General features: G+C 55.0%; 49 protein-coding genes (2 of these 49 cut by a window edge). 24 read left to right on the top strand and 25 right to left on the bottom strand.

Annotated elements, in window-relative coordinates; all coding sequences use genetic code 11:
• The 5 genes in view from F0Q32_RS19290 to F0Q32_RS19270 are tightly spaced (at most 54 nt apart) and all read right to left on the bottom strand, a layout consistent with a single transcriptional unit that may run on beyond the window.
• Window positions 1-2,896: the 5' portion of an efflux RND transporter permease subunit gene (locus F0Q32_RS19290; protein ID WP_149464366.1), read on the bottom strand. Its footprint begins 224 nt before the window's first position; 2,896 of the gene's 3,120 nt are visible here — the first part of the coding sequence; the start codon lies at window positions 2,894-2,896; its stop codon lies off the left edge, out of view.
• Window positions 2,893-4,329, bottom strand: a complete 1,437-nt coding sequence (locus F0Q32_RS19285; RefSeq protein WP_149464365.1) for an efflux RND transporter periplasmic adaptor subunit — start codon at window positions 4,327-4,329, stop codon at window positions 2,893-2,895. The genes F0Q32_RS19290 and F0Q32_RS19285 overlap by 4 nt, the downstream gene beginning before the upstream one ends.
• On the bottom strand, window positions 4,326-5,582 hold the full coding sequence (locus tag F0Q32_RS19280; protein ID WP_149464364.1) for a TolC family protein: 1,257 nt from the start codon (window positions 5,580-5,582) through the stop codon (window positions 4,326-4,328). The genes F0Q32_RS19285 and F0Q32_RS19280 overlap by 4 nt, the downstream gene beginning before the upstream one ends.
• Window positions 5,583-5,594: 12 nt before the next feature.
• A complete protein-coding gene (locus F0Q32_RS19275) occupies window positions 5,595-5,927 on the bottom strand; it encodes a copper-binding protein (protein ID WP_149464363.1) in 333 nt (110 codons plus the stop codon).
• Between the two features lie 54 nt (window positions 5,928-5,981).
• Window positions 5,982-6,377 carry a DUF2946 domain-containing protein gene (locus tag F0Q32_RS19270; protein ID WP_149464362.1) on the bottom strand — a complete coding sequence of 132 codons (396 nt, stop codon included), beginning with the start codon at window positions 6,375-6,377 and terminating at the stop codon, window positions 5,982-5,984.
• Window positions 6,378-6,708: 331 nt separating this feature from the next.
• Here F0Q32_RS19270 and dcuC point away from each other — a divergent pair, with 331 nt between their 5' ends.
• From dcuC to uspG, 4 genes are all read left to right on the top strand, one after another.
• Window positions 6,709-8,079, top strand: a complete 1,371-nt coding sequence (gene dcuC, locus F0Q32_RS19265; RefSeq protein ID WP_015965399.1) for an anaerobic C4-dicarboxylate transporter DcuC — start codon at window positions 6,709-6,711, stop codon at window positions 8,077-8,079.
• 90 nt (window positions 8,080-8,169) lie between these two features.
• A complete protein-coding gene (rna, locus tag F0Q32_RS19260) occupies window positions 8,170-8,976 on the top strand; it encodes a ribonuclease I (RefSeq protein WP_149464361.1) in 807 nt (268 codons plus the stop codon).
• Window positions 8,977-9,135: 159 nt separating this feature from the next.
• Complete coding sequence (gene rnk, locus F0Q32_RS19255) at window positions 9,136-9,546, top strand: nucleoside diphosphate kinase regulator (RefSeq protein ID WP_149464360.1); 411 nt, start codon at window positions 9,136-9,138, stop codon at window positions 9,544-9,546.
• 179 nt (window positions 9,547-9,725) lie between these two features.
• Complete coding sequence (gene uspG, locus F0Q32_RS19250; protein WP_015965402.1) at window positions 9,726-10,154, top strand: universal stress protein UspG; 429 nt, start codon at window positions 9,726-9,728, stop codon at window positions 10,152-10,154.
• 61 nt (window positions 10,155-10,215) lie between these two features.
• Here uspG and ahpF read toward each other — a convergent pair whose 3' ends face one another.
• Complete coding sequence (gene ahpF / locus F0Q32_RS19245; protein ID WP_149464359.1) at window positions 10,216-11,781, bottom strand: alkyl hydroperoxide reductase subunit F; 1,566 nt, start codon at window positions 11,779-11,781, stop codon at window positions 10,216-10,218.
• A 190-nt stretch (window positions 11,782-11,971) separates the two neighbouring features.
• Entirely contained in the window at window positions 11,972-12,535 is a 564-nt protein-coding gene (gene ahpC, locus F0Q32_RS19240; protein WP_149464358.1) for an alkyl hydroperoxide reductase subunit C, read from the bottom strand.
• Between the two features lie 412 nt (window positions 12,536-12,947).
• Between ahpC and dsbG the strand changes: the two genes are divergently transcribed.
• The 4 genes from dsbG (at window position 12,948) to F0Q32_RS19220 (ending at window position 16,797) form a co-directional block, all read left to right on the top strand.
• Complete coding sequence (gene dsbG / locus F0Q32_RS19235) at window positions 12,948-13,694, top strand: thiol:disulfide interchange protein DsbG (RefSeq protein ID WP_149464357.1); 747 nt, start codon at window positions 12,948-12,950, stop codon at window positions 13,692-13,694.
• 203 nt (window positions 13,695-13,897) lie between these two features.
• On the top strand, window positions 13,898-14,809 hold the full coding sequence (locus F0Q32_RS19230; RefSeq protein WP_149464356.1) for a LysR family transcriptional regulator: 912 nt from the start codon (window positions 13,898-13,900) through the stop codon (window positions 14,807-14,809).
• Window positions 14,810-14,962: 153 nt separating this feature from the next.
• Window positions 14,963-16,186: a phosphoadenosine phosphosulfate reductase gene (locus tag F0Q32_RS19225; protein WP_149464355.1), complete on the top strand. Its 1,224-nt coding sequence runs from the start codon at window positions 14,963-14,965 to the stop codon at window positions 16,184-16,186.
• Window positions 16,171-16,797, top strand: a complete 627-nt coding sequence (locus tag F0Q32_RS19220) for a ParB/RepB/Spo0J family partition protein (RefSeq protein ID WP_188016889.1) — start codon at window positions 16,171-16,173, stop codon at window positions 16,795-16,797. Before F0Q32_RS19225 ends, F0Q32_RS19220 begins: the two co-directional genes overlap by 16 nt.
• Here the strand turns inward: F0Q32_RS19220 and F0Q32_RS19215 are convergent, their stop codons facing one another.
• On the bottom strand, window positions 16,798-17,958 hold the full coding sequence (locus F0Q32_RS19215) for a pyridoxal phosphate-dependent aminotransferase (RefSeq protein ID WP_149464353.1): 1,161 nt from the start codon (window positions 17,956-17,958) through the stop codon (window positions 16,798-16,800).
• Window positions 17,959-18,072: 114 nt separating this feature from the next.
• Here F0Q32_RS19215 and F0Q32_RS19210 point away from each other — a divergent pair, with 114 nt between their 5' ends.
• The 3 genes from F0Q32_RS19210 (at window position 18,073) to F0Q32_RS19200 (ending at window position 20,024) form a co-directional block, all read left to right on the top strand.
• Complete coding sequence (locus tag F0Q32_RS19210; protein WP_149464352.1) at window positions 18,073-19,161, top strand: oxidoreductase; 1,089 nt, start codon at window positions 18,073-18,075, stop codon at window positions 19,159-19,161.
• A 184-nt stretch (window positions 19,162-19,345) separates the two neighbouring features.
• The gene (locus F0Q32_RS19205; RefSeq protein ID WP_149464351.1) at window positions 19,346-19,639 is read left to right on the top strand and encodes a type II toxin-antitoxin system RelE/ParE family toxin; all 294 of its coding nucleotides are present in this window, start codon (window positions 19,346-19,348) and stop codon (window positions 19,637-19,639) included.
• Window positions 19,620-20,024, top strand: coding sequence for a helix-turn-helix domain-containing protein (locus tag F0Q32_RS19200; protein ID WP_149464350.1), 405 nt, complete (start codon window positions 19,620-19,622; stop codon window positions 20,022-20,024). The genes F0Q32_RS19205 and F0Q32_RS19200 overlap by 20 nt, the downstream gene beginning before the upstream one ends.
• Here F0Q32_RS19200 and F0Q32_RS19195 read toward each other — a convergent pair.
• The 7 genes from F0Q32_RS19195 to entC all read right to left on the bottom strand — a co-directional run bounded on the left by F0Q32_RS19195 (window position 20,021) and on the right by entC (window position 27,580).
• A complete protein-coding gene (locus F0Q32_RS19195) occupies window positions 20,021-20,218 on the bottom strand; it encodes a YbdD/YjiX family protein (protein ID WP_015965413.1) in 198 nt (65 codons plus the stop codon). The genes F0Q32_RS19200 and F0Q32_RS19195 overlap by 4 nt on opposite strands.
• A gap of 143 nt (window positions 20,219-20,361) precedes the next feature.
• Entirely contained in the window at window positions 20,362-22,467 is a 2,106-nt protein-coding gene (cstA, locus tag F0Q32_RS19190) for a pyruvate/proton symporter CstA (protein WP_149464349.1), read from the bottom strand.
• A gap of 279 nt (window positions 22,468-22,746) precedes the next feature.
• Window positions 22,747-23,160 (bottom strand): proofreading thioesterase EntH, encoded by a 414-nt coding sequence (gene entH, locus F0Q32_RS19185; RefSeq protein ID WP_015965415.1) that lies wholly within the window; start codon window positions 23,158-23,160, stop codon window positions 22,747-22,749.
• Window position 23,161: 1 nt separating this feature from the next.
• Complete coding sequence (gene entA, locus F0Q32_RS19180) at window positions 23,162-23,917, bottom strand: 2,3-dihydro-2,3-dihydroxybenzoate dehydrogenase EntA (RefSeq protein ID WP_149464348.1); 756 nt, start codon at window positions 23,915-23,917, stop codon at window positions 23,162-23,164.
• A complete protein-coding gene (locus tag F0Q32_RS19175) occupies window positions 23,917-24,771 on the bottom strand; it encodes an isochorismatase (protein WP_149464347.1) in 855 nt (284 codons plus the stop codon). The genes entA and F0Q32_RS19175 overlap by 1 nt, the downstream gene beginning before the upstream one ends.
• A 13-nt stretch (window positions 24,772-24,784) precedes the next feature.
• The gene (gene entE / locus F0Q32_RS19170; protein ID WP_149464346.1) at window positions 24,785-26,395 is read right to left on the bottom strand and encodes a (2,3-dihydroxybenzoyl)adenylate synthase EntE; all 1,611 of its coding nucleotides are present in this window, start codon (window positions 26,393-26,395) and stop codon (window positions 24,785-24,787) included.
• Between the two features lie 9 nt (window positions 26,396-26,404).
• Complete coding sequence (entC, locus tag F0Q32_RS19165; RefSeq protein WP_149464345.1) at window positions 26,405-27,580, bottom strand: isochorismate synthase EntC; 1,176 nt, start codon at window positions 27,578-27,580, stop codon at window positions 26,405-26,407.
• Between the two features lie 247 nt (window positions 27,581-27,827).
• Here entC and fepB point away from each other — a divergent pair, with 247 nt between their 5' ends.
• On the top strand, window positions 27,828-28,793 hold the full coding sequence (gene fepB / locus F0Q32_RS19160) for a Fe2+-enterobactin ABC transporter substrate-binding protein (RefSeq protein ID WP_149464344.1): 966 nt from the start codon (window positions 27,828-27,830) through the stop codon (window positions 28,791-28,793).
• Between the two features lie 105 nt (window positions 28,794-28,898).
• On the opposite strand, the gene entS is transcribed toward fepB, so the two are convergent.
• Entirely contained in the window at window positions 28,899-30,140 is a 1,242-nt protein-coding gene (entS, locus tag F0Q32_RS19155; RefSeq protein WP_149464343.1) for an enterobactin transporter EntS, read from the bottom strand.
• A 112-nt stretch (window positions 30,141-30,252) separates the two neighbouring features.
• Between entS and fepD the strand changes: the two genes are divergently transcribed.
• From fepD to fepC, 3 genes are read left to right on the top strand one after another with little or no spacing between them, the layout of a single operon-like run.
• Window positions 30,253-31,260: a Fe(3+)-siderophore ABC transporter permease gene (gene fepD / locus F0Q32_RS19150; protein WP_149464342.1), complete on the top strand. Its 1,008-nt coding sequence runs from the start codon at window positions 30,253-30,255 to the stop codon at window positions 31,258-31,260.
• The gene (gene fepG, locus F0Q32_RS19145) at window positions 31,257-32,249 is read left to right on the top strand and encodes an iron-enterobactin ABC transporter permease (RefSeq protein WP_149464341.1); all 993 of its coding nucleotides are present in this window, start codon (window positions 31,257-31,259) and stop codon (window positions 32,247-32,249) included. The genes fepD and fepG overlap by 4 nt, the downstream gene beginning before the upstream one ends.
• The gene (gene fepC, locus F0Q32_RS19140; protein WP_149464340.1) at window positions 32,246-33,049 is read left to right on the top strand and encodes an iron-enterobactin ABC transporter ATP-binding protein; all 804 of its coding nucleotides are present in this window, start codon (window positions 32,246-32,248) and stop codon (window positions 33,047-33,049) included. Before fepG ends, fepC begins: the two co-directional genes overlap by 4 nt.
• Before the next feature lie 83 nt (window positions 33,050-33,132).
• Here the strand turns inward: fepC and wzz(fepE) are convergent, their stop codons facing one another.
• A complete protein-coding gene (wzz(fepE), locus tag F0Q32_RS19135; RefSeq protein WP_149464339.1) occupies window positions 33,133-34,269 on the bottom strand; it encodes an LPS O-antigen length regulator Wzz(fepE) in 1,137 nt (378 codons plus the stop codon).
• 408 nt (window positions 34,270-34,677) lie between these two features.
• Between wzz(fepE) and waaB the strand changes: the two genes are divergently transcribed.
• Window positions 34,678-35,817, top strand: coding sequence for a lipopolysaccharide 1,6-galactosyltransferase (waaB, locus tag F0Q32_RS19130; protein ID WP_149464338.1), 1,140 nt, complete (start codon window positions 34,678-34,680; stop codon window positions 35,815-35,817).
• A gap of 29 nt (window positions 35,818-35,846) precedes the next feature.
• Here the strand turns inward: waaB and entF are convergent, their stop codons facing one another.
• The 3 genes from entF to fes are packed head-to-tail and all read right to left on the bottom strand — an operon-like array spanning window position 35,847 to window position 41,181.
• On the bottom strand, window positions 35,847-39,722 hold the full coding sequence (entF, locus tag F0Q32_RS19125) for an enterobactin non-ribosomal peptide synthetase EntF (RefSeq protein ID WP_149464337.1): 3,876 nt from the start codon (window positions 39,720-39,722) through the stop codon (window positions 35,847-35,849).
• Window positions 39,719-39,937 carry an MbtH family NRPS accessory protein gene (locus tag F0Q32_RS19120; RefSeq protein ID WP_149464336.1) on the bottom strand — a complete coding sequence of 73 codons (219 nt, stop codon included), beginning with the start codon at window positions 39,935-39,937 and terminating at the stop codon, window positions 39,719-39,721. The genes entF and F0Q32_RS19120 overlap by 4 nt, the downstream gene beginning before the upstream one ends.
• 29 nt (window positions 39,938-39,966) lie before the next feature.
• The gene (gene fes / locus F0Q32_RS19115) at window positions 39,967-41,181 is read right to left on the bottom strand and encodes an enterochelin esterase (RefSeq protein WP_149464335.1); all 1,215 of its coding nucleotides are present in this window, start codon (window positions 41,179-41,181) and stop codon (window positions 39,967-39,969) included.
• 252 nt (window positions 41,182-41,433) lie between these two features.
• Here fes and F0Q32_RS19110 point away from each other — a divergent pair, with 252 nt between their 5' ends.
• Window positions 41,434-43,662: a TonB-dependent siderophore receptor gene (locus tag F0Q32_RS19110; RefSeq protein ID WP_149464334.1), complete on the top strand. Its 2,229-nt coding sequence runs from the start codon at window positions 41,434-41,436 to the stop codon at window positions 43,660-43,662.
• A 55-nt stretch (window positions 43,663-43,717) separates the two neighbouring features.
• Window positions 43,718-44,371 (top strand): enterobactin synthase subunit EntD, encoded by a 654-nt coding sequence (entD, locus tag F0Q32_RS19105; protein ID WP_149464333.1) that lies wholly within the window; start codon window positions 43,718-43,720, stop codon window positions 44,369-44,371.
• A gap of 38 nt (window positions 44,372-44,409) precedes the next feature.
• Here the strand turns inward: entD and F0Q32_RS19100 are convergent, their stop codons facing one another.
• On the bottom strand, window positions 44,410-45,510 hold the full coding sequence (locus F0Q32_RS19100) for an NADH:flavin oxidoreductase/NADH oxidase (protein ID WP_149464332.1): 1,101 nt from the start codon (window positions 45,508-45,510) through the stop codon (window positions 44,410-44,412).
• A 269-nt stretch (window positions 45,511-45,779) separates the two neighbouring features.
• Here F0Q32_RS19100 and F0Q32_RS19095 point away from each other — a divergent pair, with 269 nt between their 5' ends.
• The 3 genes from F0Q32_RS19095 to F0Q32_RS19085 all read left to right on the top strand — a co-directional run bounded on the left by F0Q32_RS19095 (window position 45,780) and on the right by F0Q32_RS19085 (window position 49,356).
• Window positions 45,780-47,345, top strand: coding sequence for an AbgT family transporter (locus F0Q32_RS19095; RefSeq protein ID WP_149464331.1), 1,566 nt, complete (start codon window positions 45,780-45,782; stop codon window positions 47,343-47,345).
• Between the two features lie 93 nt (window positions 47,346-47,438).
• Complete coding sequence (locus tag F0Q32_RS19090; RefSeq protein WP_149464330.1) at window positions 47,439-48,554, top strand: YbdK family carboxylate-amine ligase; 1,116 nt, start codon at window positions 47,439-47,441, stop codon at window positions 48,552-48,554.
• Window positions 48,555-48,627: 73 nt separating this feature from the next.
• A complete protein-coding gene (locus tag F0Q32_RS19085) occupies window positions 48,628-49,356 on the top strand; it encodes a phosphodiester glycosidase family protein (RefSeq protein WP_149464329.1) in 729 nt (242 codons plus the stop codon).
• Between the two features lie 82 nt (window positions 49,357-49,438).
• On the opposite strand, the gene F0Q32_RS19080 is transcribed toward F0Q32_RS19085, so the two are convergent.
• Window positions 49,439-52,153: a cation-transporting P-type ATPase gene (locus tag F0Q32_RS19080; protein WP_149464555.1), complete on the bottom strand. Its 2,715-nt coding sequence runs from the start codon at window positions 52,151-52,153 to the stop codon at window positions 49,439-49,441.
• A 510-nt stretch (window positions 52,154-52,663) separates the two neighbouring features.
• On the opposite strand from F0Q32_RS19080, the gene F0Q32_RS19075 reads away from it, so the two are divergent.
• Window positions 52,664-52,909: a DUF1158 domain-containing protein gene (locus F0Q32_RS19075; protein WP_149464328.1), complete on the top strand. Its 246-nt coding sequence runs from the start codon at window positions 52,664-52,666 to the stop codon at window positions 52,907-52,909.
• On the opposite strand, the gene F0Q32_RS19070 is transcribed toward F0Q32_RS19075, so the two are convergent.
• From F0Q32_RS19070 to F0Q32_RS19060, 3 genes are all read right to left on the bottom strand, one after another.
• A complete protein-coding gene (locus tag F0Q32_RS19070; protein ID WP_149464327.1) occupies window positions 52,841-54,463 on the bottom strand; it encodes an esterase family protein in 1,623 nt (540 codons plus the stop codon). The genes F0Q32_RS19075 and F0Q32_RS19070 overlap by 69 nt on opposite strands.
• 217 nt (window positions 54,464-54,680) lie before the next feature.
• Window positions 54,681-55,025, bottom strand: coding sequence for a RamA family antibiotic efflux transcriptional regulator (locus tag F0Q32_RS19065; protein ID WP_015965440.1), 345 nt, complete (start codon window positions 55,023-55,025; stop codon window positions 54,681-54,683).
• A 36-nt stretch (window positions 55,026-55,061) separates the two neighbouring features.
• Window positions 55,062-56,177, bottom strand: coding sequence for an MBL fold metallo-hydrolase (locus tag F0Q32_RS19060; protein ID WP_188016893.1), 1,116 nt, complete (start codon window positions 56,175-56,177; stop codon window positions 55,062-55,064).
• A 173-nt stretch (window positions 56,178-56,350) separates the two neighbouring features.
• Here F0Q32_RS19060 and F0Q32_RS19055 point away from each other — a divergent pair, with 173 nt between their 5' ends.
• Both F0Q32_RS19055 and F0Q32_RS19050 read left to right on the top strand, forming a co-directional pair.
• Window positions 56,351-56,929, top strand: coding sequence for a TetR/AcrR family transcriptional regulator (locus tag F0Q32_RS19055; RefSeq protein ID WP_149464325.1), 579 nt, complete (start codon window positions 56,351-56,353; stop codon window positions 56,927-56,929).
• 131 nt (window positions 56,930-57,060) lie between these two features.
• On the top strand, window positions 57,061-57,671 hold the 5' portion of the coding sequence (locus F0Q32_RS19050; RefSeq protein WP_149464324.1) for a PLP-dependent aminotransferase family protein. Its footprint extends 571 nt past the window's final position; the window shows 611 of its 1,182 coding nt (coding positions 1-611); the start codon lies at window positions 57,061-57,063; its stop codon lies beyond the right edge, outside the window.

The raw sequence follows: 57,671 nt of genomic DNA, 5'->3' as shown, positions 1-57,671 counted from the left end.
ATAGCGGTGTGCCGCCATCAGGATCGGATTTACGATGTTTCTCAAGCGCATGATTCAAATAGAGCACCATGATCACACCAAACTCCGCTGACACCCCCGCAAGGGCAATAAACCCTACCGCTCCGGCCACAGAGAGATTATAACCGAGAAGCCATAACAACCAGACGCCGCCAATCAGAGAAAAGGGAAGCGTTCCCATTATCAGTAATACATCTGAAATACGTCTGAAGGTTAACCAAAGTAGTGTAAAAATAATCACTAAGGTAACCGGAAGCACTATTTTCAGTTTTGCCGTGGCGCGTTCAAGATATTCAAATTGTCCGGACCAGGAGAGCGTGACTCCCTGCGGCAGGGTCACCTGTTGCGCTACTCGTTGCTGCATTTCATCCACCGCGGATTTCAGGTCACGTCCGCGTAAATCGACATAAATCCAGTTCGACAGTCGCGCATTTTCGCTTTTCAGCATCGGCACACCTTCGGTGATACGGATATCCGCCAATTCGCTGAGTGCCACCTGGCTCCCATTGGCCGTCACCACCGGCATTGCCCGCAGCTTGTCGATATTATCGCGCCATTCGCGCGGGTAACGGATGTTAATGGGATAACGTTCGCGCCCTTCGATAGTCTGACCGACGTTCTCGCCGCCCACCAGCGTCGACACCAACGATTGCAACTCTTTCACCGACACGCCATAGCGGGCCGCCTGCTGGCGATTGATCGCGATATCCACATAACGCCCACCTGAAAGTCGCTCGGCGAGCGCGGATGTCACACCCGGCACACCCTTCACCACCTGCTCGATTTCGCGGGCGACACGTTCGATGTCTGCCAGGTTATTGCCGTTTACTTTAATTCCCACCGGGCTCTTGATACCTGTCGCCAGCATATCGAGACGGTTGCGAATCGGCGGTACCCAGACGTTGGCAATCCCCGGAACTTTCACCGTTTTATCCAGCTCCTCAATCAGTTTGTCCGGCGTCATGCCCGGTCGCCACTGGTCGCGAGGTTTAAACTGAATGGTGGTTTCCAGCATGGTCAGCGGCGCAGGGTCGGTAGCCGTTTCCGCACGCCCGGCCTTACCAAACACGCTGGCTACTTCCGGCACGCTTTTAATCAACCGATCGGTTTGTTGCAGCAGGCGGCTCGCTTCGCGCGCAGAAATACCCGGCAGCGTAGAGGGCATATAGAGCAAATCCCCCTCGTCGAGCGGCGGCATAAATTCGCTACCCAACTGGCTGAGCGGCCAGAGCGTCATGCCCAGCAGCAGCAATGCCAGCGCCAGTGTCGCCTTTGGCCAGGCCAGCACTTTATCAAGTAGCGGCTCATAGGCACGAATCAGCCAGCGGTTGATTGGGTTGGATTGCTCATCAGGAATTTTTCCGCGAATAAAATAGCCCATCAGTACCGGCACTAAGGTGATGCCGAGCCCCGCCGCCATCGCCATCGCCCAGGTTTTGGTGAACGCCAGCGGTGCAAACATCTTCCCTTCCTGCGCCTCCAGCGAGAAGACCGGAATAAACGACAACGTGATAATCAGCAGGCTGCAAAACAACGCAGGCCCGACTTCCGTTGCCGCCTGCCCGGCAATGTGCCAGTAATCGGGGCCGGAAGGCGTTTTGTCGGGATGATCGTGCCGCCACTGCTCCAGCACTTTATGCATGTTTTCGATCATCACGATCGCCGCATCCACCATGGCACCGATAGCAATCGCAATCCCGCCCAGCGACATAATGTTGGCGTTAATCCCCTGATAGTGCATGACGATAAACGCGCCAAGTATGCCAAGCGGCAGCGAAACAATTGCCACCAGCGCCGAGCGGAAATGGAACAGAAACAGGGTACAGACCAGGGCAACGACGATAAACTCTTCAATCAGCTTATGGGTTAACGTTTCGATCGCGTGGTCGATAAGCTGCGAACGGTCGTAAACCGGGACGATCTCCACCCCTTCCGGCAAAGTTTTTTGCAGCGACTGAAGCTTCGCTTTCACATCCATAATGGTCTGACGGGCATTCTTACCATAACGCATGATGATAATGCCGCCGGCCACTTCCCCCTCGCCGTTAAGTTCCGCGACGCCGCGCCGAATTTCTGGCCCCATCCGCACATCGGCGACATCTGTCAGCAGCACCGGCACGCCATCACGGCTGGTCACCACCACCTGTCGGAACTCATCAAGCGAATGCAGATAACCGGTGGTGCGCACCATGTATTCCGCTTCGCCCATCTCCATCAGTGCGCCGCCGCCCTCCTGGTTGGCAGATTTCAGCGCATCGACAATTTGCTGATGCGTCACGTTTAACGCCCGCATCCGCATCGGATCGGCAATCACCTGATACTGGCGTACCATCCCGCCGACGCTGGCGACTTCCGAAACGTTAGGCACGGTTTTCAGTTCGTACTTCAGCGTCCAGTCCTGGAGCGCACGCAGATCCGCAAGACTGTGTTTGCCGGTACGGTCAACCAACGCATACTCGTAAATCCAGCCCACCCCCGTGGCATCCGGCCCTAATGCCACCGTGACGCCTTCCGGCATTTGCGCCTGAATCTGACTCAGATACTCCAGCACGCGCGAACGCGCCCAGTAAAGGTCAGTACCGTCTTCAAACAACACGTACACATAAGCGTCGCCAAACATCGAAAAGCCGCGCACCGTCTTCGCGCCAGGCACCGAAAGCATGGTGGTGGTAAGCGGATAAGTGACCTGATCTTCTATAATCTGCGGCGCTTTTCCCGGATAGCTGGCGCGAATAATCACCTGCACATCAGAGAGGTCCGGCAGCGCATCCAGCGGCGCACGTTGCACCGCCCAGGCGCCCCACAGCGCCATCCCCAGCGCAGCAAAAATCACCAGCAGGCGATTACGCAACGCAGCTCGAATCACGGCGGCAATCATTTCTCGCCTCCCGTCATTGGCATCCATTGTGAAATCAGCGGCCCCTGCGCATCATCCAGCGTAAAGTGGAACATGATGTTATCGCCAGGCTTCGGTTTTGCCGCGCTGGCGCTGAGGGTGAAGTCCATAGTCATCGCCCCCCAGTGCAGCGCGGGAATCGGCTGGTGCGACAGCGTTACCGTGTTCCCTTCGATGGCCTTGACGACGCCGTTGCCGACATACTCTTGCGCCTTTTTCGTTTCCTGCGGCAAGGCACTGCGCAGGCTGGCTTCGGAATCAATCAGGAACTGGCCAGAGGTCACCACCTTATCGCCCTCCTTCAGCCCCTCTTTGACCTCCGTCCAGCCGTTGGCGGTTACGCCTGTGGTGACGCGTGCCGGTGCGAAGTGCCCGTCTCCGGTGGCGACAATCACTCGATTCTCACTGCCAGTGGCGATCAACGCTTCTTCCGGAATTGCCAACACCGGCGGTTGCGCAGATTCATCCTGCAAACGCACGGTTAAAAACATGCCGGGCTTCAGTTTGTGCTGCGGGTTATCCAGAACAATACGCGCCTTCAGGGTGCGCGTGGTGGTTTCCATCTGCGGCAGCAGTTCGCTCACCTTGCCGTGGAATTGCTCGCCAGGCCAGCCGTCAGCGCTCGCCACGACGTCACTGCCCGGTATCAGGCGTTGCGCCTGAGTTTGTGGATAGTCAATCACCACCCAGACCGGGTCCTGGCTTGCCAGTTCAAACAACGGCGCGGTGGCGGTAACCTGCGCACCTTCGCGTGTGTCGAGCTTCGACACGTAGCCCTCCTGCTCGGCACGCAGCACCATTCGCGACTGCGGTTTGCCGCTGCGTTCCACCTGGCGAATGACAGATTCCGGCATAAAGGTCAGCGTCAGGCGCTCACGAGCGGCCCGGCTGAGCGCGGCATCGCCAAGTTGACGCACGGCCAGATACTCTTGCTGCGCCGCCGTCCATTCGGGGATCCACAGCTGTGCCAACGGCTCACCCGCTTTCACCCACTGCTGCGGGGCGCGAACAAACAGTTTCTCGACGACGCCGTTGGCCGGAGACGGAATAATTTGCAGGCTACGCTCATCGGTGGTGACCGTCGCAAACGCGGAAAAAGGCTGTACCAGCGCACGTTTTTCTACGGTGCCGATTCGCATGCCAAGACTTTGCTGCTGTTGCGGGCTAATGCTAACGCCGCCGTTATCCGGCGTTTCATCGGCATAGCGCGGCACCAGTTGCATATCCATAAAGGGTGATTTCCCCGGCTTATCAAATCGCTGTCCGGGAACCATCGGGTCGTACCAGTAAAGCACTTTGCGCGCCGTAGATTCAGTGGCGGCGGAGTCTGTCGCCGGACTGCGATATCCGGCGTAATAGCCCGCTCCCGCCGCCAGCACGGCCACAATCGCCAGCGTCAGTAAGTTCTTGTTCATAGCGCCAACTCCTGTGGAATCAAATAGTGAATGGCAGCCCAGGTCCGGGCGACTTCACGTTCGGCCTGACTGGTGGCAAGGGTGCTGTCCAGCACATCGCGACGTGCGGCAAGTAAGGAAGAAAGATCAGACTGACCGGCGCGATACTGGGCGGTCAGTAAAGAAAGACGCTGCTGCTGGAGCGGTAGAGTTTCATCGCGCAGGCGCAACCAGATATGTTGCGCAGCCTGATATTCGGCAATCAGCGAGCTAATCTGGGCAGCGTGATCGCGCTCAGTCAGCGAAAGCTGATCGTTGGCCTGCATGGTGCGGGAGACATCTGCCGCGTAATCTTTATCCTGACGTTTATCTTTAAACAGCGGCAAATCCACGGTAAACATCACCCCCGCCATATCGTCATACCCTTCAGAGCGATGACCGTAGTACACCTCGACATCGACATCAGGGATGGCCGCCACCGCCGACTGCGCCGAGCGTGCTTTGGCTTCATTGGCTTCCCGCGCGGCGGCAATCACTTCCGGGTGCTGATCCACACCGGCGAGCAGCGTGGCTTCATCCGCAGGCAAGCGTTGATACGGTGGCAGTGCGCCGGAAACCGAATCAATCGGCTGACCGGTAAACTTCATCAGTTTTGCCCGCGCCACCTGCACGTCACGCTCTGCAAGCGTAACGTTATCGCGCATTGCATTGAGCGAAACCTTCAGCGCCAGTACGCTGTCCGGCGCGGCGGTTCCGCTGCCGACGCTGGCGCGCTGCGTGCCCTGCTGTCGCTCGGTTTCCGCCACCAGCTTTTTGGCTGATTGCAGCGCTTTTTCCGAGAGTGCGAGATCAAGCCACGCCTGCGCGGTATCGCGTTGCAGGGCGGCGCGAATCGCTTCTGATTTCGCGCTAACGCTTTGTGCCTGCGCCTGTAACGTCTGCGCTTTGCGTTCGCGTTTTTCGGCGCTGACGTAGCGCTGCATAATACCCACGCGCTGCATGGTCATCCCTTCGCGTGTCAGACGTTGGTTATTACTGCCCTGTACCGGAACGTTTTCGATACCAAATTTCAGTTTCGGATCCGGCAATTCCCCCGCGGAATCGGCCATATTTTCCAGCGCCCGGGCTTCATTGCGATTAGCGGAAAGTTCAGCGGAATAGCGCTGGGCTTGCGACAGAGTTTGCGTGAGTGTCCATGACTCCGCCTGCGCGGCGGAGCCAAAAAATCCAAGCAACACCCCGCCGAGCCACAGACTCAACGTGCGTTGTTTCATGTCACCTCCGGCTTAACGGTGCGAGTTCAGGGATACAATCTGGTAACCGCCCTCACCCTCGGTAAAGGTGAAATCCACCTCTTCGCCCACGCGTTGCGCGGTAACAGGTTGAGCAGTCGGTTGAGCAAATTGCATCGTCATCGCAGGCCAGTTCAGCGCGGGGATGGGATGATGGGCAATGGTGATGGAAGTGGCAGTCACTTTTTTGATAATGCCTTCGCCCTGCCAGGTGGCGGCGGAGGGCATTGTCATTGTGGCGTGTGCGCTCATATCGTGCGCAGAAACGGAAAATGCGGATACAGCAAACAGTACGCCAGCCAGCGCACGAGTATAAATTGCAGACATAGTAAACTCCTGATAATCGTTAATTAATTGATAGTTAAACGGATTATCAGGTTTCTATTCGCGGAACCGGCAAAAACGAATCGTTGCCGGAGGCCCTACGGCAGGAGGTGCCAGTGACCACGCGTCTTCCTGTACGGCTTCGCAGGTCGGCATAACTAACGCCAGGCTGGAAACCACCGGAATCGCGACTAAAGAGGAATTATCGAGCGTTTTCTGCGAGGAGTCGGGCACACAGTGTTGCCCGCACAGCGACATATTAGTTTGCGTCGCATGTGATGACATCTGGTGATCCATATGCTGGATCATCGCCGCCTCGCCCGCCGGGCTTAACTGACAGTCATGAGAAGCAATCGCTACCTGGCACTGGATAAACCAAAAACCGAACGCGAGCAGAAGCATCAGAAAATGTTTTCTGATGAAGCGTAAGCGCCAGTTCCAGGATGCGTACATAATCACGATTCGGTTAATGAAAGTAACCGGAGTATACGCAGGCAATATTCGCGAAATAAAGTCTTTTTTAATTGCTTTACGATTCAACAAAATGGAAATAATTATAACAATTAATTCACTTATTGCTTTCAGATACCTCCTGCCCCGCTATAATTAAGAGGTTTTCAGCTTTGTGATTTACTCGATCAATTGTCTGTTGTATTACTACAAATAATCATTTTATTGATTTCCATCAGCAAGTATTGCCGCTTATTTCGGCACATTCCCTTTATTATTCTTTTTTATGTGCTTTTCTCAGTACATATTTTCGACAATGGTGACAGGTAAAACTATGTTAACGGCATTTGAGCTCCTGATTGGGGTTGTGGTCATTGTGGGCGTCGCCCGCTATATCATTAAGGGCTTTTCCGCCACGGGCGTTTTATTCGTCGGCGGGATTGTATTGCTGATCGCAAGCGCGCTGATGGGCCATAAAGTGTTACCCGCCAGCGAAGCAAGCACGGGTTATTCCGCAACGGATATCGTTGAATACATCAAAATCCTGCTGATGAGCCGCGGCGGCGACCTCGGCATGATGATCATGATGCTGTGTGGTTTTGCCGCCTACATGACGCATATTGGTGCCAACGACATGGTCGTAAAACTGGCCTCAAAACCACTGCGTTATATTAACTCACCCTATTTATTGATGATTGCCGCCTATTTCGTCGCCTGCCTGATGTCACTGGCCGTATCATCTGCAACGGGCCTTGGCGTTTTGTTAATGGCGACGCTGTTCCCGGTGATGGTTAACGTCGGTATTAGCCGTGGTGCGGCTGCCGCGATTTGCGCCTCTCCGGCGGCGATTATTCTTTCTCCTACCTCCGGCGACGTTGTGCTGGCGGCAAAAGCGGCAGAGATGCCGTTGATTGATTTTGCCTTTAAAACGACGCTTCCTATCTCAATCGCCGCGATTATCGCAATGGCGATTGCCCACTTCTTCTGGCAGCGCTATCTCGATAAAAAAGAGAACGTGTCCCATGAAATGCTCGATGTGAATGAAATCACCACCACCGCACCGAGCTTTTACGCCATTCTGCCGTTCGCGCCGATCATTGGCGTGCTGATCTTTGACGGTAAATGGGGCCCGCAGCTACACATTATTACCATTCTGGTTATCTGCATGCTGCTGGCGGCGGTGCTGGAATTCTGCCGCAGTTTCAACACGCAGAACGTCTTCTCCGGCCTGGAAGTGGCCTATCGCGGCATGGCGGACGCCTTCGCCGGCGTGGTGATGCTGTTAGTTGCGGCGGGCGTTTTTGCGCAGGGCCTGAGCACGATAGGCTTTATCGATAGCCTGATTTCCATCGCCACCTCGTTCGGCTCCGCGAGCATTATTCTGATGCTGGTGCTGGTGGTGCTGACCATGCTGGCGGCGATGACCACCGGCTCCGGTAATGCGCCGTTTTATGCGTTTGTGGAAATGATTCCTAAGCTGGCGCACACCTCCGGTATTAACCCGGCTTATCTTTCCATTCCAATGCTGCAGGCATCCAACCTTGGCCGTACTATCTCTCCGGTTTCCGGCGTCGTGGTAGCCGTGGCCGGGATGGCAAAAATTTCGCCGTTCGAAGTGGTGAAACGCACCTCCGTTCCGGTACTGGTTGGCCTGGTCGTAGTAATCATCGCGACTGAGATTCTGGTGCCGGGTAGCGCGCTGTAAGTATTCGTGAAACGGATAAAAGGCGTCTAAGGACGCCTTTTTTATGCTTTAATAATTGCCTTGAATTATTAACTCCCCCGGATACGTACTATGTTCAGGAAGGATCTTCTGGCCGGATGCGTCGGCACCCTGCTGCTCGTCGCGCAATGCGCCAGCGCTGCCCCCCTCACTCCCACGCAATATGGCGATTTTGACCGCTATGTGCTGGCGCTTTCGTGGCAAACTGGTTTTTGTCAGAGCATGAACGACAGAAATCGCAAAGCGCCGCAGGAGTGCAAAATCCAGAAAGAGACGGCCAACAAAGCCGATCATCTCACCGTTCACGGCCTCTGGCCGGGGCTGCCAAAATCTATCGCCTCTCGCGGCGTTGATGAAGGTCGCTGGATGCGCTTTGGTTGCGCGACGCGCCCTATTCCGAATATGCCTGAAGCCAAAGGCAGCCGTAAATGTTCAGCCCCCGAAACCGGTTTATCGCTGGAAATGGCAAACAAGCTGAACGGCGTGATGCCCGGCAGCGGTGGAAAATCCTGCCTTGAGCGTTATGAATATGCCAAACATGGCGTCTGTTTTGGTTTCGATCCTGACGCGTATTTCGGCACCATGGTGCGCCTGAACAGCGAAGTCAAAGCCAGCGCGCTGGGACAATTTTTAGCCGCCAACTATGGAAAAAAAGTGAGCCGCAGCGACTTTGATGCCGCCGTCGCCAGCGCCTTTGGCAAAGAGAACGTCAAAGCGTTTAAACTGACCTGTAATGGCAACCCGAACTACCTTACCGAAATGCAAATTTCGCTAAAAGCCGGGAACATCAATGCACCACTTTCTGCTTCTTCGTTCCTGCCTCAGCCGCACCCGGGCAACTGCGGTAAACAGTTTGTGCTGGATAAAGTGGGATACTGACAATAATCGAGATAAATCGATAATTTTCAGTGATTGAATGTGCGTTGTATCACTTCAAACCTGATGATTGAATGCGTATGATGGTGTGAGATGAACCCTTGCCGCTGGCGGTGAGGGTTTTCTTTTGGATAGACGTTTCTGGAACGACATGGAGTAACTATGACCAGACCTGCCATCATCATTAATGAGTTCGATGCGGAGCGTATCGACAGACTGCTGGAACTGCCTGCTTACGCAAACTCTCCGGTGGCTGGCGCGCTGAACGACGAACTGGACCGCGCGCAAATGTGCCCGCCGGAACAGGTTCCACCTGATGTCGTGAGCATGAACAGCCAGGTGAGATTTCGCGATCTGACCAGCGGCGAAGAGCGCGTGCGAACTCTGGTATTTCCTACGCAAATGACAGACAGCAACACGCAGCTTTCCGTGCTGGCCCCGGTGGGCGCGGCGCTGATTGGCCTGCGCGTTGGTAGCACGATTCACTGGGAACTCCCCGGCGGCACGTCCACGCATCTCGAGGTGCTGGAACTGCTCTACCAGCCGGAAGCAGCCGGTGATTACCAACGCTAATTGCGATGAATTAAGAGGATGCCCCGGCATCCTCTTTCTGTTTCTGGCGGCGGTATCTGGTGAGATTGAAAAAACTTTACACCCTTCCACCCAGCGAACGATAAATTTGAGATATCAATGACAAACTAAAAAGCCATAATATGCTTTGATATCAAATACAGAGACAAGGAGGAATGCATATGTACAAGACAATCATTATGCCCGTTGACGTATTCGAGATGGAATTGAGTGATAAGGCTATCGCTCACGCTGAATTTCTGGCGCAGCAGGATGGGATCATTCATCTGCTCCACGTGTTACCCGGTTCAGCCAGCTACACCATGAGCCGTTTCGCGGCGGATGTGCGTCGCTTTGAAGAACATCTTCATCAGGAAGCGATCAACCGCTTAGAAACGATGAAAAGCCACTTCAGTATCGACCCCGAGCGCCTGAAACTGCACGTGCGCATCGGCAGCGTTCGCGACGTGGTGAACGAGCTTGCTGAAGAACTGAAAGCGGACGTGGTGGTTATCGGTTCCCGTAACCCGTCCATCTCCACGCACCTGCTGGGCTCGAATGCCTCCAGCGTTATTCGCCACGCCCATGTCCCGGTGATGGTGGTGAGATAAAAAAAGAGGCTACCTTTCGGTAGCCTTTTTTCTTTTTGCAGGTGTCGTCTTACTTCTTTTTTTATGCCGTTTTCGTACGAATCAGATAATCAAAGGCGCTGAGTGACGCTTTCGCGCCTTCGCCTGCGGCGATGATAATCTGTTTGTACGGAACGGTGGTGCAGTCACCCGCGGCAAAGACGCCTTTGACGCTGGTTTCACATTTCGCATCGATGATGATTTCACCCATCCGGTTGCGCTCAATCGCGCCTTCCAGCCAGGTGGTATTCGGCAGCAGACCGATCTGAACGAAGATCCCCGCCAGTGCAACCTGATGCGTATCACCGCTTACACGGTCACGGTATTGCAGGCCGGTCACTTTGCTGCCGTCGCCTTTCACTTCCGTAGTTTGCGCATTCAGAATGATATCGACGTTTTTCAGGCTGCGGACTTTATCCTGCAGAACCTGATCCGCTTTCATTTCCGGGGCAAATTCCAGCAGAGTCACGTGTTCAACCACGCCCGCCAGGTCGATTGCCGCTTCCACACCGGAGTTACCGCCACCGATAACCGCGACGCGTTTGCCTTTAAACAGCGGGCCGTCGCAGTGCGGGCAATAGGTTACGCCTTTGGTGCGATACTGATCTTCGCCCGGCACATTCATGTTGCGCCATTTTGCACCGGTCGCGATGATGATGCTGCGCGCTTTCAGTACGGCGCCAGACGCAGTTTCAATCTGGTGTAAGCCGCCTTCCTGCGCCGCCGGAATCAGTTTCGAAGCACTCTGGCTATCAATCACGTCAACATCATACTCACTGACGTGGGCTTTCAGTGCGCCAGCCAGTTTCTGACCTTCAGTTTTCGGTACGGAGATATAGTTTTCAATATCAACGGTATCGAGTACCTGACCGCCGAAACGCTCGCCCATCAGGCCGGTACGGATGCCTTTACGCGCTGAGTAGACAGCGGCAGCGGCACCGGATGGGCCGGAACCCACGATCAGCACTTCATAAGCATCACGGGTGCTCAGCTCTTCCGCTGCGCGTTTTTCCGCGCCAGTATCGATTTTGGCCACGATTTCCGTCAGTGTCATACGGCCCTGACCAAACTCCTGACCATTCACGAATACTGCCGGAACACCCATCACATTACGTTCGGTAATTTCGTTCTGATAGGTGCCGCCATCAATCGCCGTGTGCTTGATGCGCGGGTTCAGCACGCTCATCAGGTTCAGCGCCTGCACCACGTCCGGGCAGTTGTGGCAGGAGAGCGAGTAATAGGTTTCGAATTCAAAATCGCCGTCGATATTACGGATCTGCTCCAGCAGAGACTGCGCTTCTTTCGACGGATGACCGCCAGTCCACAGCAGCGCCAGTACCAGCGAGGTGAACTCATGCCCCAACGGGGAGCCGGCAAAACGCGGGCCCTGGTGGGAACCCGGGTTGGTAATCAGGAACGACGGTTTACGAACGGCCAGCGTGTTATCTTCTTTGAAGGTCACTTTATCTGACAGTTCAGCAATCTCAGCCAGCAGTTCCTTGATTTCTGCCGATTTGGCGCTGTCATCCAGCGTGGCAATCAGCTCAACAGGTTTGGTCAGCTTTTCAAGATAGGCTTTGAGCTGGGTTTTCATGTTGGTGTCGAGCATTGTTAATCTCCTGGGCTTAATACATCATCATGCAAGCTGCCTCATTCGGCGGCCTGGATGCAACTTGCATCATAGTGCGTGGGGGAAGAAAAACGGGTGCTATGCACCCGTTGGTTGCCGGGTGGCACTGCGTTTACCCGGCCTACATTTGTAGGCCCGTGCAAGCGTCGCGCCGCCGGGCAATTAAGACTTAGATTTTGCCGACCAGATCTAAGGACGGAGCCAGAGTTGCTTCGCCTTCTTTCCATTTAGCCGGGCAAACTTCGCCTGGGTGAGAAGCAACGTACTGTGCTGCTTTGATTTTACGCAGCAGGTCAGATGCGTCACGGCCAATGCCTTCAGCGGTAACTTCGATAGCCTGGATGATACCCTGCGGGTCAACTACGAAGGTCGCACGGTCAGCCAGACCTTCATCTTCACGCATGTTTTCGAAGTTACGGGTCAGGGTGCCAGTCGGGTCACCGATCATCGCGTATTTGATTTTCGCGATAGTTTCAGAGCTGCTGTGCCATGCTTTGTGGGTGAAGTGGGTGTCGGTAGAAACAGAGTACACGTCTACGCCCAGTTTCTGCAGTTCTTCGTAGTGGTCTGCTACGTCGCCCAGTTCAGTCGGGCAAACGAAGGTAAAGTCAGCCGGATAGAAGAAGAATACGCTCCAGCGACCTTCGGTATCTTTCTCGGTGACTTCGATGAATTCGCCGTTTTTGAATGCCTGGTTTTTGAAAGGTTTAATTTTAGTGTTAATCAAGGACATCTATACTTCCTCCGTGTTTTCGTTGAGTTGTAAGTTAACGAAATTTGGTTGATAGGGCCAATGCGTTTCCATTATCAAATCAATAAGCGTTACCTTACAACCGACTCAAGACAACATTGTGAACCTAAAAATGGGTAAGGCACGAAATGCCCCTTGCCCGTCTAAATCTGCGTAAAGTAAAAAGGCCCCCTCTTCAGGCGGCCCCGTTACCTGAACACCCGTCGGTGGATTCAGCGCCAGCCAGGCTGGCTATATGTTGCGCTCTACATTACCTTAACAAAGGTTGTAACAGCTAAGGGATTACATCACCCCACCCTTTAAAGGGCAATCCACCCTCGGTTGGTCTTATCTATGGTTGTGATAGGCTACACCATTCCTTTCATCTTACGGACTGATTTTACAGAGATTTTCTATGCTAAAACGTTCTTTACTCCTTACTCTCCTCCCTTTGTTCGCCCATGCGGAAGAACTCCCTGCCCCGGTAAAAGCCATCGAAAAACAGGGTATTACCATCATCAAGCCGTTTGATGCGCCCGCAGGTATGAAAGGGTATCTCGGTAAATATCAGGATATGGGCGTGGCTATCTACGTGACACCAGACGGCAAACACGCCATTTCCGGCTATATGTATGATGAGAAAGGACAAAATCTCAGCGAGCAGTTGTTCCAGAAAGAGATTTATACCCCGGCCGGGCAGGAAATGTGGAAGCGTATGGAAAAAAGTACGTGGTTACTGGACGGTAAAAAAGACGCGCCGGTCATACTGTACGTTTTCGCCGATCCCTTCTGCCCGTATTGCAAACAGTTCTGGCAACAGGCGCGCCCGTGGGTAGATTCAGGAAAAGTTCAACTTCGTACGCTGCTGGTTGGCGTCATCAAACCCGAAAGCCCGGACACCGCCGCCGCAATCCTGGCGACGAAAGATCCCGCCAAAACCTGGCATGACTACGAGCAATCCGGTGGAAAACTGAAGCTCACCCTTCCCGCTACCCCAGCAGCGGATGCGATGCGTACATTAAATGAAAATCAGAAACTGATGGATGACCTGGGCGCAAACGTCACACCAGCCATTTACTATATGAATAAAGAAGGCCAGTTACAGCAGGTCGTCGGCCTGCCTGATGCCCAAAAACTGAAGGTCATGATGGGCGAAGAGTAATTAACGCAGGGTGATTGTATAAAAATAAAATATCAATCACCTTGTTTTCTATGATCAGTAGTAAAACACTATTTTCTGATATATATTAAGTCAGGATGTAAGGTGCTTTTAGTTTTACGAAAACATGGAATGTTAATAATCTTCGCGGTACAGGAGCGCAATGGTGCCTTCACTGCAACCTGCGCCGAAACAAGGACAACATAATGGCTAACCTCTATGATCTAAAGCGATTCGATCTTAACTTATTAGTTATTTTTGAATGCATTTATCAACATCTCAGCATCAGTAAAGCTGCCGAGATGTTGTTTATTACCCCGTCCGCCGTCAGCCAGTCATTACAGCGCTTGCGCATTCAGCTAAACGACCCATTGTTCGTGCGTTCCGGCAAAGGGATCACGCCTACCACGGTTGGCGTTAATCTGCATCATCACCTCGCGGATAACCTGAACCAACTGGAAAAAACTATCAATATCATGAGCCATTCAGAGCTCACGAAACGCTTTGTCATTTATGGCCCGCAAATTTTCATCTCTGGCCCTATTATCAACATCGTGACACATTTGCTGGACGACCCCAGCATTGAAGTCGCCCATTACGATTACGTCGCAACATCCGATAACATAGAAGATTTAATGAGTTACAGAAAGGCGGATTTGGTTTTAAGCACCTCGCCTATCATTAACCGTTCGGTGGTCTGCGAACCTTTTAAAGAGGTGCCTACGGTGTTAGTCTGCCGCGAGGATCACCCTCGTTTGGGGGAACAGGCAACGCGGGAAGAGATTCTTCTTGAACGTTTCGCAACTTACACGACGGACGAACCCGGCATTAAAGGTTATCAGTCAGAAGTAGATGAACAGTACCAGGGAAGACGCACAGGATTACGCACTAATTCACTTATTGGTATGGTCAACATTATTCAGAAAACCGATTTGATTGGCATTATTCCGCGTGAATTTTTCGATTATTTGGGTGAAAACGGTAAGCTCAAAGAGATTATCACGCCTGAACCATTACCTTCGATAATGATATATACTATCTATAATCGTTCGTCGATGAATACGCCATCATTTGCCAAAGTGATAGAAAAAATTGCGATAAACAATAAATCACTTTAACAAATTGATTATGGGTATGTATTCTTATCCAGAATACATACCCTGCAACAAATGTATCTTACGGTAACCATTAATTAAAATATTACCTTCGGCATCCTTGTCGTTATATGATAGTAAAAAATCATATCATCTATTTCGCAAGGATTGCCGACAATGTCGTTATCAAAGGTTCCATTATCCTGTACTGTGCTGGAAGCCAGCCAGCATCGCGCAGCCTGGGCCTTACAGAATTTTCCCCGTGTTTGCGTCTCATTCTCTGGCGGTAAAGATTCCACGGTCATGCTCCATATTACCGCGCTACTGGCGCGAGAAATGGGCAAGAAAATCAGCGTCCTCTTTATCGACTGGGAGGCGCAGTTTTCCAGTACCATCACCCATTGCGAACGCATGCGCGATCTCTATCAGGATGTTATCGAGAATTTCTATTGGGTGGCGATTCCCCTTACTACACAAAATGCCCTTACCCAGTTTGAACCCGAATGGCAATGCTGGGAACCCGGCGCACATTGGGTACGACAGCCCCCAGAAGGCGCGATAACCGACCCGACAATATTTCCGTTTTATCATCAGGGCTGCACTTTCGAAAGCTTTGTCCAAAGCTTTGCGGAGTGGTTTTCACAGCAGCGCCCGGCAGCCATGCTGATTGGGATCCGCGCCGATGAATCCTATAACCGATTCCTGACCATTTCTTCACAACGCAAGCAACGTTTTGCCGATGACAAACCCTGGACAACCGCAGCACCCGGCGGCCACGCCTGGAATGTGTACCCCATTTATGACTGGAAAACAGCGGATATCTGGACGTGGTTCGCTCGTACAAAGCACTGTTACAACCCACTATATAACCTGATGTATCAGGCAGGCGTACCACCGCGTAATATGCGCATTTGTGAACCCTTCGGGCCGGAACAGCGCCAGGGGCTGTGGCTCTATCATGTGCTGGAGCCGGAACGCTGGGCCGCTATGTGTCAGCGTGTGAGCGGCGTACACAGCGGCGGGGTATACGCCGGGCGCGACAATCAGTTTTACGGTCACCGAAAACTCGAAAAGCCCGCGCATCACACCTGGCGCAGCTACGCGATGTTTCTGCTGCAAAGCATGCCGCAAACCACCGCCGAACATTATCGCAATAAAATCGCGGTCTACCTGCACTGGTATCAAAAACAGGGCATGGAGGATATTCCGGACAGCCAGGAGGGCGATGTCGGCTCAAAAGATATCCCGTCCTGGCGACGTATCTGCAAGGTCATGTTAAACAACGACTACTGGTGTCGGGCGCTCTCTTTTAGCCCGACAAAGTCTATGCACTATCAGCGCTACCGCGAACGGATGCACCAAAAACGTCAACAATGGGGGATTCTGTGCAACAACGATTAATTAATGATATGACCACCTGGCTGCAATCGCTTGATTTTGACGCCCGCGTAGAGGCGATCAATCACTTTCGCCAGGCGCTGCACGGTGTCAGCCCGTTTAACGATCAGCCTGTTGATTGTGTCGTTTGGGTCAAAGAGGAACAGATTACGCCAAACGCCTATAACCCGAATAACATGGCGCCGCCGGAAAAGCGGCTGCTGCAAAAATCGCTGGAGGCGGACGGTTTTACGCAACCGCTTGTCGTGATGAAAAAAAATGACCATCAATACGAAATAGTTGATGGATTTCATCGATTTGCGCTTGCCAGCAGCAAAGCGGGTTTAAAAAAGCAGTTTAAGGGCTACCTGCCGGTCACCAGTATCGACAGTCGCAGCACCACGCTACCTTCACGTATGGCAGCAACCGTGCGTCATAACCGCGCGCGTGGGCGGCATCAGATTAACGCCATGTCAGATATCGTGCTGGAACTGGCGCGTTTGGGCTGGAATGAAGAGAAAATCAGCAAAGAACTGGGGATGGATAGCGACGAAGTGCTGCGTCTGAAGCAAATTAACGGCCTGCTCGAAATGTTTGGCGATCGTAATTTCTCACAGGCCTGGACCGTTAAATAATCAGAGCTGGCGCAAGCGTTCTGCTGCCGCCAGCAGCGTCGATTCCTGCTTGGCAAAGCACAGGCGAATAAGTTTGTGCGGGAACGGATCGGCGCAAAAAACCGATAATGGAATAGCAGCAACACCCACCTCTGTGGTTAGCCACTGGCAGAAGCTCACGTCGTCTTTATCAGAGATAGCGCTGTAATCGGCCAGCAGGAAGTAGGTTCCTTCACAGGGCAGAATTTCCAGTCGACTTTCTCTCAATGCTTCAATAAACAGATCTCGCCGCTCACGGTAAAACGTGGGCAACTGGCGATAGTGCTCCGGCTGGGCACGCAGCATATCCGCAAGTGCCAGCTGCGCCGGGGTATTTACCGCAAAGGTCAAATACTGATGCACTTTGCGCAATTCGGCGCTTATCGCCGCGGGTGCAATGCAGTAGCCAACCTTCCAGCCCGTCATATGATAGGTTTTACCAAACGAGGAGACCGCGATAGCCCGTTCACGCAGTTGCGGATGCGCCAGCACGCTGGCGTGGCCCTGCGGATCAAAGCAGATATGTTCGTAGACTTCATCGCTCAGCACGTAGATTTCTCGCTCCGCAATCGCCTGCCAGAGTGCGGAAAAGTCAGCCGCATGCCAGACGGTGGCTGAAGGATTGTGCGGTGTATTAAGAATAACCAGACGCGTTTTATCGCTGAGTAATGCGTGAAACGCGGCCCAATCGACACGAAAATGTGGCGGCTGCAACGCAATACGCTTGAGGACGCCACCCGATAGCTCCACCGCTGGCGCATAGCTGTCATAGCTCGGGTCAAAACAGATGACCTCATCGCCTGGGCGCACCAGGGCAGTAATTGCCGCATAAAGTGCTTCTGTCGCGCCCGCCGTCACGGTGATATCGCTATTGGCGTCGGGGGTGTAGCCATATAGCGAGCCGGTCTTTTCGGCAATGGCCTCACGCAGCGCCTGTAAGCCGGTCATCGGCGCATACTGGTTCGCGCCTGCGGCAACGTGATACGCCAGTCGCTCCTGTAAATAACGCGGACCGTCAAAATCAGGGAAACCCTGCGACAAATTAATCGCCTGATGTTTAAGCGCCAGTGCACTCATTTGCGTGAAAATCGTGGTGCCGAGATTAGGTAATTTACTCTGTGGGATCAGTGGGTTGTGCGTCATTATTGTTGTTCCATCTGTGATGCAGTGTTGAAGCCACTATAACACGATGCTAGTATTTGGCAATCAAGACGTTTAGACGTCTATAAAACAATAATATCCTGAGGCACAACATCTATGAATCAAACTGATATTCGCGTGGTCCCTGGCCCCGCTAACTACTTCTCGCACCTCGACAGCCTGCAACGTCTCAACGATTTTTTCAGCCCTGAGCAACTCTCCCGCGCGGTGTGGATTTACGGCGAAAAAGCCATTGCAGGTGCACGCCCTTATCTGCCGGAATGCGCCACCGCGCCGGGATCAACGCAGATTTTGTTCACCGGCCACTGTAGCGAACGGGATGTGAACGCACTGGTCGCGCAGGCTGGCGATAACCGTAGCGTTGTCATTGGCGTAGGCGGCGGCGCGTTGCTTGATACGGTGAAAGCCGTTGCGCGCCGACTGAATTTACCGTTTGTCGCTATCCCAACTATCGCCGCGACTTGCGCCGCGTGGACGCCGCTTTCCGTGTGGTATAACGATGCCGGTCAGGCGCTGCATTTTGAGATTTTCGACGATGCCAACTTCCTGGTGCTGGTCGAGCCGCGCATTATCCTCAACGCGCCGGCGGAATATCTGCTGGCAGGCATTGGCGATACCTTAGCAAAATGGTACGAAGCCGTGGTTCTCGCCCCGCAACCGGAAACGCTGCCGCTGACAGTACGCCTGGGCATTAATGGCGCGCTGGCGATTCGGGATGTGTTGCTCGAAAGCAGCGAGCAGGCGCTCATTGATCAGCAGCAAGGAAACGTAACACAGGCATTTCGCGACGTAGTGGATGCCATCATCGCGGGCGGCGGTATGGTTGGCGGCCTGGGCGAGCGCTTCACCCGCGTTGCCGCAGCGCATGCGGTGCATAACGGTCTCACCGTCCTGCCGCAAACAGAGAAGTTTCTTCACGGTACCAAAGTCGCTTACGGCATTCTGGTTCAAAGCGCCCTGCTCGGCCAGGACGATGTACTGGCGCAACTGATTCATGCCTACAAGCGCTTCCATTTACCCACTACGCTTGCGCAGCTTGAGGTGGATATTCACAACCGAGAAGAGCTGGATAAGGTCATCGCCCACACGCTGCGCCCGGTGGAATCCATTCATTTCCTGCCCGTCGAACTCACGCCAGACACGCTATTTGCGGCCTTTGAAAAAGTAGAAAACTTCGCCGGTTAATCCACTGCATGTGCAAGCTTCTGTCAGTTGACAGAGGCTTTTGCGAGCCTGCGCGAAGCCTTGCCTTTTGCCCCTTCCCCCTCTCCCTAATCTTGCTTATCGTAGCGTTTATTAGAAAATTTTTATTTTCTAATAAACTTATATTTTACTTATTCAAAACGTAAGCGTACAGTGGAGGTACAGGATGATTATTACCTGGTCAAGAGTGGCAAGGCGGCAGTTAGACAGCATTGATGTGAGATATCGGCTAAAGGTCACTGAGAAGATAATGGCGTTAAATGACCGAAACGCACCGATGCCCGATCTCGTTAAGCTTTCTACACCAAAGGACCACTATCGCCTGCGCGTGGGCGACTATCGCATTGTTTTTACGGTGATAGACGACGAAAACACCTGCCACATTGTGGCCGTGAAGCGCAGAACTACGACGACATATCTGCACGAGGAGAAGGCACCCTATGGCTATTCAGCTAATTAAGGATGAAAACGGGAAACCGCAGTACGTTGTGATCCCTTACGACGAATATTATCGCCTGCGTTTGCAACTGGCTGAGTCCGCAAGCGACGATGACGATGAATGGGAAGATATCCCCTGCGAACATGATGACGATGACAACACCAGCCTGCCCGGCATCGTGTGCGACATCATGGATAAAGAAGGCGTAAGCTTACAGGCGGCCTGGCGCATACATTGCGGCTTATCACAAAAGGACGTGGCGGAGAAACTGGGTATCAGCCAGTCTGCCGTATCACAACTCGAATCTCCTGAATCCCGCCCGCAAAAACGCACGCGTGAGAAACTGGCGGCAATTTACGGCTGTAAACAGGAACAAATCAGCCTGTATCTGCCAAAAGAGGGTTAACAGCAGCGCGCGCCACCTTTTCCGCCGTAGCGAGCATCCTGACGATCGCGGAAAAACTCTTCATAGGTCATTGGCGTCTGGTCAGGGTGTGTAACACGCATATGCTCGACATAGTTGTCGTAATCCGGCACGCCAATCATCATTTTTGCGGCCTGGCCTAAATATTTTCCTGCTTTTGATAATGTGTCGAACATGGTGAATTCTCGTTGAGTTGGTGCGTTTTGTTCCCCTCACCCCGCCCTCTCCCACAGGGAGAGGGCGAAAACCGACGCAAATGTCACAATGAGCTCGGTCGGTCCCCTCTCCCTGAGGGAGAGGGTTAGGGTGAGGGCATCTATCAATGCGCCCCTTTCGCCTGGGTCACAATCTCTTCCAGGTTTTCCGGCATTGGCTCATAAGGCGTTTCTTTCGCCGTCGGTTTGTCCTCTTTCAGAGCCGCCAGTGCGGTCTTAATCGAGAACAGCGCCAGCACCACAACCACTACCATAAAGAAGATGGTCAGGCCAGCATCCAGACGGTTGTTAAACACCAGTTGAGCCAACTGGGATTCCGTGTACTGCGGCGGAATCGCCCCGCTGTCGATCATCGCCTGGAATTTATTGGCGATAGCCAGGAAGCCCACACGCACGTCCGGACTGAACGCTTTCTGCCAGCCAGCCGTCAGCGTACATACCAGCAGCCAGGCCGTTGGCACCAGTGCCACCCACGCATAGCGTTGGCGTTTCATCTTAAACAGTACCACCGCGCACAGCATTAACGCCATACCTGCCAGCATCTGATTGGCGATACCAAACAGCGGCCACAGGGTATTGATACCGCCTAACGGGTCAACCACGCCCTGGTGCAGGAAGTAGCCCCAGGCCAGGACGCACAGCGCCGTCGCCAGCAGGTTCGCTGGCAGAGAATCTGTCTTCTTCAGATTCGGGTTAATGACGCCCAGCAGATCCTGCAACATAAAGCGCGCCGCACGGGTACCGGCGTCTACCGCCGTCAGGATAAACAGCGCTTCAAACAAAATAGCGAAGTGATACCAGAATGACACATCCATCAGGCCGCCAAGCGCGCCGTGCAGAATGTACGCCATGCCGACTGCCAGCGTCGGCGCACCGCCCGCACGCGAGATAATCGACTGCTCACCCACTTCATTGGCAATATGGTTCAGGGTTTCCGGCGTCACCGTAAAGCCCCAGCTACTCACTACCTGTGCGGCAGAAGCCACCACATCGACAGTGCCTGCCGGCGCCAGCATCGCCATTGGGCTATTCATCGCAAAATAGACACCCGGGTCGATGATACAGGCAGAAACCAGCGCCATAATCGCGACGAAGGATTCCATCAACATCCCACCATAGCCAATCAGGCACGCCTGGCCTTCATTCGCCAGCATCTTCGGCGTGGTGCCTGAAGCAATCAGCGCATGGAAGCCCGACACCGCGCCACAGGCGATGGTGATAAACAGGAACGGGAACAGGTTGCCGGTCCACACCGGGCCGGTGCCATCGACAAACTTGGTCAGTGCAGGCATGGTCAGCGTCGGGCGCATAATCAGAATGCCAACAGCCAGCCCAACAATGGTACCGATTTTCAGGAAGGTAGAAAGGTAATCACGCGGCGCCAGCAGCAACCACACCGGCAATACCGCCGCCACGAAACCATAGCCCACCAGCATCCTGGTCAACTGGACGCCTGTGAAGTCAAACCACGGCGCCCAGGTTTCACTTTCTGCCACCCAACCGCCAGAAATAATGGCAAAAATCAGGAAGAACAGGCCGATGACGGAGACTTCGCCAATGCGCCCCGGGCGCAGATAGCGAATGTAGATCCCCATAAACAGCGCCAGTGGAATGGTAAACGCTACGGTGTAGGTTCCCCATGGGCTGTGTGTCAGGGCTTTCACCACGATCATCGCCAGTACCGCCAGAATGATCACCATGATCATAAAGGTGGCAATCAACGCGATAACCCCGGCGGTTGGCCCCATCTCCTCCTTCACCAGTTCACCCAGTGAACGACCATCGCGGCGCGTGGAGACAAAAAGCACCATAAAGTCCTGCACCGCACCGGCAAGCACCACGCCCGCGAGGATCCAGATCATCCCGGGCAGATACCCCATCTGCGCCGCCAGCACCGGGCCCACCAGCGGCCCCGCCCCGGCAATTGCCGCAAAATGGTGACCGAACAGCACTTTCTTGTCGGTCGGTACATAATCCAGCCCATCGTTATGACGCACGGCAGGCGTCATACGCGTTGGGTCAACCGCCAGCACATTTTTGGCGATATAGCGGCCATAAAAACGATAAGCAATCAGATAGATACAAACTGACGCCACCACTATCCAAAGGGCGTTAATCTGTTCACCACGATTGAGGGCTATGTAGCCCAGGGCAAACGCTCCGACAATGGAGAGCAATGCCCATGTGAGGTATTTCCCTGAATTGTTCATAGATGTTGTCCGTGTGAGTCGCTGAGAATGTTACATTTTATTTCTGTATAAACAGGTTTGATTTAACAACTCAGAAACCAATAAGTACAACAAGAACACTACGTATTTACATCACATTGTTAACGGGATCACTTTAGTGGCGAAAAGAAGTGTAAAAACAAGCAGGATGAGTGAAGTCTGTCGCGGCTTTGCCGTGTGGCGCTTTCGCTTTCCCGGCCTACGAATTTCCACAAACCGTAGGCCCGATAAGCGCAGCGCCATCGGGCAATTCAGTGTAATCTAGCCGATCACCGCCGTCCCCAAACGGCAGGTACAGCAGCGTCGTCCTTGTTCATCGAACACGACGATTTCCCAGCTTTGGCTCTGCCGACCTAAATGCAGCGGGCGGCAGACACCGCGCACTTTGCCCTGTGAGACCGGGCGGTGATGTGAGGCGTTAAGTTCTGTTCCTACCACACACTGACCGTCGCGGGTCATCATAAAACCTGCCATCGACCCCAGCGTTTCAGCCAGCGCCGCCGAGGCGCCACCGTGCAGCAGGCCAAACGGCTGATGAGTGCGCGCATCCACCGGCATTTCCGCTTCGAGAATGTCATCCCCAAGATGGGTGTAAACAATCCCCAGATGCGCCACCATCGTATTCAGGCTGGTAGCATTCAGTTCTTCGAGCGATAAATGACGTTTCCAGATCATCTCAGGCCCCCAGCGTCGAGCCGCCGTCAACCACGATGTCCTGCAACGTGATATGGCTGGCGTAATCAGAGGCGAGGAACAGCACCGTGTTAGCAATTTCCTGCGGTTGTGCGATTTTCCCCAGCGGAATGCCGAGTTTAAATTGTTCGCCGAAGCCGCGAATACGCTGCTGTTCAGCATCGTCGCTTTGCCACATTCCGCGCTGCATATCGGTATCCGTCGATCCCGGCGAGACCAGATTACAGCGCACGCCGGAACCCGCCAGTTCGAGGCCCACCGTGAGCGCCAGGCTTTTCAGCGCCGCTTTCGACGCGCCGTAGGCGCTCATGCCGATACGCGGCGTATGCGCGGCGTCGGATGCCACGGTAACAATCGCCCCACCCTGCTGCTGGCGGAACGTCGCCATGGTCTGCTGAAAGAGGTTGAATGCGCCGCCGACGTTGACCGCAAAAGTCTGCTGCCAGTCGTCAATGCTCAATGCATCTGTCGCCCCCATGCGCAGAATACCGGCCGCATTTACCAGCACTTCAAGACGCGGCGTGGTCGCGAGCAGGCGCTCACACACCTCTGCCACCTGACGCGCATCAGAAACATCCAGCGCCTGCGTGGTAAAAGGATACTCCTCGTCGGCAAAAGCGAGATCAAATCCCACCACCGTTGCGCCAGCCTCGACAAACACCTGCGCAGTAGCAAAACCAATGCCTCTGCCCGCGCCGGTGACCCACACCGTTTTGCCGTTGAAATCGAAGCCGCTCATCACTTCACCTCGCGGGAAAGCAGCGCCCACCAGGCATCAATCGTCGGGTTTTTCGCCAGCATCACAAAATCGATATCGCCGTACACCTTACGCCAGCGCGCCGCCAGCGCCATCATGCGCACGGAATCCAGGCCGTAGTCGATCAGGTTCTCATCATCCATCGGCTCGTCGGATTCATCCAGCAGCGGCAGCACCAGCGCTCGCAGTGCGGATTTGCTGGCTGGAATGGAAGGGAGCAGTTCATCCGTCATTACCACGCGACCACTGCGCCCGGCGACATAGTTCAGCGACATCAGATGTTCTTCACGGCTGAAGTCCGCCAGCGCGTCAGCGACAAAGAACGGCTTGATATCACGCATGAACGCGTCGGTCGCGGTGGTCATGCAGCCAATATGCGCATACACGCCGGTAATGATCAGTTGATTGCGGCCCGTCTCTTTCAGCATCAGCTCCAGCGGCGAGCGGTGGAACGCGCTGTAGCGCCACTTCACCAGCACCGTATCCGCTTCGTCTGGCGCCAGCGCGGCAACAATTTTTTGCTGCTCAGGCGAACGGGTCAGGCCAGGCCCCCACATATCATTCAGCAGGGCGCGATCTTCATCGCTCTGCTCTTTCGGCTGAGCGGTGTAGTAAACGGGAATATTATTCTTTTTACAGAAATCACGCAGCGCGGCGATGTTCGCCACCACGGTTTCCATCATTTCGCTATTATCGCCCCAGAAGTTGAGGAAATATTCCTGCATATCATGGATAAGCAGCGCCGCGCGCTCAGGCTCAAACGCCCAGCTCACTTTGTTATCCGGAAGTTCCATTGCCGTCGGCAGTGGGTAACCCTTTAATTTTGGAATAGCCATTCTGTTCTCTCCTTCAGCCCAGCGCGCGGGTAGCCAGCCACTGACGCAGTTGTTTTTTATCGACTTTACCGACGTGGGTCAGCGGCAGTTCATCCACACACTCGACGCGATCCGGCAATTTAAAATCTGCAACGCCCTGCTCACGCAGGAAACGACGAACCTGAACCGCGCGCAGCGGTTCTTTCACCACCAGATACGCGCAGCTTTTTTCGCCCATCAGATCGTCTTCCATGCTGACCAGCGCGGCGTGGACAACCGACTCATGCTTTAGCAGCAGGTTTTCTATCTCTTCGGCGGCGATCTTCTCGCCGCCACGGTTGATCTGATCTTTTTCACGCCCCTGAACGGTGATATAGCCCTCCTCATCAATAGAGATGAGATCGCCGGAACCATAAAAACCGTTAGCATCAAAGGCGCTGGCGTTGTGCTGCGGGCTTTTGTAGTAACCGCGGAAGGTATAGGGCCCACGCGTCATCAGTCGACCGACTTCGCCACGCGGCAGCGGTTCGCCGTTTTCATCGGCAACCCATACTTCATCGTCAGGACACATCGGGCGGCCCTGGGTATTGATGATGCGTTCCAGGGAATCATCCAGCCGGGTGTAGTTCACCAGCCCTTCCGCCATGCCGAAGACCTGCTGTAACTGGCAACCCATTTCTGCCGGAATACGTGCGGCAAGCGTAGCGGAAAGCCGCGCTCCGCCCACCTGCAGCAGCTTCAGTGAACGCAGCGACGTATTGCTGCCCCACTCGGCGATGGCCTGTAACCACAGGCTGACGGCTGGCGGCACCAGCGCAGCCACATTCACCTGATGCTTTTCAATCAGCGGGAAACAGAGGGTGGCGCTCGGGTCGGCGGCCAGCACTACAGTGCCTTCGGCCAGGAACACACCCAGCGCACCCGGCGAGCTCATGACATAGTTGTGCGCCGATGGAATCGCGCACAGGAAGCGGGTTTCCGGGGTGAAATTGCAGATTTCATTACTACGGCGAATGCTGTAGTAGTAATCGTTATGCGTACGCGGAATCAGCTTCGGCGTACCGGTGCTGCCGCCGGAAAGCTGGAAGAACGCCACTTCATCGGCAGGCGTAGGCGTGGCGCTGAAGTTATCCGCCGCCTGCGTCAGCGCCGCATCAAGTGAGTGCTCACCTTCCCCGCCACGCAGCAGCACCACACGTACTGATGGATGGGTTTCGATAAAGGTGTTCAGGAAACTGTCATCGGCAAACAGAGCATGGGCGCGGTCGGCAATCAGCAGCGACGGTTCGATTTGATCGGCATAAGCATTCAGCTCGCTGCGCTGATGGCTGAACAGCGCATTCACTGGCGCGACGCCAATCCGCAGCAGCGCAAACAGCGTCATATAGAACTCGACGATATTGCCAAGCTGTATCAGTGCCGTTTCACCCTGTTTCAGCCCCTGGCGCTGAAGCGCCGATGCCAGATTATCGACCGCCTGATTAAGCTGGCGATAGGTGATTTCACGTTCGCCATCAATGACCGCAACGGCATCGCTATTCGCATGGCGGGTCAAAATATCGGTTAGCGGCAGATCCTGCCAGTAGCCTTTTTCACGGTAGCGTGACGCCAGGTCCGCTGGCCAGCGGGTAAATTCCACAGACATCGTTGCTCCTTACTGCAAACCAAAAACGTTCAACATGGTGGAAAGCTTCACGCCCGTTTCACGCCACTCCGCTTCGGGAGAAGAAGCAGGCACAATGCCGGCTCCGGCAAACAGACGCACTGTGTTCGCATTCACTTCAGCGCAGCGGATAGTGACCACCCACTCGCCGTTTCCTTCGGCATCGCACCAGCCCACAATGCCGCCGAACAGGTCGCGTTCGAAAGGCTCCAGTTCGGCGATGATTTGCTTCGCCGCCAGATGCGGGAAACCGCTCAGGGCAGGCGTCGGATGCAGCAAGCACGCCAGAGACAGCGCGTTTTCCACCGGATTCGCCTCGCCTTCAATCGGCGTCGCCAGATGCCAAAGGGTTGGTGTGGTGATCAACTGCGGGGTTTCCGGCAGCGACAGCGAACGGCTGCGCGGGGCCAGCGTGGCTTTCATCGCCTGGGTCACCAGTTCGTGTTCGTGGCGATCTTTTTCCGATGCCAGCAGCTTGTTGCCCGCTTCCCTGTCCAGCACATCATCCGGTTGACGACGCGCGGAACCGGCCAGCGGCAGAGAGCTGAAATGGCTCCCCTCTTTACGCAGCAGCAATTCAGGGCTCGCGCCCAGCAGCACGCCACCGTTCTCCAGCGGCACATGGAAGTTAAAGCTCGCCGGGTTTTGCGCGACTAGGCGCTCCAGCAGTACACCGCTGTCCAGCGGGCGATCGGTGGCGATTTCAATCAGACGCGAGAGCACGACCTTATCGACCTGCGGTGTGTCGGTCAGCGCCGCGGCGCGTGCGACCATCTCCATAAACACCGGCTGCTGCGGAATTTCGTGGCGTTCAGTGACGCCAACCGGCGAGGCCGATGCGATATAACGCGCAGAGTGCTGCTTCCCGGTGCGCGAGAAGGATTGCCACTGTTTCGGGATAAAGAGCGAAGAGGGTTGGTTGGTATCGAAAGGGATCGCGCCAACCATCACCGGCTTTTCGATTCCCGCTGCTTTCGCCTCGGCAAATGCGGCGGCAAGTTGTTGCTGGAAAGGACTGTTCAGGGCATCGCCACCCGCCGCCGGGCAGGAAAAACGACTAAAACAACCGGTGGCAGTGAAGCTCCGGTAAGGCGACATAAAGAAGAAGTTATCCGCGCAGAGTGTTTCTTGCTGCTCGTTCGTATCCACAGCCAGTGACGTTTCCATATCATCCTCCAAAAAACGATAAAGATATTACGAATAATTATCATTTATATTTTCGCTCGGTAACCTAAAAGTAAATGCTTCGTATGTCAACAGCACGGGGTAGTAAGTTGTGCTCAATGGACGGCTTTGCCGTACAAATGCGCTAAACCTCGCGCTTTTTACGGTATTTCTTCATGGACTTGCATCCAGCAGGCACAATGATTGAAAATGAGAAGCATTCACCACACCATAAACAGGATACCGCGCTGTGAACTTTTCCTCCCTGCACCACAAAACGTTGCTGTTGTGCTTTGTCAGCCTTTTAGGACTATCCTCAGCCACCGCCGCCGACTGGCCTCGCCAGGTCAGCGACAGCCGTGGCACACTCACGCTTGAACACAAGCCAGCACGCATTGTCTCCACCAGCGTCACGCTGACCGGTTCATTGCTGGCGATTGATGCGCCGGTGATTGCCAGCGGGGCCACCACGCCGAACAACCGTGTGGCCGACGGTCAGGGTTTCCTGCGTCAGTGGAGCGAGGTGGCGAAACAGCGCAAACTGGCGCGTCTCTATATTGGTGAACCCAGCGCTGAAGCCGTCGCCGCACAAATGCCGGATTTAATTCTGATCAGCGCCACCGGTGGTGACTCGGCGCTGGCGCTCTACGACCAGCTTTCCCCTATCGCGCCCACGCTTATCATCAACTATGACGATAAAAGCTGGCAGGAACTGCTGACGCAGCTTGGGCAGATCACCGGCCAGGAAAAAGAAGCGAGCGCCCGTATTGCACGCTTTGATAAAAAACTCGCCGAGGTGAAACAGCACATCACCCTGCCGCCACAGCCGGTGAGCGCCATGGTTTACACTGCCGCCGCGCACAGCGCCAACCTGTGGACGCCGGAGTCAGCGCAGGGCAAGCTGCTGGAACAACTGGGCTTTACGCTTGCGACGCTGCCTGAAGGTCTGCACGCCAGTCAGAGTCAGGGAAAACGTCACGATATTATTCAACTTGGCGGGGAAAATCTGGCAACGGGCCTGAACGGCAAAAGCCTGTTCCTGTTCGCGGGTGACCAGAAAGATAGCGACGCTATCTATGCCAACCCCCTGCTATCTCATTTGCCTGCGGTACAGCAAAAGCAGGTTTATGCTTTGGGTACCGAAACCTTCCGACTCGATTACTACAGTGCGATGCTGGTGCTGGAGCGGTTGTCTGCACTGTTTAGCGCGAAGTAACGTTTTGCCGGATGGCGGCCTGGCAACATGTACGGATATTACCGGCCGCACCTGCACCTTGTAGGCCCGGTAAGCGTAGCGCCACCGGGCAACCGCACAGAGCGCTTACCCTTCTACAATCACCGGCTGCTGGCGGAAACGTCGCAGCTCGGTCAACAAGCCGAGCAGGATAACGCCAACAATCGCCAGCGCCCAACCGCTGGCGCTGGCCGATGCCACCGGCGTCAGAATTGCCCCTAATCCGCCGAGTAACGCCGCGCCAATGGCATCGCCCGTCACGTTCTGCGCCGTCCATAATCCATTGATACGTCCGAGCATCGCTTCCGGCGTTTGCGTCTGAATGAGGGTGTACTGCAACAGCGAGCTAATCGCGCTCAGCCAGCCAAACAGCGCCAGACACACCACGCCCAGTGCCCACATCGGCATCAGCGCAAACAGACCAATCGCCACAAATGCTGCCACGCTAGAAAACAGCATAATGCGCCCAGGCCGCTCATGGCGTGCCAGATTGCCGCTGGTCAGCGCGCCAAACGCCGCGCCCAACGGGATTGCCGCATACAGCAGGCCAATTTGCGCCGCCGACATCTGCCAGTTCAGCGCCAGCGCCGGATAAAGCACACGCACCGCACTCGCCATGGTCAGCAAACCGCCCAGCAGGGCAATGCCGCCAATCAACGGGCTGGCAAGAAGAAAGCGGAACCCCGCCACCAGCGAAGCCAGCGGATGTTCACGCTGCTGTGGCGGAGGGGGCAATTGCGGCAGGCGTAGCAGAGTCAGTGTGGTAATAAAGGTGCCCAGCGCCGCCAGCAGGTAGTTCCAGGAAACGCCCCCGGACGCCAGCAGCAGGCCGCCGACCATCGGGGAAATCACCGAGCCCAGACGCACTGTTAGCATGGTGATCGCCCCGGCCTGCATTAAATTCTCGCGTCCGACCAGCACCGGCGTCGCCGCCAGTAATGCCGTGACACCCAGCGAAGCAAAGAAGCCATCCCACAGTCCCAGCAAATAGATGGCAATTAGCGACGGTTCCGGCAGCAGAGCATTCAGCCACAGGCCAATAAAACCGATGCCGCAGGTACCTCGCGCCAGCAGAATCAACTTGCGGCGCTCGTACCGGTCGGCCAGCACGCCGCCGACCATCAGGCCGATAAACATCGCCCCGCCGGTAAGCGTGACGGAAAGCCCCACCTGCCAGGTGGAGTGGGTCATCATTTGGATCTGGACCGGGACGGCAACACCGAGGAGCCCCAGAGAGAGAATAGAGATAAATCGGGCGATAAAAACGGCACGAAAGGCCGGATGCGTTTTGAGCAGGCTAAGGTTCAGCAGCCAGGATTGTCGATTCATTACAGCGCCTTGATGCTTTTTTTTCATACCATTTTCGTGGGCGCACATGCTAACATAAACGAATAAGATAGATAACGATAATTACTATCATTATCAACTTCAGGGATGTGTTATGTCGTTTTCCACTACCGCGCTGCGCGCCGTTGCGCTGCCCGGTTTGTTTTTGCTGCTACTTCTCGCAGTAACACTCAGCTTACTTATCGGCGCGAAAGCGCTTCCTGTTTCCGTGGTTGTCGATGCCTTTAGCGGCACCTGTCAGAGTGCGGACTGCACTATCGTGCTTGATGCCCGTCTACCCCGTACACTGGCTGGATTACTGGTGGGCGGCGCGCTGGGCCTGGCCGGAGCATTGATGCAAACGCTCACCCGTAACCCGCTGGCAGACCCCGGCCTGCTCGGCGTCAACGCCGGGGCCAGTTTTGCCATCGTGCTGGGTGCAGCACTACTTGGTATTGCCTCACCGGAACAACAACTGGTCATGGCCTTTTGCGGCGCGTTTGTCGCATCATTGATTGTGGCCTTTACCGGCAGTCAGGGCGGCGGCCAGTTGAGCCCCGTTCGCCTGACGCTGGCGGGTGTCGCGCTGGCGGCGGTGCTCGAAGGCTTAACCAGCGGCATCGCTCTCCTCAACCCTGACGTATACGACCAACTGCGCTTCTGGCAAGCGGGCTCGCTGGATATCCGCACTTTTACCACCCTGAAAGTGGTACTGGTCCCGGTACTCATTGCCGGGATCGCCGCCCTGATGCTCAGCCGGGCGCTGAACAGCCTGAGTCTCGGCACCGACACCGCCACCGCTCTCGGCAGCAAAGTGGCGCGCACACAAATTTTCGGTCTGTTGATCATCACCGTCCTGTGCGGCAGCGCCACGGCGGTTGTTGGTCCGATCGCCTTTATTGGCCTGATGATGCCGCATATTTCTCGCTGGCTGGTAGGGGCCGATCACCGGAAATCGTTGCCTGTTACGTTGCTGGCAACCCCTTCCCTGCTGCTATTCGCCGATATTATAGGCCGCTTAATTGTGCCCGGTGAGATGCGCGTCTCGGTCGTCAGCGCCTTTATCGGTGCGCCGGTGCTTATCTTCCTGGTGCGCCGCCAGCGCGCGGGAGGTGGCCGATGATGACCCCGTCTCGTCGTTTAGTGACAACCTGCCTGCTACTGGCGGCCGCTTGTCTGTTGGTGATGTTCTGGAGTCTTCGCAGCGGTGCGGTCACCCTGGAGTTTAGCCAGGTGATCTCCGCGTTATTTGGCGATGCTCCACGCGCTATCACCATGGTGGTGACCGAATGGCGTCTTCCGCGGGTGATCATGGCGCTGGTCATTGGCGCAGCGCTCGGCGTCAGCGGCGCTATCTTTCAATCGCTGATGCGTAACCCGCTCGGCAGCCCCGACGTCATGGGCTTTAATACCGGCGCATGGAGCGGCGTACTGGTCGCCATGGTCTTCTTCGATCAGCACCTCACCGCCATTGCGGTCGCCGCGATGGCGGGCGGTGTTCTGACCGCATTGATTGTCTGGCTGCTGGCCTGGCGTGACGGAATTGATACCTTCCGGCTTATTATCATTGGCATCGGCGTGCGAGCCATGTTGATGGCCTTCAATACCTGGCTGCTGTTACGCGCGTCACTGGAAACCGCGATTTCCGCCGGGCTATGGTATGCGGGCTCGCTCAATGGCCTGACCTGGGCAAAAGCCTGGCCATCGGTGCCGATTATTATCGTAATGCTGGTCTGCGCCGCTCTGCTGGTCCGCCGTCTGCGGTTACTGGAGATGGGTGATGACACCGCCTGCGCGCTTGGCGTTCGCGTAGAATTCTCACGCCTGCTGATGATGTTTGTTGCCGTCATCCTTACCGCGGCATCCACTGCGCTGGCAGGGCCAATTTCCTTTATCGCACTGGTTGCGCCGCACATCGCCCGTCGCCTCAGCGGCACGGCACGCTGGGGTCTGATGCAGGCAGCACTGTGTGGCGCCCTGCTGTTATCCGCTGCCGATTTTTGCGCGCAGCAGCTGTTCCTGCCTTATCAGCTTCCGGTTGGCGTCGTGACCGTCAGCCTGGGCGGTATTTACCTCATTGTGTTGCTTATTCAGGAGTCCCGCAAAAAATGACCGTTTCTCAGCCCCGTTTACGCGGTGAACAGTTAACACTGGCCTATGGCAAAAAGACGATTGCGGAAAACCTTAACGTCACCATTCCCGACGGCCATTTCACCGCCATTATAGGCCCCAACGGCTGCGGAAAATCTACGCTACTGCGCACGCTCAGCCGTTTGATGACGCCTACGCAGGGGCATGTTTTTCTCGATGGTGAGCACATTCAGCATTATGCCAGTAAAGAAGTGGCGCGTCGCATTGGGTTACTGGCGCAAAACGCCACCACGCCTGGCGATATCACCGTACAGGAACTGGTCGCGCGCGGGCGCTATCCGCATCAGCCGCTGTTTACCCGCTGGCGTGAGGAGGATGAACGTGCCGTGGCGAACGCGATGCAGGCCACTGGCGTGACAAATCTCGCCAGTCAAAGCGCCGATACGCTTTCGGGGGGTCAACGCCAGCGCGTGTGGATAGCGATGGTGCTGGCGCAGGAAACGGCCATTATGCTGCTGGATGAGCCGACCACCTGGCTTGATATCAGCCATCAAATCGACCTGCTGGAGCTACTAAGCGAACTCAATCGCCAACAGGGTTACACGCTGGCGGCGGTCTTGCACGACCTCAATCAGGCCTGCCGTTACGCCACACATTTAATTGCATTGAAGGAAGGAAAGATTGTAGCGGAAGGCGCTCCGGGTGAAATCGTCACCGCAGAGCTTATTGAGCAGGTTTACGGTTTAAAATGCCTGATCATTGAAGACCCGATTGCCGGAACACCGTTGGTGGTGCCGCTAGGGCGAGCGGGGCGCGCCTGAGATTTGCCCGGTGGCGCTATGCTTACCGGGCCTACGTGAGTGTAGATTGGTAGACCGGATGCACCGCATCCGGCAAATGCTCATTACGCTAACTGCTCTTCCAGCGGCGATGCTTCTTCAAGCTTGCGGGAAAGCAGTGCATTTTGCAGCAACACCGCACCGCAGCCTACCATCCCACCAACCAGCCCAGCCAACAGGATAATCAGCGATTTCCCCGGGCCATCTTTCTTCACCGGTAAGGACGGAGTAAGCTGATACTTAAACGGCTCAAACGATACATCAGAGATATTCAGCGCCGTTAACTGCTGGACATGATATTGCAGGTTACGCAGGTCGCCGTTAATATCCGCAAGGTCCGTCACGGCCTTTTCAATCTGCAGTTTTTTCGCAATACCATCGGCACCTAATGCAATAGAAAAATCAGGATCGTCTTTAACTGCCTGACCATTACTGTATACCGGTTTAGCAATGCCCGCTGCGGTCGCAATCTCCAGCGAATAGTGCAGACGATTAATCTTCGCATCGAGCTGGTTCTTTAATTTTATCAGCTCCAGCGCCAGTTTTTCTTTCTCGAAATGGGTTTTAATATCGAGACGGTTGCGCATATCGTCCAGCGTCTCTTTCACCACTATCGCTGAGATATAGTCGATATACCCCTTAAGAACCTTCTGCGCTTCTTCCGGATTTGGTCCGGTAAAGCTCAGCGTCCAGGAGGTGAATAGCGCCGGCTCATTCTTTTTACCGAAGTTGTTATCTACCGCTTTCATTTTGTCGCTGAGGCCAACAATGGCACGGTGCAGATCCAGCGGGTCAATATCGGCCCCTTTCAGCTGGTCCATAATTACCGGTGACGTGCGCAGATACTCTTCCAGCAGCGAAAGTGAGTTAAATTTCTTAATGAACTGGGTGAACACATCGGATTTTTTGACGCTGACATCAACGTCCAGCACGCGTAATGCCACCAGCGTCCTCTCAAGCTCCTGCCACTGGCTCGGTTCGGCTGTTGTGATTACCGCCTGACTGGTCCATTTTTGCGGCATAAGAAACGATGCTAATAGCCCTACGACGGCAAATCCGAAAGCGATAGCAATGATGCGTGTTTTCGCGCGCCATAAAATATCCAACAAGTGGAGCAAATCAATTTCTTTACTGTTTGATGAGAGCGCCGGATAGGAAGAGAAGTCTGAATCTTTGTTAGGTTTTATATTGAGTGATGACATGCTGTATGTCCTGCAGCGGTTCTGATAGATAACATCCCGACAACATAATAGCAGAACTTCAGATTAATCCTACTCAAAATTGCTTATATTGTAATCACGCTACCAATAATGGCAGGAAACCCCTTCACATTGTTATGACTATGTAACAAAACAACACCAGCCAAAATATAACGAATACTAATAATTCATCTTAAAAATAATACTTCAAAAAGTGTCACTGCACTCAAATACTAACAGCATGAATAATCCGTGACTTGATTCACATTTTTATAGATTCGATCCCCTTCCGGAATGCTTTCAAATTGAGCCCTTCATCCTGGAAAGATAAAATTAGCAAAATAGTGACGATTCCCTTCAGCTATTTCATTAACAGTACCATCACATTAAGATTTAAGTGGATAGATAATAATGAAAATAGTATTTATCGGTGAAGCTATTTCAGGTTTTGGCGGAATGGAAACAGTGATTCGCAATGTTATCCAGACATTGAGTGCTGAACCTTTCTCTGCGCAATGTAAAATATTTTTTACCTGTCGCAAGAATGACATGGATAAAAAATGGCTTAAAGATATTGATGCCCATTACTCCATTTCAAATATCAAATTATCCCCGCTACGCAGGGCTAAGCATCTTCATGCCTTGAGTAGCTGGCTTTCGGATGAACAGCCCGATGTCGTTATTGCTATCGACCCCCTCTCATGCCTTTATGCCAGTAGAGCTCGCTTAAAAACGAATGGCCACTTCACGCTATTTTCCTGGCCACATTTTTCGCTGGATCATAAAAAGCATGCGAAATATATCACCTGCGCTGATGAGCATCTTGCTATCAGTTGCGGCATCCGCCAGCAGATGATTAAACATGGGGTGGCCGAAAAGAATATTCACGTCATCTATAACCCAACGGATAAAACCCCGGTCGTTATTCCTGCGCATAGCCAGAATGATATCCCAGCCTTTATTTATGTTGGCAGATTAAAATTCGAAGGACAGAAACGGGTAAAAGATTTACTCGACAGTTTCTCCCGCGTTCCCGGTCGCTGGAAATTACATATTATCGGCGACGGCTCTGACAGCGATCGCTGCAAAACCTATGCACAGGAGTTATGTATTGCGAATCGAATTACCTGGCATGGCTGGCAGGCGCAACCGTGGAAAGTGGTGCAGGAAGAGATTGGTCAGGTTACTGCGTTGCTGCTGACCTCCTCTTTTGAAGGTTTCCCGATGACGCTACTGGAAGCTATGGCACGCGGCATTCCCTGCATCAGTTCAGACTGCGTCTCCGGGCCGGGCGATATCATCATTCCCGGCGTGAATGGTTACCTCTATCCGCCAGACGAACAGTCAGAACTTTCAGCAATCCTTTCAGCCATGTTAAGCGGTGAGATAACATTCGACCACGCGGCTATTCCGGCCACCATCGACGCGTTTTATGCAGATAATTACTATCGTAGATTAAGTGACATCCTGTTTTCTCGTTCACTTTCGCCTTCTCTTTCATTTCACGAAAGCAAAAAGCAGCGCACGCGACTGACTACCGCACTTAACTGATGTCCTCCCCCGAAAGGGAGGGTAAGCGGTTAGTGTTTGCCAAGGATACGCTTCAGAACCGGGCCAATCGTCACAAACGCCTGCGGCGAGATAATATCGACGTGGGCGCAATCCTGACGATAAACCTCCAGCTCACCGACCCACGGCGCCCAGGTCTGCTGGGGATCCATGCCTTCCGGTAAGGTGCGTTCAGCCACAAACAGCGTCGCTTTGCCATCGAACCTGGCGCTATGCGCGGTGGTGAGCAACCTCACCGCATCGGCATAGTTGCCTTCGATAGCGTTAAACAGTTCGCCAGAAGCTTGCCCCTGCTGGGCGGCAAGAAACGCCTCACGCTCGCGGGCAATCTCAGCCAACACTTCCGGATCCAGACCGTTGGCTTCTTTCTCCGACCAGTTTTGCGTTTCCGGCGGCCAGGTATCGAGTAATCCCAGGAATGCCACCGCTTCGCCACGCGCACGCAGCCGCGCAGCAATGCCCTGCGCCAGCGTGCCGCCCAACGAATAACCGAACAGATAGTATGGCCCATGCGGTTGCTGTGCCAGCAGTGTAGCAAGATGATGGTCGCAAACCTCGTCCAGGGTCGCCGCCTGCTCCATCGGCCCTGCCGGGCGCGGGGACTGAATACCCGTTATCGACCAGTTTGCCGGCAGATAACGCGCCAGCACGCTGAATTGCCAGGCAAAACCCGAAGCTGGATGGAAACAGAATAGCGTTGGACCGTGGCTCTCACGCAGCGGAAGCAGGGTTTCATAACCCAGACGCTGCGCCTGTTCGTCATTTTCAGCAGCCAGCAGCGCGCTCAGTTTGCTCACCGTAGAGGCCACCATGACCTGCCCCGGCGTCACCTGACGCCCGGTTTGCTGACTCAGCTGCGCGGCAAGACGCATCGCCAGCAGCGAATGCCCGCCCAGCGCGAAGAAATCGGCTTCCACATCTGTAATCTCGCAACCGAGGAGCGTGCCGAAGGCCTGTGCCACCACCGTTTCCGTGCCAGGCAACGGCGCGCGGCTTTGCGTGCTCACGGTCAATTGCGGCAGCGGCAGGGCTTTACGATCAAGCTTCCCGTTAGCGCTCAGCGGCAGAGAATCCAGTTGAAGCAACACAACCGGCACCATATGCGGCGGCAGTTGTTCACGCAACTGCGCCAGTAAGACATCCCGATCCAGCGGTAAACCTGATTCCGAAACCAGATAGCCGACCAGCTGACGCGCGTCGCCGCCGGTGGCTGCCGCCTGGTTGATGACGCAGGCATGGGTGACCGCCTGCGCCACATCCGGCAGGCTTTGCATCACGCGGTCAATTTCACCCAATTCAATTCGCTGGCCGCGAATTTTCAGCTGATCGTCACTGCGCCCCAGGTACTCCACCGCGCCGTTTTCCAGCCATCGCGCGACATCCCCGGTGCGGTACATGCGCTCGCCCGGCGCAAACGGGTCGGCAATAAAGCGGCTGGCGGTAAGATCGGGTCGCCCCAGATAGCCTTGCGCCAGTTGAATGCCGGTCAGATAAAGATCGCCCGCAATCCCCATCGGTACCGGACGCATCATCGCATCAAGAATGCGTAACCCGGTATTCCAGACCGGATAGCCAATCGGCACGCTGTTGCCGGTAGTATTCGCCAGTTCCTCGCCAAACGCCGGATACCAACTGACGTCCACGGCGGCTTCCGTCGGGCCATAAAGATTGTGCAGCGGCGCGTGCGTAAGCTGTTCCCACTCGCGGCAAAGTTGCGCAGGCAGCGCTTCGCCGCTACAGAACACGCGCTTGAGCGTACGGCAACACGTTGCCGTTTCCGGCGTCAGCGAGGCGACAAACGCCGCCAGCATCGACGGAACGAAGTGGGTGGTGGTGACGCCATACTTCGCAAAGAATTGCTGCATCGCCTGCGGGTCACGATGCGCTTCCGGCTCGGCCATCACCAGTTTTGCGCCGGTAATAAACGGCCACCAGAACTCCCATACCGAGACATCAAAACTGCACGGCGTTTTCTGCGCCACCACGTCATCCGCGCCAAGGGGATAGTGATCCTGCATCCACAACAGGCGGTTAACGATGGCTTCATGGCCCACCATGACCCCTTTTGGTCTGCCTGTCGAGCCAGAGGTAAAAATGATATAGGCCGTCTGCTGCGGCGTGGTGATCGCCAGCGGTTCATCACCATCTACCGGCAGCGGTTCGTTGTAGCAAAGGCTTTCGATGTTCGGGAAACGATGACGCTGGTCGGCTGAGGTGATCAGCAGTTTCGGTTTGGCATCTTCCAGCATCATGTGCAGACGATCGTCCGGGTAGCCTGTATCGAGCGGCAGCCATGCGGCTCCCGCTTCCACGATACCGTGCAACGCCAGCGTCAGGAACACAGAACGCGGCAGCGCAACTGCGACACTGTCGCCCGGCTGAACGCCGTGAGCGCGTAATAACCGCGCAAGAGCCAGCGTCTGCTCACGCAATTCACGATAGCTAAATTGATAGCGTGCATCCGCCAGCGCCGGGGCGTCTGGCGTTTTTGCCGCCTGCTCCGCCACCAGCGAATTCAGCGTGGCCGCCGGGATCGCCTGCGCGGTGGCATTAATTTTTTCTAACTGCGCGTATTCGTCGTCAGAAAGCAGATCCGCATCGCCACAGGCCAACGCCGGGTTATCGGCAAACTGCTGCAATAAAGCACTCAGGCGCGCGATGTGACGCTTCAGCGTCGGCTCATCGTAGCGTTGTTGATTTGCCAGGACTTCCAGCGTCAGGCCGCCCGACTCATCCGGGAACAGCGCCAGCTCCAGATCATTCACCGGGCCGGTCGCCAGCGTATGGGTCGTCGCCTGTATGTCGGTGAACGCCAGATGGTAATCAAACACTTTGACGTTAAAGACCGGGCCGAACAGCGGTTCATCGCCCGCCGCACGACCGCTATCGCGCACAATCTGCTCGGCATCGTAACGCTGATGACGACGCATTTTCTTCAGTTGCCCGGAAAGGCGAACCGCCAGTTCTGCCAGCGTTTCTTTGCCGTTCAAGGTAACGGAGAGCGGCAACACATTCAGCACGGGTCCGGTGGCGGTTAACGCCGCGGACCCCATGCGACGCATAAAGATAAACCCGGCGGCAAAGTCGCTGCGCCCGCATAAACGCCCAAGCCACAGCGCGCTCAATGCCAGCGCCAAATCGGCACGCTGGCACTGTGGTGCGGCGGCAGCCAGACGAGAGAACGCGTGGCGATCGGCGGTCAGTTTCAGCCGCCAGATATCGGTGGTTTCCGCCCGCCCCGGGAGCGGAACGGGCGAGAGAGAGACCGGTGACGGCAGTGATTGACGCTGCTCGCGCCAGAATGCGCCATCGCGCTGATACGTCTCGCTTTCCCGATAGCGCTGGTATTCCTCCACCACCTCCGCAAACGGGGTAAATGGTGATGCTGGCGTCGGTTCGCCCTGCTGCCATGCGCAGTAAATTTCGCTAATCTGACGCGTAATCGCCGGGAAACTGAAGCCATCCACCAGCAAATGATGATAACGCTGATACCAGTACCAGCGGCGATCGCCGACGCGATAAAGCTGATGACACAGCAGCGGATTACCGCTTTCCAGACGCAGGTTCTGCGCAAGGTCGTCCTGCATCAGGGTCATGGCGGCCTGGTGCGGGTCGGCATCAGCGCGAAGATCGCGTATATCAGGCGTGGTGAACGTCAGGCTGTCGTCGACCTGCTGCCACGGCTCGCCGTTGTCTTCGCCAAAGCGCATACGTAATGTATCCGCCTGATTCACCCCGACGACAATCGCACGTGCCAGCAGTTCGCCATCGACTTCACCTTCCAGCTCAACGTAATGCGCCACGCTCCAGGCATTTGGCAACGTTGAGAGTTTTTCCGCCATCCAGATCCCCGGTTGGGCGGCAACTAACGGTAAACGCGGGCTCATGCAGCCCCCTTCTCAGACGCATAGTGCGACGGGGTAAGCGTTGACCAGTTATCCATGAGCCAGGCATTACAGGCATCAACAGATTGCGGCTCGCTAATCACGCGCCAGCCCGCGGGCAGCGCGCACTGGGCAGGCCACAGGCTAAACTGCTGCTGTTCATTTTGCAGAAGATAAAACTGCCCTTGCACATCGTCGAAGGGGTTACTGACTTGCATACCAAACTCCTGTCGTTAATCGTGCTTTGCTAGTCGGCGTGAACCAAAGGTTCCCAGAGCGTCATCAGCCCTGCGGTTAACCCGCCACGCCAGCAAAGCGCATCATGCCCGCCGTCAACCTGACGCCAGAAAATCGACTGCTGTGTTTGCTGTAGTTGTGATAAAAGCGCCTGATTGGCACGAAAGATGATCGGCTCACGCACGCCGGCTTCCAGCACGATGCGCAATCCTGTTGGCTGTATCTCGCCGCTTTTGAGGCGTTGCAAAATCAGCCCTTCTTCCTGGCCGCCTCGATGCGGCCACCAGTACGATCCCGACTGGCTTAAGACGCAGCCAAAACGCTCTGGCCAGTAAAGCCCGGCGTAGAGCGACGCGAGGCCGCCGAAGCTCTGTCCGGCCACCACGGTGCGATCGGCGCGATCGCTAAACGACACAATGGCCTGTACCTGTGGCAGAAGTTCCTGCTGTAGCGCCTGCCAGAACGCCGGGTTGCAGGGCAGTTCGACGCTGCGGTGCGCATTGTCGATCACGTCGATCAGCAGATAGACCGCGGGCGGCAGTTTTCCAGACTGGGTTAACGCTGTCAGTGCCGGCCAAACGGGCATGCTTTCTGCCCAAAACTGGCCATCGAGTAATACCGCCAGCGGCCTGTCGCTGGCATCGGCTTCGCCTGTGGTAAAAATCCATACCCGCCGCGTGTTGTTAAGTTTGCTGCTACGCCACTTAATACACTGCGGCACGTTCCACGCGGTAGCCGGAGCAGACCAACCGGGTTGTTCTGGGGCATCGGGCATCTCCAGCGCCGATACCGCATGACCGCGCCCGCCCTTCCAGCTCTGTGGATTCAGCGGGTCCGCCACCGCACGCGGCAGAAGCCTACGCCAGCCTTCGCGCAGCAGCGTGCGATCCGGCTCGCTTTGGCTAAAAATCGCCGCCGGAAAATCATCTTCGCGTGCAGAAGGCGCAAAGCAGTAGCTTCCTCGCCAGGTGGCGGGAAGCGTCGTTTTCCAGAACCAGGCATCAGTATGAGGCAGGCGTTCCAGCGTCTGTGGTGCTGAGTTGTGGTGATGATCGGTGACGCCGGTGATGTAAATCCACACCCGACGAACAGGGGATGTTTGCGCGGTGCCATCGGGATCGCGCCACCAGAATGTCACCTGATAGCGATCGCCAACTCGTTCAAATTGCGGGCCTTTTATTGTCGCCCACCAGGCATCGCTTCCTGCTGCTAACTTCTCCGTCACATTAACCCCATGTTTAGTGTGGAATTTTTTGTTACAAGTGAAAATCTATTGATAATATTATTGATAACTATTTGCATTTGCAATAACGTATTGGCGCGCAAGAGATGTCTTTCAAAATAAAAGATTAGTCAGGAACCGCTTTCTTCCCCATGGACGGCAGCTTTCGCAGTTCCCTGACACAACTCATGCCGCCTCTCCTCCCCGTGGGAATGGAGCAAGTGGAGAGAACGGCGAAGAAAAGCAGGATTAGTGATGAATAACAAGATCAAATCCCTGGCCTTACTGGTCAATTTGGGTATCTACGGCGTCGCCTTCCCCCTCAACGCCGCAGAGACCGCCTCCACCAGCGAAACCGAATCAACTGGCGAGACGATGGTCGTCACCGCCGCGCAGCAGAACCTGCAGGCTCCCGGTGTTTCCACCATCACCGCTGATGAAATCCGTAAAAACCCGGTGGCGCGCGATGTGTCGGAAATCATCCGTACCATGCCGGGCGTCAACCTGACCGGTAACTCCACCAGCGGCCAGCGCGGTAATAATCGCCAGATTGATATTCGCGGGATGGGCCCGGAAAACACCCTGATCCTGATTGATGGTAAACCTGTCAGCAGCCGTAACTCTGTTCGTCAGGGCTGGCGCGGCGAGCGTGATACCCGTGGCGATACCAGCTGGGTGCCGCCGGAAATGATCGAACGTATTGAAGTCATCCGTGGTCCGGCAGCGGCCCGTTATGGTAACGGCGCAGCGGGCGGCGTGGTGAATATCATCACTAAGAAAGGCGGCAATGAGTGGCACGGGTCGTGGGATACCTACTTCAACGTGCCGGAACACAAAGACGAAGGCGCCACCAAGCGTACCAACTTTAGCCTGAGCGGCCCGATGGGCGGCGATTTCAGCTTCCGTCTGTACGGTAACCTGGATAAGACCCAGGCGGATGCGTGGGATATTAACAAAGGGCATCAGTCTGAACGTACCGGCATTTACTCCAGCACGTTGCCAGCAGGGCGTGAAGGCGTCATCAACAAAGATATCAACGGCCAGGTGCGTTGGGACTTTGCGCCAATGCAGTCTCTGGAATTCGAAGCGGGCTACAGCCGTCAGGGCAACCTGTATGCGGGTGATACTCAGAACACCAACAGCAACCAGTTGGTGAAAGATAACTACGGCAAAGAGACGAACCGTCTCTACCGTCAGAACTACTCTGTCACCTGGAACGGCGGCTGGGATAACGGCATTACCACCAGTAACTGGGTACAGTACGAACACACCCGCAACTCCCGTAAAGGTGAAGGTCTGGCGGGCGGTACGGAAGGGATCTTCTCCACGAACGACTATGTAAATATCGATCTGGCCGATCTGATGTTACACAGCGAAGTAAGTATTCCGCTCGACCTGCTGGTTAATCAGAACCTGACGCTGGGCACCGAATGGAACCAGCAACGCATGAAGGATTTAGGCTCTAACACACAAAGCTTTATGGGTGGCGATGTTCCGGGCGCAACCAGCACCAACCGTAGCCCTTACTCGCAGGCGGAGATTTTCTCTCTGTTTGCCGAAGACAACATTGAGCTGACAGATAGCACCATGCTGACGCCAGCGCTGCGTTTTGACCACCACACCATTGTCGGCAATAACTGGAGCCCATCGCTGAACCTGTCTCAGGGTCTGGGGGATGACTTCACGCTGAAAATGGGTATCGCGCGCGCTTACAAAGCGCCGAGCCTGTATCAGACTAACCCGAACTACATTCTCTACAGCAAAGGTCAGGGTTGCTACGCCAGCGGCGGCGCCTGCTATTTACAGGGTAACGACGACCTGAAAGCAGAAACCAGTATCAACAAAGAGATTGGTCTGGAGTTCAAACGTGACGGCTGGCTGGCGGGCGTGACCTGGTTCCGTAACGATTACCGCGACAAAATTGAAGCGGGTTACTCTGCGGTTTCCAGCAACGCCAGCGGTACCGATATCTACAAATGGGAAAACGTGCCAAAAGCCGTGGTTGAAGGCCTGGAAGGAACGTTGAACATTCCGGTTAGCGAAACCGTTAACTGGACCAACAACATCACTTACATGCTGCAAAGTAAGAACAAAGAGACTGGCGATCGCCTGTCCATCATTCCGGAGTACACGCTAAACTCAACCCTGAGCTGGCAGGTACATCAGGATGTCTCTTTACAGTCTACCTTCACCTGGTACGGCAAGCAGGAGCCGAAGAAATACAACTATAAGGGACAACCAGCCGTTGGTCCGGAGACGAAAGAAGTCAGCCCGTATAGCATCGTTGGCCTGAGCGCAACCTGGGATGTGACCAAAAACGTCAGCCTGACCAGCGGCGTGGATAACGTCTTCGATAAACGCCACTGGCGTGAAGGTAATGCCCAGACTACGGGCGGCGCGACGGGTTATATGTACGGCGCGGGCGCTAATACCTATAACGAATCTGGCCGTACCTGGTTTATGAGCGTCAACACCCACTTCTAATCGTAATAGTGTTCCGTATCCTCTCCCCGCCAGGGGAGGGGATGATGGAGAAAAGATGCAAACTAACCATTCTACATTTACCCTCGCCCGTCATCTTCTGCACCGTATTGATTTTCAGCCTGAAACCTTTAGCGACGGCGATTTGCTGTGGTTACCGCATCACGCCGACCTGGTGCATTTCGGCAAAAAGCGTCGTATCGAGCATCTTGCCGGACGGATTGCCGCCGCGTACGCGTTACAGCCTTTGGGCGTGAAAGCTATTCCAGGCATAGGCGAACAGCGCCAGCCGCTGTGGCCGGAAGGTATTTTTGGCAGCATCAGCCACAGCGGAAAACGGGCGATAGCCGCTGTTTCACAAACACCCGTGGGCATCGATATCGAGCACATCTTCAGCTCGCAGTTAGCCGCCGAAGTGGCGACACAAATTGCCTCGCCTGCAGAAATTTTCCGCCTGCAAACCAGCGGCCTGCCTTTTGCGGTTGCCCTGACGCTGGCGTTTTCTGCCAAAGAGAGCGTGTATAAAGCGTTCTCCTCACAGGCGGAGCCCTGCCCGGGATTTGCGGCGGCAGAAATGACAGCGATTGATGAGAATGCGCTTTGTCTGCGCTTAACGCCGGCGTTTTCAACCCAGCTTGCCGGGAAGGAAATCAGCGTGGCTTATGAGGTGGAGGGCGATGAGGTGGTAACCTGTACGGTTATGCCACTTTAATCAAAGCGCGATACGTTGTCTCGCATCGCGCACTGTGATTATTTGAATAAATGCTTCAGATTGTGCGGCTGGCAGCGAAGATATTGATTCGACGCGTGAACCTGCGCTCCCAGCGCCGCCGCGGCATGCCATGGCCATCTTGGGTTATAAAGTACGCCGCGCGCGAGCCCGATAAAATCAGCATCACCGCCCGCCACGATCGCCTCGGCATGTTCTGGCTCGGTAATTAATCCCACCGCAACGACCGGGATGTTAACGGCGGATTTCACCGCCCTTGCAAGCGGAACCTGGTAGCCAGGGAAAACATCAATCTGCTGTTCAGGATGCAAACCACCACTGGAAACATGTATTGCATCCGCCCCGCGTTCTTCAAGCAGTCTGGAGAATGCTACCGCCTCGTCAATGTTGAACCCGCCCTCGACCCAATCCGTTGCCGAGATGCGTACGCTGATTGCTTTGTCCGCCGGGAACGCGGCGCGAACGACGTCAAAGATTTCCAGTGGGAACCGGACTCTGTTTTCAAAAGAACCGCCATAATTATCCGTTCTTTGATTCGACAGCGGCGATAAAAATTGATGCAGCAGATAGCCGTGCGCAGCGTGTATCTGGATAAGATCCACATTCAGCCGGGCCGCGCGTTTCGCTGCCTGCGCAAATTGCTGACGCACGGTTTCTAAGCCTTCGCTATCCAGTGCCGCAGGCGTCGAGTGCCCCTCATTGTAGGGAATCGCGGAGGGTGCGACGGTCTGCCAACCGCCCTCTTCATCGGGCGCGAGCGGCCCTTTTTGCTCCCACGGTTTAGACGTGGACGCTTTCCTGCCCGCATGGGCCAGCTGGATTGCGATAGGCATATCTGACCACTGGCGAATGGAGGCTATCACCCGGCCCATGGCTTCTTCACAACGATCGTCGTACAAACCAACATCCGCAAATGTAATGCGCCCTTCGGGAGAAACGGAGGTTGCTTCAATGGTCAGTAACCCCGCGCCAGACTGCGCCAGTTGACCCAGATGCTGTACATGCCAGTCATTCATGCAGCCATCCGTTGCCGAGTACTGGCACATAGGAGCAATCACGATGCGATTATCAAGTTCAAGGTTTCGAATGCGAAAAGGGGTAAACAGCTTAGGTTGCGACATACCTTTTTCTCCAGCGTGACTGTTAAACTCCGATAAATTTTACTATCGCGCAAAAATGCCCCCTGGTATAGATAACTCGCCAAATCATTCGACCACACCGAGTAAACCACCAATAATTACCGAGTAATCAGCATAGTGAGTAAATAAATCAGACATTCGTCGAGTTTTTGCGGGCAAAAAAGATAGTTTAGCCGCGCAATTACCCCTATCATCCCCGATGATACATTCAGACAAATTATGAAACACCTTGTCAGTGTTAAGGGAAGCGAATGAGTACAAACATAACAACACCAGGGAACGGGGCCGGTGAAAGCCGTCTGATGAGTGGGTTCCTCAATGCCATTGAACGGGCCGGGAATAAACTGCCTGAACCGGCGCTGATCTTTTTCTACTTTTTGCTGGTCGTGATGGGGCTTTCTGCGGTCCTGTCGATGATGACCTTTGATGTCGTCAACCCCATGACGCAGGAGACCGTACAGGTCAACAACCTGCTCTCTGCTGAAGCGCTCACCAACACGCTGGCCAATATGGTGACGACGTTCACCACCTTCGCCCCGCTCGGTATCGTGCTGGTGGCGATGCTCGGCGTTGGCGTAGCCGAAAGCTCCGGCTTTATTAACGTGGGCCTGAAGAAGATGCTGCGCGTGACGCCGAAGAAACTGCTGACGCCGATGCTGATTTTTGTCGCGATGTTCAGCCACGTGGCGGCAGATGCGGGATATGTGCTGGTGATCCCACTGGGTGCCATTATCTTTATGTCCGCCGGGCGTCACCCACTGGTGGGGATCGCCGCAGCGTTCTCAGGCGTCTCGGGCGGGTTTGCCGCTAACATGGTGCCCACCGGAAACGATGCACTGTTGCAGGGCTTTACCCAGGCCGCGGCACAACTGCTCGACAGCACCTATACCGTCAACACCCTGTGTAACCTCTTCTTTGGGATTGCCTCTTCTATTCTGATAACCCTGGTCGGCTGGTGGGTCACCGAGCGCATCGTTGAGCCGCGCGTCAGCAAAATGACGATCGACGGCGATTATAAGCATGAAGAAGATATGTCCAGCGTCTCAGAAAAAGAGAGCCGCGCCTTTAATCGCGCGTCGCTGGTGATGCTGCTGGGCCTAGCGGCGCTGGCAGCAGCGGCCTGGCCGGAAAGCTCCATGCTACGCGGGACCGACGGCTCGCTCACCTCTTACAGCGCGCCGATCATGAAATCTATCGTTCCGCTGATTTTCCTGATCTTCATTCTGCCGGGGATTGTGTACGGCTTTGCCTCCGGTACGTTTAAAACCGGAAAAGATGTCATTGCTTCGATGAATGACTCGATGAGCAAAATGGGCTCATACATGGTGATGGCCTTCTTCTGCGCCATGTTCATTAAAGCGTTCAGCGACTCGAACATTGGTACACTGCTGGCGCTGGTCGGCGCGGATGGCCTGAAAGCGATGGAACTGCCGGGCGAAGCGACGATTATCGGCATGATCCTGCTGACCGCCGCCGTGAACCTGCTGATTGGTTCCGCCTCGGCCAAGTGGGGCCTGTTATCGCCGATTATGGTGCCGATGCTGATGGCGGTGGGTATCTCTCCGGAACTGACCCAGGCGGCGTTTCGTATCGGCGATTCCAGCACCAATATTATCACCCCGTTAATGGTCTTCTTCCCACTGGTGGTGGTCTATTGCCAGCGCTATGTGAAGGGCGCGGGCGTCGGCACGCTGGTATCCATGATGATGCCTTATTCCATCGCTTTCTTTATTAGCTGGAGCTTGTTCCTGCTGGCCTGGTGGGGGCTGGGCATGCCGCTTGGCGTGGCGGCACCGTATACCTGGAGCGCGGGTTAATCCTCACCTTACGGACGGTACTTCACAGTGCCGTCCACTCTGTTTTTTTCTCCCACCTATACTAAAGGCACCAGTCACTATCGTGAGACGACTATGCCTTTACCTGACTTTCATGTTTCTGCGCCTTTTACGCTCGGCATTGAGCTCGAGCTTCAGGTCATTAACCCGCCAGGTTACGATCTTTGCCAGGACTCTTCCGCCCTGATAGCCGCCGCCAGTCGCGGTGTGACGCAGGGGGAGATCAAGCATGACATCACTAACAGCATGCTGGAGGTGGCAACAGGCGTGTGCGACGATATCCACCAGGCCGCCACCCAGCTTGCCGCCATCCAACGCGCCGTACTACGCGCGGCGTCAGAGCAGCATGTCAAAATTTGCGGCGGCGGTACGCATCCATTCCAGCGCTGGCAAAGTCAGGAAGTCGGTGATAATCCCCGTTATCAGCACACTCTCGAAGCCTATGGGTACCTTGCCCGCCAGGCAACGGTGTTTGGTCAACACGTGCATGTTGGCTGCACCAACGGTGACGACGCGCTTTATCTGCTGCATGGCCTTTCGCGATACGTTCCACATTTGATTGCGCTCAGCGCCGCGTCGCCCTATCTGCAGGGTGCCGACAGCAACTTCGCCTGCGCGCGACTCAACATTTTCTCGGCTTTTCCCGATAACGGCCCCATGCCCTGGGCAGCAAACTGGCAGGAGTTTACCCGGCTGTTTCGCCAGTTGAGCTACACCAGCATGGTCGAAAGCATTAAAGATTTGCACTGGGATATTCGCCCCAGCCCGCATTTTGGCACGGTGGAGGTGCGCGTAATGGATACGCCGCTCACCCTGGGTCACGCGGTGAACATGGCCGGGTTGATTCAGGCACTGGCGCACTGGCTGCTCGAAAAACGCCCTCACAAACCCAGCCCGCAGGACTATCTGCTGTATAAATTTAACCGCTTTCAGGCCTGTCGATACGGCTTAAAAGGCGTGGTCACCGATGTTGCAAGCGGCGAGCAACACACCATCGCCAGCGAACTGGAGATCTTACTGGAACAGTTGCAACCCTACGCCGATCAACACCGTGCCGGCAGCGCGCTCGAAGAACTGGCGCTGATGGTAAAACACGGGAAAAGCGAAGCGCAACGCATGCGTGAGTTCATTGCCGATGGCGGCTCGTTGATAAGCCTGGTACAGCAGCACTGCGAAACCTGGGCGGCGTAAGCACAGAAAACCTTTGCATAAGCGGGATTACGCGCTATTTTGCCCTCCCGCTCATCGCACAAGGAACGAAGATATGTTGCGTCTTTGGCTGTTGCCCGCCCTCCTGCTCCCGCTGACGACTTTTACCCATGCGGCTTGTTCGTTGACCGACCCATCGCTACAAGTTCAAAGCTATGAAGTCGATTTACAGCAAGAAAACATCACGTTGCGCTGGAAGAAACCGGATGGTAAAGCCTGGGGCTCACTCTATTCACTGCTGGCGTATATCAACGGTAACGGGCAGGTGCTGATGGCGATGAACGGCGGGATTTATGGCAAAGATTATGCGCCTCTGGGGCTCTATATCGAAAAGGGAAAAAAGCTCGCGCCGATTAACCGCGCATCCGGCGGCGGCAACTTCTTTATTCGCCCGGGCGGCGTGTTTTATCTCAAGAATCAAAAAGCGGGCATTGTGACCCTCGATGCGCTGAAAAGCACCAAAGGCATGGATTACGCGGTGCAGTCTGGTCCAATGCTGATTGAAAACGGCGCGATAAACTGGCGTCTAAAGCCGTCGGCCAGTTCGCGAAAATTACGTAATGCCGTGGGGATTAACCGTCAGGGTCGAGTGGTGTTTATGCTGAGCGCCAAAGAAACCAATTTTTATGATTTCGCCTGCTATGCCCGGTCGAAACTGGATATCCGGCAGATGCTGTACCTTGATGGCACCATTTCGAAGATGTATCAGAAGGGAAGTTCGATACCGTGGCAGTATCATCCGTTTGTCACGATGATTACGGTGGAGAAGAAAACGTCTTCCTGAAAGGTGCCGGATGGCGGCTACGCCTTATCCGGCCTACACGTGAATTTGCCCGGTAAGCAACGCGCCACCGGGCATTTTTCAATTAAGCAGCCTTGCGGAATCTCCTCGTCAGGCGCTTCTCAATCTCGACGATAAAGAACATCACCGCACCCATCGCCAGCGTCACGAACCAGTAGCGAGCAGGCAGCGCTTCGGTACCGAACATCATCTGCATCACCGGCAGATAGATAATCGCCAGCTGCAGCAGCAACAGAACGCCCGTCACCATCCAGATACCTTTGTTCTTCAGCAGGCCACGGTTGATAGAGAAACCGTCGGAGTTACGGCAGTTAATCATATACAGCCACTGCGCGGTCACCAGCATTTGCAACAGCACGGTGCGGACAAACTCTGCACTGTGGCCGCGCGGGGCCAGCCAGGCCTCAAGGATGAAGGCGCTGATGGCAATCATCGAGCCGACAAACGCCACACGCCAGACCGCAAACGCGTCCATGACGTGCTGGCCAGTTTTACGCGGCGGGCGATTCATCACGTTACGCTCGGCGGCTTCGAAGGCCAGGCCGAAGGACAGCGTCGCGGAGGTCGCCATATTCATCCACAAAATCAGCACTGGCGTCAGCGGGATCATATTCCCTGCCAGCAGGGCAATCACCACCAGCAGACCCTGCGCCAGGTTGGTTGGCATGATAAAGAGGATCGTTTTCTTCAGGTTGTCATACACCCGACGCCCCTCTTTAACCGAGCTGGCGATAGTCGCGAAGTTATCGTCGGTCAGCACCATGTCCGCCGCCTCTTTGGTGACTTCGGTACCTTTTATGCCCATCGCAATGCCGACATCAGCCTGACGCAGCGCTGGCGCGTCGTTCACGCCGTCACCGGTCATCCCGACCACTTCGCCGTTTTTCTGCAACGCTTTAACCAGACGCAGTTTGTGCTCCGGGCTGGTACGGGCAAAGATGTCATACTCCACTGCCGCTTTTGCCAGCTCGTCGTCATCCATGTGCTCCAGCTGGTAGCCGGTCATCGCTTCGGTGCTGTTATGAATGCCCAGCATCTGGCCAATACTCATCGCCGTTTGCGGGTGATCGCCGGTGATCATTTTCACGCGGATCCCCGCTGTCTGGCAGGTGTGGATCGCATCCACCGCTTCCGGGCGCGGCGGGTCCATCATCCCGGCAATACCGAGGAAGATAAGCCCCTGCTGGAGATCGCTGTGATCCAGCGTGGTCGCGCCGATATCTGCAGGTTTAATGGCCGCCGCCACCATACGCAGGCCCTGGCGGGCAAAGCGCTCCATCTCAGACTCCCAGTAGGCGCGGTCGAACGTCGCCAGGCCACGTGCGGTCTGCTGCTGCTCACACAATGCAAACAGGACATCTGGCGCACCGGTGACCATCACCCACTCTTCCGCATCCAGCTTGTAGTGCGTTGCCATGTACTTGTACTGTGAATCAAACGGGATCTTCGCCACCAACTGCGTGGTCACCGGCTCCAGCGACGCTTTCGTTGCCAGTACCTTCAGCGCGCCTTCGGTCGGCCCGCCGGTAATTCCCCAGTGACCCAGCTCATTGCGTACCAGTTGACTGTCGTTACAGAGATCAATCGTGCGCAGGTATTTTTCCAGCACCGTGTAAGGCTGTACTTTTACCGGCTCGTTGCTGCCCTCAAGATAAAGATTACCGACCGGCTCGTAGCTATCCCCATCCACGCGGTAGCAGCTATCGGCGGTAATTACCGCTTTTACGGTCATCTCGTTCATGGTCAGGGTGCCGGTTTTATCAGAGCACACCACGGTCATTGCGCCCAGCGTCTCAACGGTTGGCAGCTTACGAATAATCGCCCGCTTGCGCGCCATCGCCTGTACGCCCAACGAGAGGATAATTGAGATAATCGCCGGTAAACCCTCAGGTACCGCCGCAACAGCCAGGCTAATCAACGACAGCAGCAATTCGCCCATCGGCATATCGCGCAGCAGGACGCTGAACACGAACAGTACTGCCATCATTGCCAGAATAATGACAAAAATCGCTTTACCGAGTTTGTCCATCTGTACCAGCAGCGGCGTGCGGTTAGTTTCGACATCAGCCATCATCTGGTTGATACGACCAAGCTCGGTCGCCTGCCCGGTCGCTACCACCACACCTATGCCGCCGCCCGCGCTCACGGTGGTGCCCGAGAACAACATATTGGTGCGATCGCCCAGCGGCAGGTCGCCGGTCAGCGCGTCGGTGTGCTTATCGACAACCGTCGACTCACCGGTGAGAATCGCCTCTTCCACGCGCAGGTTGTGCGCTTCAATCAGACGCATATCCGCCGGAATACGGTCGCCCGCGCGCAGCACCACGATATCGCCTGGCACCAGATCGGTGGTCGGGATGGTGGCATGTTTGCCGTCGCGGATCACCTGCGCGTCGCTGGAAAGCATATTGCGAATGCTTTGCAGCGATTTCTCCGCGTTGCTCTCCTGGATATAACCAATCAACGCATTGATGACCGTAACGCCGAGAATCACGGCGGTATCAACCCAATGGCCCATCACCGCCGTCATCACGGCAGCGGCCAGCAGGATGTAGATCAGGACGTCGTTAAAGTGCGCAAGGAAGCGCAGCCATGCGGGCTTACCTTTCTTCTGCGGCAGCGCATTAGGGCCAAGCTTCTGCAAGCGATCGGCGGCCTCGGCCTGGTTCAGGCCTTCCGGCTGGGTTTGCTTTTGCTCAAGGATCTGGGCAATGGTTTGCTGATAAGCCTGCCGGTGGGTGTTACCGCCCGTTGGCGGTATGTTCTGCGGGTTCATCATTTTAGACACGATAAATTTCCTTCTAAATTCCTGTATACGGAAGGCCTGAAATCATTTCTGGCCAAGGCTAAATTGGTTTAATAATTATTAATCCTTGCGGATGAAAAAATTGATCTCACGCAATATTCACTTCCCAATAAAATTCAAAGATGATGCCAGTTGATTTAATAATATTAATATTACAGAATGTTCTTAAACTCAAACTAAACGGAGGTGAATTATGTTCGGAATCTACCGCGGACGCCGCCTGGCGCTGTACATCGCCGCTGCAATCATCGTTGCTACACTGATCGGCTACAGCACCTATACATTTGTAAAATTACTGGGTTAAACATGACGATTATTTACGTAAATTAGCGTTCGTTTAAACCCAGGAATATTTATTTAATTCATCTACGAATTAAAACGTAGTGGCTGTTTTTTTTAAATTCAAAATATGTTTACTCAGAGTTATTGCGTTATGCCGTCTATTGCCGGAAAATACAGTTTTTAACTTAAGATTAACATCGCATGAAACACCCGCTCGAAACCCTGATTTCTGCCGCCGGTATTTTGCTTATGGCACTGCTCTCCTGCCTGCTGCTACCGGCGCCCTCACTCGGCCTTACGCTCGCACAAAAACTGGTCAACACCTTCCATCTGATGGATCTCGACCAGCTTTATACCCTGCTGTTTTGCCTGTGGTTTTTAGTGCTGGGCGCTATAGAGTACTTTATTCTGCGCTACGTATGGCGCCGCTGGTTTGCCGTGCGCTAAGCCGGTTAAATCGCGCAATCCCAGCACCAGCGCTTCACTCCATCCGGCGTAATCGTGGCCGCTGGGTGACGCGTGAAAACTGACCGTATACCCTTTCTCTCTCAGCACCTGCTCAAACGCCAGCGTATGGCGATAGTTGCCGCCGCCCGGCCCACTGCTCTCAAACTGTCCGGCCTGTAACCAGAAGCGTAATGGGTAGCGCGGTGCCTGCGCATATTGCCGGGCGAGCCAGTTAACCGGCTCGCCTTTCGGCGTCCACCAGTAGGAGCCCGACAGGCTCAGCACATTGCCAAACAGACGCGGATAGCGCAGCGCCACCCACGATGAGGCCAGCCCGCCGTAGCTTGATCCGGCCAGAATCGTCTTCTGTCGCGTGAGCGTAATGCCCTGGCGTTGCAGGAACGGCACCAGTTCATGCGCCATAAAATCAGCAAATTTGGGGTTTGGCGGTAGCTCTTTTCCGCGTCTTGCGTGGTCCAGGCTATCAATGAAAACAATATTAATCGGCGGCAGCAGATGGCGGGCAATCAGGCTATCCAGCACGTTAGCGGTGCGATACTCATCCTGCCAGTTTTGCCCATCAAACATAAACAGCGTCCAGCGTGCGGGCTGCGCGACGCGGGGGCGATAGATTTTGATTTCGCGGCTATTACCAAGATGTTGGCTACTCAGCATATGTCGCGTCAGGCTGCCGTAGCGGATAGGCTGCGCCATGCGTTGCGCGGTAAAATAGCGGGAAGCAGGCAGTGCCAGTAAGGAAAAGCGGTTCCAGCGATCGAGCTTCAATGGGCTTAGCGTCTGTGGGTTGAGCGGATCTGCCTGCGCGCTGACCTGAATAGCGCGCTGTTGTTCGCGCAAACTGCCTGCGACTTTAGGCACATCCGGGGCGAGTTTGTATTGCATCAGCGTATCGGCAGGCACAACGTAACTGCGAAACCAAACATCCGACTGCCCTAAGCGAAACAGCGCATCATGATCGCCACCGGGTGAGCCCAGCAAATAAACATTGCTGCGCGCACCGCGCCACAGGAAGGTCACCCGTTTATGCTGCGCGTCGACCGGCTCTACCATCGGCGTTCCTTCGTGCTGGCGCGCCAGCCAGAACGCGTTAGTATTTCCGCCTGCGGCAAGTTCACGTGAGAGTTTTTGTAGTTGCGGGCTGGCAGGCGACTGCTGTTCTTCCACTGCCAGCGCGTGAGTTTCATTGATTTGCCACTTGAAATGCCAGGCGGAGCCTGCTTCACCGTGTAATACCAGCGAAGAGGCCTGTTTAACAGGCAGAGAAAACAGCAACGTATGCTGCCCGTCCGCCGGACCACCGGAAACCAGCGTGCGGATGGCCCTATTTTGCTCATCCAGTAAACGCGCATCGGTCACACCCGATAAGCGCGCCGACACATAATTCTCCCCCAGTGTCGGCAGAGTAAAACAAACCTCGCCGCTGGCATCAAATTTCCCCTTCTGCTCGCCCCGGTTGGGAGAGGTTTCACACTCCATCGCCGAGGCAGGCAGCGCCGTCAGCCCAATCAGTAATCCACTCCACGCCAGCTTCATCGAACACACATTCCCGTTGAAATTTGTTAACAACGCTAATGCAAATGGGAATTGTTTTCAATAGGTGAGGTGGGACTGGGTGAGGGTTGCTTCCCCCTCACCCAGTCCCTCTCCCGCAGGGAGAGGGAGAAAACCGCACATGCCTGACCACTGGCACCATCGGTCCCCTCTCCCTACGGGAGAGGGTTAGGGTGAGGGGAACAGGCCGCACCCGCCACTAATGCATCTGACTACAATAATTCTCCCGACGGTACGCGCCCGGCGACTGGTTAAACGTGCGGGTGAAAACGCGGGTAAATGTCTGCTGAGAATCAAAGCCATATTTCAGACAAATATCATACACACGCTGATTGGTCGTCCTCAGTTCCTGCGCCGCCAGGCTGAGTTTGCGCTGCCGAATATAGCGCCCCAGACTCTCGCCTTTGTACTGCAAAAAGAGTCGTTGCAGGTGCCATTTCGAGTAGCCCGCGTGACGTGCGATATCGTCAATGCGAAGCGGTTGGTGCAGGTTGTCATCGATCCACTCAACGATAGTGTCGATAACCTGAGCGGAAATAGTCATGCTTCCCTCTCCTTCTTTTTTTATTACTGCTGGTGATTATTCCCACCAGGCCCGGAATTGTTGTGTACGGTTGGCAAGCGCTACGGGCTCGCCCTGCATCGGCGTAAGCAGACGATAAGCCTTGCCCTTGCTGGCTTGTTCAAGCCGCTTGTAGGGGTCATCCCACGTGTGTTTTGCCAGCACAAAGCGCCCGGAGTGGCCCGGCAGCACGGCAGCGGCATGCAGGTCAACGGCGGCCTGCGCGGTCTCTTCAGGGTGCATATGGATGTAACGCCAGTCCTGGTCATACTGACCATTTTCCAGAATCGCGACATCGACAAAACCAAACTGCTGACCAATGGCTTTAAAGTGCGGCCCATAACCGGAGTCACCGCTGTAGTAAATTTTTCGCTGCGGGGTAACAAACATAAAGCTGGCCCACAGGGTCTGATTGCGCTTAATACCGCGCCCGGAGAAATGCCGCGCGGGCAACACATGCACGCTCAGCGACGGGCTGATTTCAACCTGTTCCTGCCAGTCGGCCTCGGTCACCCGCGCCTCATTCATTCCCCAGTAACGCAGATGCGACCCAACGCCCAGCGGGACCACCGCCCTTTTTACTTTCGGGATCAGCGCCTTAATCGTCGCGTAATCCAGATGATCGTAATGATCGTGCGAAATAATCAGCAGATCGATTTCCGGCATATTTTGCGCACGCCATGGATAGTCCCCGGCAAACGCTTTATTCAGAAACGAGAACGGTGCGGCGTAACTGCTGAACACCGGATCAATCAGAATGCGTTTCCCGGCCAGTTGCAGGTACCACGATGAATGGCCCAGCCAAACAGTGACGTCTTCTTGCAACGGGATGTTTGCCAGATCGGTGGCGACCATCGGCAGCGGTTGCGCCGGACGCGCGTTCTCACGTTTGACCGTCAAAAACTCCCACCAGGCCACCAGCATGTTTTTGTCGCTGGTAAACCCCGGCGTGGGCAGCTGATTGTTAAACACACCGTCACGGTAGTTTGGCGACGCCTCTACCCGGCTTTTCTCCGCCCCCTGGGGAGCCTGGCCGAAACCGGCATTCAGAACAAATGGCAGACTCGCTGCGGATGCAATAAGCATGATGACAACCACACTGATGATGAAAGGTTTCATTTCCTGACCAGACAGATGCCTCATCCTGAAGCAGCGTGAAAAACTTGATTATGAGTGAGTAGGCACTCATTATAGAGAGAGGGAGAAAAAATCGTCAAGCCGATTTTCGAATTTTGACCTGCCTCGTTGAAGTGAGGCCGGGTTGCGTGTTTCAATCTCTTCTTTTGTTCGCAGTGAGGTAAAGTGTAGTGGCTCGTCCCAAGAGTGAAGATAAAAAGCAGGCGTTACTGGATGCCGCAACGGTGGCTTTTGCCCAATCCGGCATTGCGGCCTCTACGGCGCTGATCGCCCGCAACGCGGGAGTCGCTGAAGGCACCCTGTTCCGCTATTTTGCTACCAAAGACGATCTGCTTAATGCGCTTTACCTGCATCTGAAATACGACCTTTGCCAGGCGATGATCGCCGGACTGAGCAATTCTGAAGCACCAAAAGAGGTGATTCACAGTATCTGGAACAGTTACATCGACTGGGGCGTGCGCAATCCGGTCGGCAACCGCGCCATGCGCCGTATGTCGATGAGCGAGAAAATCACCGAAGAGACAAAACTGCAGGTGAAAGAGATGTTCCCGGAACTCAACCGCCTGTGCCAACGCTCGGTGCGCCCGGTGTATCTGTCCGGCGAGTTCGAGACCTTCGGCGACGCATTGTTCCTTTCACTGGCGGAAGCCACCATTGAATTCGCCAGCCAGCAGCCTGCGCGTGCGGACAAACTCAAAGCACTGGGCTTTGAAGCGATGTGGCGTGCCCTGGCCGAGGAAAAGCCTTAACCCCACCCGACAGAGAGCGGATTCCCCCACGTTGACAGCACGATATTCTGAAAATTAAAAAGCTGCGGCCATTTTGCCGCAGACTGTTTTATAGTAGACCCTCTTCTCATCATCATGAAATCAGGGTCATTATGTTCGAACATCAGCTGGCATCGCGCGCCACAGGGCTGAAACCTTCCGCCGTCCGCGAACTCCTCAAACACAGCAAACTGCCCGGCGTTATCTCGCTGGGCGGCGGCATTCCTGCGCCAGAACTGTTTGATAACGAAGGTATTCAACTCGCGGTACAGCAGGTTATGGCGTCACAATTTCAGGAAGCGATGCAGTACAGCCTGAGCGAAGGTTACCCGCCGCTGCGTCAGGCGATTGCCGATATTTGTCGCCAGCGCGGCGTGGCCTGCGACGCGTCACAGGTTTACATCACGTCTGGCTCTCAGCAGTCGCTGGATATTGTCGCCCGTACGTTACTTAACCCTGGCGATGTGGTGGTTGTCGAACGCCCAACTTACCTGGCAGCGTTGCAGGTCTTCCAGCTGGCGCAGGCCAACATTCAGAGTGTCGATACTGACGAAGATGGCATGCTGGTTGAACAGCTGGCCGATTTAGTACAAACCAGCCCGGTCAAAGTGGTGTATCTGGTGCCTACCTTTGGCAACCCGGGCGGTAAAACCCTCAGTGAACCGCGCCGCCGTCGCCTGGTCGAGCTGGCAAAACAGCACAGTTTTATCATCGTTGAAGACGA

The organism is Pseudocitrobacter sp. 73, assembly GCF_008369545.1.
GTDB classification, from domain to species: domain Bacteria; phylum Pseudomonadota; class Gammaproteobacteria; order Enterobacterales; family Enterobacteriaceae; genus Pseudocitrobacter; species Pseudocitrobacter vendiensis.
Note: the sequence above shows the minus strand (reverse complement) of the source record. Positions and strands in the feature narration are given on the sequence as shown.

Bases quoted from the DNA above. Each gene is read 5' to 3' on its own strand.
- F0Q32_RS19285 (WP_149464365.1), bottom strand. From the start codon at position 4,329: ATGAACAAGAACTTACTGACGCTGGCGATTGTGGCCGTGCTGGCGGCG.
- F0Q32_RS19280 (WP_149464364.1), bottom strand. From the start codon at position 5,582: ATGAAACAACGCACGTTGAGTCTGTGGCTCGGCGGGGTGTTGCTTGGA.
- F0Q32_RS19275 (WP_149464363.1), bottom strand. From the start codon at position 5,927: ATGTCTGCAATTTATACTCGTGCGCTGGCTGGCGTACTGTTTGCTGTA.
- F0Q32_RS19270 (WP_149464362.1), bottom strand. From the start codon at position 6,377: ATGTACGCATCCTGGAACTGGCGCTTACGCTTCATCAGAAAACATTTT.
- dcuC (WP_015965399.1), top strand. From the start codon at position 6,709: ATGTTAACGGCATTTGAGCTCCTGATTGGGGTTGTGGTCATTGTGGGC.
- rna (WP_149464361.1), top strand. From the start codon at position 8,170: ATGTTCAGGAAGGATCTTCTGGCCGGATGCGTCGGCACCCTGCTGCTC.
- rnk (WP_149464360.1), top strand. From the start codon at position 9,136: ATGACCAGACCTGCCATCATCATTAATGAGTTCGATGCGGAGCGTATC.
- uspG (WP_015965402.1), top strand. From the start codon at position 9,726: ATGTACAAGACAATCATTATGCCCGTTGACGTATTCGAGATGGAATTG.
- ahpF (WP_149464359.1), bottom strand. From the start codon at position 11,781: ATGCTCGACACCAACATGAAAACCCAGCTCAAAGCCTATCTTGAAAAG.
- ahpC (WP_149464358.1), bottom strand. From the start codon at position 12,535: ATGTCCTTGATTAACACTAAAATTAAACCTTTCAAAAACCAGGCATTC.
- dsbG (WP_149464357.1), top strand. From the start codon at position 12,948: ATGCTAAAACGTTCTTTACTCCTTACTCTCCTCCCTTTGTTCGCCCAT.
- F0Q32_RS19230 (WP_149464356.1), top strand. From the start codon at position 13,898: ATGGCTAACCTCTATGATCTAAAGCGATTCGATCTTAACTTATTAGTT.
- F0Q32_RS19225 (WP_149464355.1), top strand. From the start codon at position 14,963: ATGTCGTTATCAAAGGTTCCATTATCCTGTACTGTGCTGGAAGCCAGC.
- F0Q32_RS19215 (WP_149464353.1), bottom strand. From the start codon at position 17,958: ATGACGCACAACCCACTGATCCCACAGAGTAAATTACCTAATCTCGGC.
- F0Q32_RS19210 (WP_149464352.1), top strand. From the start codon at position 18,073: ATGAATCAAACTGATATTCGCGTGGTCCCTGGCCCCGCTAACTACTTC.
- F0Q32_RS19205 (WP_149464351.1), top strand. From the start codon at position 19,346: ATGATTATTACCTGGTCAAGAGTGGCAAGGCGGCAGTTAGACAGCATT.
- F0Q32_RS19200 (WP_149464350.1), top strand. From the start codon at position 19,620: ATGGCTATTCAGCTAATTAAGGATGAAAACGGGAAACCGCAGTACGTT.
- F0Q32_RS19195 (WP_015965413.1), bottom strand. From the start codon at position 20,218: ATGTTCGACACATTATCAAAAGCAGGAAAATATTTAGGCCAGGCCGCA.
- cstA (WP_149464349.1), bottom strand. From the start codon at position 22,467: ATGAACAATTCAGGGAAATACCTCACATGGGCATTGCTCTCCATTGTC.
- entH (WP_015965415.1), bottom strand. From the start codon at position 23,160: ATGATCTGGAAACGTCATTTATCGCTCGAAGAACTGAATGCTACCAGC.
- entA (WP_149464348.1), bottom strand. From the start codon at position 23,917: ATGAGCGGCTTCGATTTCAACGGCAAAACGGTGTGGGTCACCGGCGCG.
- F0Q32_RS19175 (WP_149464347.1), bottom strand. From the start codon at position 24,771: ATGGCTATTCCAAAATTAAAGGGTTACCCACTGCCGACGGCAATGGAA.
- entE (WP_149464346.1), bottom strand. From the start codon at position 26,395: ATGTCTGTGGAATTTACCCGCTGGCCAGCGGACCTGGCGTCACGCTAC.
- entC (WP_149464345.1), bottom strand. From the start codon at position 27,580: ATGGAAACGTCACTGGCTGTGGATACGAACGAGCAGCAAGAAACACTC.
- entS (WP_149464343.1), bottom strand. From the start codon at position 30,140: ATGAATCGACAATCCTGGCTGCTGAACCTTAGCCTGCTCAAAACGCAT.
- fepD (WP_149464342.1), top strand. From the start codon at position 30,253: ATGTCGTTTTCCACTACCGCGCTGCGCGCCGTTGCGCTGCCCGGTTTG.
- fepG (WP_149464341.1), top strand. From the start codon at position 31,257: ATGATGACCCCGTCTCGTCGTTTAGTGACAACCTGCCTGCTACTGGCG.
- fepC (WP_149464340.1), top strand. From the start codon at position 32,246: ATGACCGTTTCTCAGCCCCGTTTACGCGGTGAACAGTTAACACTGGCC.
- waaB (WP_149464338.1), top strand. From the start codon at position 34,678: ATGAAAATAGTATTTATCGGTGAAGCTATTTCAGGTTTTGGCGGAATG.
- entF (WP_149464337.1), bottom strand. From the start codon at position 39,722: ATGAGCCCGCGTTTACCGTTAGTTGCCGCCCAACCGGGGATCTGGATG.
- F0Q32_RS19120 (WP_149464336.1), bottom strand. From the start codon at position 39,937: ATGCAAGTCAGTAACCCCTTCGACGATGTGCAAGGGCAGTTTTATCTT.
- F0Q32_RS19110 (WP_149464334.1), top strand. From the start codon at position 41,434: ATGAATAACAAGATCAAATCCCTGGCCTTACTGGTCAATTTGGGTATC.
- entD (WP_149464333.1), top strand. From the start codon at position 43,718: ATGCAAACTAACCATTCTACATTTACCCTCGCCCGTCATCTTCTGCAC.
- F0Q32_RS19100 (WP_149464332.1), bottom strand. From the start codon at position 45,510: ATGTCGCAACCTAAGCTGTTTACCCCTTTTCGCATTCGAAACCTTGAA.
- F0Q32_RS19095 (WP_149464331.1), top strand. From the start codon at position 45,780: ATGAGTACAAACATAACAACACCAGGGAACGGGGCCGGTGAAAGCCGT.
- F0Q32_RS19090 (WP_149464330.1), top strand. From the start codon at position 47,439: ATGCCTTTACCTGACTTTCATGTTTCTGCGCCTTTTACGCTCGGCATT.
- F0Q32_RS19085 (WP_149464329.1), top strand. From the start codon at position 48,628: ATGTTGCGTCTTTGGCTGTTGCCCGCCCTCCTGCTCCCGCTGACGACT.
- F0Q32_RS19080 (WP_149464555.1), bottom strand. From the start codon at position 52,153: ATGATGAACCCGCAGAACATACCGCCAACGGGCGGTAACACCCACCGG.
- F0Q32_RS19075 (WP_149464328.1), top strand. From the start codon at position 52,664: ATGAAACACCCGCTCGAAACCCTGATTTCTGCCGCCGGTATTTTGCTT.
- F0Q32_RS19070 (WP_149464327.1), bottom strand. From the start codon at position 54,463: ATGAAGCTGGCGTGGAGTGGATTACTGATTGGGCTGACGGCGCTGCCT.
- F0Q32_RS19065 (WP_015965440.1), bottom strand. From the start codon at position 55,025: ATGACTATTTCCGCTCAGGTTATCGACACTATCGTTGAGTGGATCGAT.